General features: G+C 66.0%; 57 protein-coding genes. 23 read left to right on the top strand and 34 right to left on the bottom strand.

All coding sequences use genetic code 11. The annotated features are described in order from the left end of the window. The first annotated feature begins 74 nt into the window (after positions 1-74). From L978_RS04395 to L978_RS04380, 4 genes are all read left to right on the top strand, one after another. Positions 75-767, top strand: a complete 693-nt coding sequence (locus tag L978_RS04395; protein ID WP_047520673.1) for a hypothetical protein — start codon at positions 75-77, stop codon at positions 765-767. Continuing rightward, positions 764-991 (top strand): hypothetical protein, encoded by a 228-nt coding sequence (locus tag L978_RS04390; RefSeq protein ID WP_047520671.1) that lies wholly within the window; start codon positions 764-766, stop codon positions 989-991. Before L978_RS04395 ends, L978_RS04390 begins: the two co-directional genes overlap by 4 nt. Before the next feature lie 126 nt (positions 992-1,117). Continuing rightward, positions 1,118-1,522, top strand: a complete 405-nt coding sequence (locus L978_RS04385) for a hypothetical protein (protein WP_156118223.1) — start codon at positions 1,118-1,120, stop codon at positions 1,520-1,522. Positions 1,523-1,605: 83 nt separating this feature from the next. Continuing rightward, the gene (locus L978_RS04380; RefSeq protein WP_231554968.1) at positions 1,606-2,190 is read left to right on the top strand and encodes an N-6 DNA methylase; all 585 of its coding nucleotides are present in this window, start codon (positions 1,606-1,608) and stop codon (positions 2,188-2,190) included. Positions 2,191-2,231: 41 nt separating this feature from the next. On the opposite strand, the gene L978_RS04375 is transcribed toward L978_RS04380, so the two are convergent. Both L978_RS04375 and L978_RS04370 read right to left on the bottom strand, forming a co-directional pair. Then, positions 2,232-2,582, bottom strand: a complete 351-nt coding sequence (locus L978_RS04375; RefSeq protein WP_156118222.1) for a hypothetical protein — start codon at positions 2,580-2,582, stop codon at positions 2,232-2,234. Next, positions 2,579-3,130, bottom strand: a complete 552-nt coding sequence (locus L978_RS04370; RefSeq protein ID WP_047520666.1) for a hypothetical protein — start codon at positions 3,128-3,130, stop codon at positions 2,579-2,581. Before L978_RS04370 ends, L978_RS04375 begins: the two co-directional genes overlap by 4 nt. Before the next feature lie 217 nt (positions 3,131-3,347). Here L978_RS04370 and dprA point away from each other — a divergent pair, with 217 nt between their 5' ends. Next, complete coding sequence (gene dprA, locus L978_RS04365; RefSeq protein WP_052193322.1) at positions 3,348-4,265, top strand: DNA-processing protein DprA; 918 nt, start codon at positions 3,348-3,350, stop codon at positions 4,263-4,265. Between the two features lie 181 nt (positions 4,266-4,446). Beyond that, positions 4,447-5,124 carry a DUF4145 domain-containing protein gene (locus L978_RS18245; RefSeq protein WP_052193321.1) on the top strand — a complete coding sequence of 226 codons (678 nt, stop codon included), beginning with the start codon at positions 4,447-4,449 and terminating at the stop codon, positions 5,122-5,124. 43 nt (positions 5,125-5,167) lie between these two features. Here the strand turns inward: L978_RS18245 and L978_RS04355 are convergent, their stop codons facing one another. Beyond that, the gene (locus L978_RS04355) at positions 5,168-5,884 is read right to left on the bottom strand and encodes a hypothetical protein (protein WP_156118221.1); all 717 of its coding nucleotides are present in this window, start codon (positions 5,882-5,884) and stop codon (positions 5,168-5,170) included. Between the two features lie 127 nt (positions 5,885-6,011). On the opposite strand from L978_RS04355, the gene L978_RS18240 reads away from it, so the two are divergent. After that, a complete protein-coding gene (locus L978_RS18240; protein ID WP_052193320.1) occupies positions 6,012-6,545 on the top strand; it encodes a hypothetical protein in 534 nt (177 codons plus the stop codon). 73 nt (positions 6,546-6,618) lie between these two features. Here the strand turns inward: L978_RS18240 and L978_RS04345 are convergent, their stop codons facing one another. Together L978_RS04345 and L978_RS04340 are read right to left on the bottom strand one after the other, a co-directional pair. Further along, positions 6,619-7,146 carry a hypothetical protein gene (locus tag L978_RS04345; RefSeq protein WP_052193319.1) on the bottom strand — a complete coding sequence of 176 codons (528 nt, stop codon included), beginning with the start codon at positions 7,144-7,146 and terminating at the stop codon, positions 6,619-6,621. Next, positions 7,143-8,939 (bottom strand): hypothetical protein, encoded by a 1,797-nt coding sequence (locus L978_RS04340; RefSeq protein ID WP_047520662.1) that lies wholly within the window; start codon positions 8,937-8,939, stop codon positions 7,143-7,145. Before L978_RS04340 ends, L978_RS04345 begins: the two co-directional genes overlap by 4 nt. Before the next feature lie 161 nt (positions 8,940-9,100). Here L978_RS04340 and L978_RS04335 point away from each other — a divergent pair, with 161 nt between their 5' ends. From L978_RS04335 to L978_RS04320, 4 genes are all read left to right on the top strand, one after another. Beyond that, entirely contained in the window at positions 9,101-9,613 is a 513-nt protein-coding gene (locus tag L978_RS04335) for a hypothetical protein (RefSeq protein ID WP_047520660.1), read from the top strand. A gap of 63 nt (positions 9,614-9,676) precedes the next feature. After that, positions 9,677-10,150 carry a hypothetical protein gene (locus L978_RS04330; RefSeq protein WP_047520658.1) on the top strand — a complete coding sequence of 158 codons (474 nt, stop codon included), beginning with the start codon at positions 9,677-9,679 and terminating at the stop codon, positions 10,148-10,150. After that, the gene (locus tag L978_RS04325; protein WP_047520656.1) at positions 10,147-10,488 is read left to right on the top strand and encodes a hypothetical protein; all 342 of its coding nucleotides are present in this window, start codon (positions 10,147-10,149) and stop codon (positions 10,486-10,488) included. The genes L978_RS04330 and L978_RS04325 overlap by 4 nt, the downstream gene beginning before the upstream one ends. A gap of 379 nt (positions 10,489-10,867) precedes the next feature. Continuing rightward, a complete protein-coding gene (locus L978_RS04320; protein WP_047520654.1) occupies positions 10,868-11,311 on the top strand; it encodes a hypothetical protein in 444 nt (147 codons plus the stop codon). Between the two features lie 105 nt (positions 11,312-11,416). Here the strand turns inward: L978_RS04320 and L978_RS04315 are convergent, their stop codons facing one another. After that, entirely contained in the window at positions 11,417-11,740 is a 324-nt protein-coding gene (locus L978_RS04315; RefSeq protein WP_047520685.1) for a histone-like nucleoid-structuring protein Lsr2, read from the bottom strand. Positions 11,741-11,862: 122 nt separating this feature from the next. Then, on the bottom strand, positions 11,863-12,348 hold the full coding sequence (locus tag L978_RS04310) for a hypothetical protein (RefSeq protein WP_047520652.1): 486 nt from the start codon (positions 12,346-12,348) through the stop codon (positions 11,863-11,865). A gap of 117 nt (positions 12,349-12,465) precedes the next feature. Between L978_RS04310 and L978_RS04305 the strand changes: the two genes are divergently transcribed. The 4 genes from L978_RS04305 to L978_RS04290 all read left to right on the top strand — a co-directional run bounded on the left by L978_RS04305 (position 12,466) and on the right by L978_RS04290 (position 15,642). Continuing rightward, entirely contained in the window at positions 12,466-12,693 is a 228-nt protein-coding gene (locus tag L978_RS04305; RefSeq protein ID WP_047520650.1) for a hypothetical protein, read from the top strand. 100 nt (positions 12,694-12,793) lie between these two features. Then, complete coding sequence (locus L978_RS04300; protein ID WP_047520648.1) at positions 12,794-14,422, top strand: hypothetical protein; 1,629 nt, start codon at positions 12,794-12,796, stop codon at positions 14,420-14,422. Next, the gene (locus tag L978_RS04295; protein ID WP_047520646.1) at positions 14,422-15,252 is read left to right on the top strand and encodes a hypothetical protein; all 831 of its coding nucleotides are present in this window, start codon (positions 14,422-14,424) and stop codon (positions 15,250-15,252) included. Before L978_RS04300 ends, L978_RS04295 begins: the two co-directional genes overlap by 1 nt. 27 nt (positions 15,253-15,279) lie before the next feature. Beyond that, positions 15,280-15,642 (top strand): hypothetical protein, encoded by a 363-nt coding sequence (locus L978_RS04290; protein WP_047520644.1) that lies wholly within the window; start codon positions 15,280-15,282, stop codon positions 15,640-15,642. Between the two features lie 35 nt (positions 15,643-15,677). On the opposite strand, the gene L978_RS04285 is transcribed toward L978_RS04290, so the two are convergent. The 14 genes from L978_RS04285 to L978_RS04215 form a co-directional block, all read right to left on the bottom strand. Further along, positions 15,678-16,514: a hypothetical protein gene (locus L978_RS04285; RefSeq protein ID WP_047520642.1), complete on the bottom strand. Its 837-nt coding sequence runs from the start codon at positions 16,512-16,514 to the stop codon at positions 15,678-15,680. A gap of 280 nt (positions 16,515-16,794) precedes the next feature. After that, on the bottom strand, positions 16,795-18,693 hold the full coding sequence (locus L978_RS18235; RefSeq protein ID WP_052193318.1) for a DNA cytosine methyltransferase: 1,899 nt from the start codon (positions 18,691-18,693) through the stop codon (positions 16,795-16,797). Next, positions 18,693-19,118, bottom strand: a complete 426-nt coding sequence (locus L978_RS04270; RefSeq protein WP_047520638.1) for a hypothetical protein — start codon at positions 19,116-19,118, stop codon at positions 18,693-18,695. Before L978_RS04270 ends, L978_RS18235 begins: the two co-directional genes overlap by 1 nt. Positions 19,119-19,183: 65 nt before the next feature. After that, complete coding sequence (locus tag L978_RS04265) at positions 19,184-19,792, bottom strand: hypothetical protein (RefSeq protein WP_047520636.1); 609 nt, start codon at positions 19,790-19,792, stop codon at positions 19,184-19,186. Then, positions 19,789-20,217, bottom strand: coding sequence for a hypothetical protein (locus L978_RS18680; RefSeq protein WP_156118220.1), 429 nt, complete (start codon positions 20,215-20,217; stop codon positions 19,789-19,791). Before L978_RS18680 ends, L978_RS04265 begins: the two co-directional genes overlap by 4 nt. Before the next feature lies 1 nt (position 20,218). Continuing rightward, positions 20,219-20,563, bottom strand: coding sequence for a hypothetical protein (locus L978_RS04255; protein ID WP_047520632.1), 345 nt, complete (start codon positions 20,561-20,563; stop codon positions 20,219-20,221). Between the two features lie 34 nt (positions 20,564-20,597). Next, positions 20,598-21,140: a hypothetical protein gene (locus tag L978_RS04250; protein ID WP_047520630.1), complete on the bottom strand. Its 543-nt coding sequence runs from the start codon at positions 21,138-21,140 to the stop codon at positions 20,598-20,600. A 23-nt stretch (positions 21,141-21,163) separates the two neighbouring features. Beyond that, entirely contained in the window at positions 21,164-21,910 is a 747-nt protein-coding gene (locus tag L978_RS04245; RefSeq protein WP_047520682.1) for an HNH endonuclease family protein, read from the bottom strand. Further along, a complete protein-coding gene (locus L978_RS04240) occupies positions 21,900-22,187 on the bottom strand; it encodes a hypothetical protein (RefSeq protein WP_047520628.1) in 288 nt (95 codons plus the stop codon). Before L978_RS04240 ends, L978_RS04245 begins: the two co-directional genes overlap by 11 nt. Continuing rightward, positions 22,187-22,501, bottom strand: a complete 315-nt coding sequence (locus tag L978_RS04235; RefSeq protein WP_047520626.1) for a hypothetical protein — start codon at positions 22,499-22,501, stop codon at positions 22,187-22,189. Before L978_RS04235 ends, L978_RS04240 begins: the two co-directional genes overlap by 1 nt. Next, on the bottom strand, positions 22,501-22,725 hold the full coding sequence (locus tag L978_RS04230) for a hypothetical protein (protein ID WP_047520624.1): 225 nt from the start codon (positions 22,723-22,725) through the stop codon (positions 22,501-22,503). The genes L978_RS04235 and L978_RS04230 overlap by 1 nt, the downstream gene beginning before the upstream one ends. Next, positions 22,722-23,603 carry a hypothetical protein gene (locus tag L978_RS04225; protein ID WP_047520622.1) on the bottom strand — a complete coding sequence of 294 codons (882 nt, stop codon included), beginning with the start codon at positions 23,601-23,603 and terminating at the stop codon, positions 22,722-22,724. The genes L978_RS04230 and L978_RS04225 overlap by 4 nt, the downstream gene beginning before the upstream one ends. A 205-nt stretch (positions 23,604-23,808) precedes the next feature. Beyond that, positions 23,809-25,038, bottom strand: a complete 1,230-nt coding sequence (locus L978_RS04220) for a hypothetical protein (protein ID WP_047520621.1) — start codon at positions 25,036-25,038, stop codon at positions 23,809-23,811. A gap of 59 nt (positions 25,039-25,097) precedes the next feature. Beyond that, the gene (locus L978_RS04215; RefSeq protein ID WP_047520619.1) at positions 25,098-27,617 is read right to left on the bottom strand and encodes a hypothetical protein; all 2,520 of its coding nucleotides are present in this window, start codon (positions 27,615-27,617) and stop codon (positions 25,098-25,100) included. Positions 27,618-27,907: 290 nt separating this feature from the next. On the opposite strand from L978_RS04215, the gene L978_RS04210 reads away from it, so the two are divergent. Continuing rightward, positions 27,908-28,225 (top strand): hypothetical protein, encoded by a 318-nt coding sequence (locus L978_RS04210; protein ID WP_047520617.1) that lies wholly within the window; start codon positions 27,908-27,910, stop codon positions 28,223-28,225. A 178-nt stretch (positions 28,226-28,403) separates the two neighbouring features. Here L978_RS04210 and L978_RS18230 read toward each other — a convergent pair whose 3' ends face one another. The 12 genes from L978_RS18230 to L978_RS04150 form a co-directional block, all read right to left on the bottom strand. After that, entirely contained in the window at positions 28,404-28,976 is a 573-nt protein-coding gene (locus tag L978_RS18230; RefSeq protein WP_052193316.1) for a prepilin peptidase, read from the bottom strand. Between the two features lies 1 nt (position 28,977). Beyond that, positions 28,978-31,893: a LysM peptidoglycan-binding domain-containing protein gene (locus L978_RS04200; RefSeq protein ID WP_047520615.1), complete on the bottom strand. Its 2,916-nt coding sequence runs from the start codon at positions 31,891-31,893 to the stop codon at positions 28,978-28,980. A gap of 19 nt (positions 31,894-31,912) precedes the next feature. Beyond that, entirely contained in the window at positions 31,913-32,437 is a 525-nt protein-coding gene (locus L978_RS04195; RefSeq protein WP_047520614.1) for a hypothetical protein, read from the bottom strand. A gap of 485 nt (positions 32,438-32,922) precedes the next feature. After that, entirely contained in the window at positions 32,923-33,564 is a 642-nt protein-coding gene (locus L978_RS18225) for a hypothetical protein (protein ID WP_052193315.1), read from the bottom strand. Positions 33,565-33,569: 5 nt separating this feature from the next. Next, a complete protein-coding gene (locus tag L978_RS04185; RefSeq protein ID WP_052193314.1) occupies positions 33,570-33,947 on the bottom strand; it encodes a pilus assembly protein TadG-related protein in 378 nt (125 codons plus the stop codon). Positions 33,948-33,950: 3 nt separating this feature from the next. Further along, positions 33,951-34,397 (bottom strand): hypothetical protein, encoded by a 447-nt coding sequence (locus L978_RS04180; protein ID WP_047520675.1) that lies wholly within the window; start codon positions 34,395-34,397, stop codon positions 33,951-33,953. Beyond that, positions 34,394-34,822: a hypothetical protein gene (locus L978_RS04175; protein ID WP_105527949.1), complete on the bottom strand. Its 429-nt coding sequence runs from the start codon at positions 34,820-34,822 to the stop codon at positions 34,394-34,396. The genes L978_RS04180 and L978_RS04175 overlap by 4 nt, the downstream gene beginning before the upstream one ends. Before the next feature lie 144 nt (positions 34,823-34,966). Continuing rightward, on the bottom strand, positions 34,967-35,854 hold the full coding sequence (locus L978_RS04170) for a hypothetical protein (protein WP_047520610.1): 888 nt from the start codon (positions 35,852-35,854) through the stop codon (positions 34,967-34,969). Continuing rightward, positions 35,851-36,714, bottom strand: coding sequence for a type II secretion system F family protein (locus tag L978_RS04165; protein WP_047520608.1), 864 nt, complete (start codon positions 36,712-36,714; stop codon positions 35,851-35,853). Before L978_RS04165 ends, L978_RS04170 begins: the two co-directional genes overlap by 4 nt. After that, positions 36,711-38,297 carry an ATPase, T2SS/T4P/T4SS family gene (locus tag L978_RS04160; RefSeq protein ID WP_047520606.1) on the bottom strand — a complete coding sequence of 529 codons (1,587 nt, stop codon included), beginning with the start codon at positions 38,295-38,297 and terminating at the stop codon, positions 36,711-36,713. Before L978_RS04160 ends, L978_RS04165 begins: the two co-directional genes overlap by 4 nt. Beyond that, the gene (locus L978_RS04155) at positions 38,297-39,130 is read right to left on the bottom strand and encodes a hypothetical protein (protein ID WP_047520604.1); all 834 of its coding nucleotides are present in this window, start codon (positions 39,128-39,130) and stop codon (positions 38,297-38,299) included. Before L978_RS04155 ends, L978_RS04160 begins: the two co-directional genes overlap by 1 nt. Continuing rightward, positions 39,130-39,825: an SAF domain-containing protein gene (locus L978_RS04150; RefSeq protein WP_047520602.1), complete on the bottom strand. Its 696-nt coding sequence runs from the start codon at positions 39,823-39,825 to the stop codon at positions 39,130-39,132. Before L978_RS04150 ends, L978_RS04155 begins: the two co-directional genes overlap by 1 nt. A gap of 259 nt (positions 39,826-40,084) precedes the next feature. On the opposite strand from L978_RS04150, the gene L978_RS04145 reads away from it, so the two are divergent. Next, positions 40,085-40,402, top strand: a complete 318-nt coding sequence (locus L978_RS04145) for a winged helix-turn-helix domain-containing protein (RefSeq protein WP_047520600.1) — start codon at positions 40,085-40,087, stop codon at positions 40,400-40,402. A gap of 7 nt (positions 40,403-40,409) precedes the next feature. On the opposite strand, the gene L978_RS04140 is transcribed toward L978_RS04145, so the two are convergent. Next, entirely contained in the window at positions 40,410-41,180 is a 771-nt protein-coding gene (locus tag L978_RS04140; RefSeq protein ID WP_047520599.1) for a hypothetical protein, read from the bottom strand. A gap of 262 nt (positions 41,181-41,442) precedes the next feature. On the opposite strand from L978_RS04140, the gene L978_RS04135 reads away from it, so the two are divergent. The 6 genes from L978_RS04135 to L978_RS04110 all read left to right on the top strand — a co-directional run. After that, on the top strand, positions 41,443-41,712 hold the full coding sequence (locus tag L978_RS04135) for a hypothetical protein (RefSeq protein WP_047520597.1): 270 nt from the start codon (positions 41,443-41,445) through the stop codon (positions 41,710-41,712). Further along, positions 41,709-42,713, top strand: a complete 1,005-nt coding sequence (locus tag L978_RS04130; RefSeq protein ID WP_047520595.1) for a conjugal transfer protein — start codon at positions 41,709-41,711, stop codon at positions 42,711-42,713. Before L978_RS04135 ends, L978_RS04130 begins: the two co-directional genes overlap by 4 nt. Continuing rightward, on the top strand, positions 42,710-43,003 hold the full coding sequence (locus L978_RS04125) for a hypothetical protein (protein ID WP_047520593.1): 294 nt from the start codon (positions 42,710-42,712) through the stop codon (positions 43,001-43,003). Before L978_RS04130 ends, L978_RS04125 begins: the two co-directional genes overlap by 4 nt. A 9-nt stretch (positions 43,004-43,012) precedes the next feature. Further along, complete coding sequence (locus L978_RS18220; protein WP_156118218.1) at positions 43,013-43,606, top strand: hypothetical protein; 594 nt, start codon at positions 43,013-43,015, stop codon at positions 43,604-43,606. A gap of 1 nt (position 43,607) precedes the next feature. Further along, complete coding sequence (locus tag L978_RS19110; RefSeq protein ID WP_047520589.1) at positions 43,608-46,169, top strand: ATP-binding protein; 2,562 nt, start codon at positions 43,608-43,610, stop codon at positions 46,167-46,169. Further along, positions 46,166-47,723 (top strand): hypothetical protein (locus L978_RS04110; protein WP_047520587.1); only part of this gene is annotated, 1,558 nt, incomplete at its 3' end. The genes L978_RS19110 and L978_RS04110, both read left to right, overlap by 4 nt.

Genomic DNA, 47,723 nt, shown 5'->3' with positions numbered 1-47,723 from the left:
CACCCCCACCAATGTCCCACCCCCCACCTAGTTTGTAAACGTCAGGTTCACACAACACACACAGGAGGTTCAGGATGGCTATCAACACGGAACAGCTTCGCGAGGCAGTGGCCCACTCTCGCCCGTTCATGAGCGCACTCGCGCACGGAGAATCGATCGCTGTGCTCGGCACGGTGCGCCCCGATGCGCATGGCCCCCTCGCTGAGGCGGTGCGGGCGGCGCAGCGCGACTACACGGAGCAGTACCTCACCGGTGGCAGCCGCAAGCGCTACCGCCGTCAGGTCGCCTACTACGTGACCACCGCGGACGGGTACGTGCTCGGATACACCGCCGCAGACGGAACGGCGGTGACGTGCCTGGAGGCGACCGCCTCGGTGCCGGTGCTCACCGCGGTGCACGAGGGGCTCGCGGACGCCAAGGCGCGAGGGATCTATCACGAGGCCCGCGAGTTCGGCATGCACCCTCGCGGGTACGTCGACGGCGAAGGGGTGATGTTCACGCTGTGGGAGCGTGACCCCTCCACGCCGGTCCAGGATGCCACCGTTACGCGCCAGATCGCTGGGGGCGCCCTGGAGGCCCGCAGGGAGGCATACGAGGCGATGCGTGCCGCAGATCGGCTGGGGCAACACGTCCCAACCTCCGAGCGCAATCACGCATGGGTGACCCGCGAACCCGTAGGGACCGAACCGCCCGCGACGTGGGGCGAACACCAGCGGCGCGAGGCGGCAGCGCTGTCCGCTGCACGCGAGGCGGAGGCGGCAGCATGAGCACCCTCACTCCGGAGCAGATCGCAGACCAGGCGGTCCTCAGCATCCTCGGCCCGACCGCCGACGCGGATCTGTACGCGATGGCGGTGAGCGACGTGAACGGCGGGGTGCCGACCTCTGACGACCTGCTCAACGCCGCCGCCTGGTATCGCGACCTCGACGGGCGAGGCGTCCACAAGCTGATGGCTGCTGCCGTCGCTATCGACCGGGCACAGCGAGCCTGACTCGGGGGCCGCCGATTCCAATGTCGGTGGCCCCTCATAGTCTGTAAATGTCAGGTTCACAACAACGGATTGAAAGGACACGCCATGGGTGCAGATATGTTGGTGGCAATCGCGAAGGAAGCCCGGATGAGCGCGGCTGCGAAGGCCTGGTGCGACTCCCTCGAGCTGGCCCCGGAGGTACTCGTGAAGATCGAGCAGCATGTGCTGCTTGGCAGGGTGGAGCGGCTGGAGATCTCCGAGACCGATCTTGGAAACCTGGAGCATCTGCTTGAGGAGGACGACGACGGGGAGGAAGCCGCGCTGCGGAATCTCCTCGAGCTCGCCGTGGTGACACTCGCTGCGGGTCGGAGGGACGTGACGACCCTCTTCCTCCACAACACCTGGTGGGCGGTCAGCGGTGGCATGTCGTGGGGAGACACCCCGACAGATGCCTACGACTTGCTCACCGCCGTCGACGCGATGGGCGTCACGGATCGGGCAATGTCGGTGCGCGAGGTGAAGGCGGCGTACGCCGCGATGGTGAGCGCCTGATGTCGTCGAAAGAGATCGTGAAGCTACTGCGCGCGAACACGGGCGAGCGAGATCTCCACACCGTCTTCGGCGACTTCTGTTCGATGAGCGCAACTGCCCTGCGCAACCGCTTCGACCCCAACGGCCACGAAGAGCGGGAGGAGCAGTACGAGCGGACACGCGAGCGGTACTCGGAGGCCCAGTGGACGCGGTTCGCCGAGGCGCTGGGCGCCGTGACGATCGAGCTGGTCACCGAGCCGCGCGACGTGCTCGGCGAGGTCTACATGCAGCTGGAGATCGCAAGCCGCGACCAGGGACAGTTCTTCACCCCGTACAGCGTCTGTCAGCTGATGGCCGCCCTGCAGGTACCGGACGCCGCCGAGCAGCTGCAGACGCGCCCTTTCCTGACCGTGTACGAGCCCGCCTGCGGCGCGGGTGCCATGGTGATCGCCGTCGCCCAGGAACTCACCTCCCAAGGCGTCGACTGCTCCACACAGCTGCACGTCACAGCCGACGACCTCAGTACCACCGCCGTGGCTATGTCCTACATCCAGCTCTCGTTGCTGCAGATCCCGGCCATCGTGAACCACCGGAACTCTCTGACGCTGGAGCATTTCGACGCCTGGCCGACTGCGGCGCACGCTCTCGGAGGATGGGACCGGAAGCTCTCAATGCCCCTAGCCGGCTGATGCATAGCGAGGGGTTCCCGTCGTATGTGACGGGAACCCCTCTAGGCGGCTACGAACAGGAGACGGCCCTCATTGAGCAGATCGAAGATGACCGAGACCAGAGGCGGAACACCGAGCACACCAACCGTTGCGAAGACCATGAGAACGCTCGCGGAGTACTTCTCTGAGGTGCTGCGCGGCATGGAGTACCAGCCCAAAATCGCGACGAGATAGACGGTCTGAACCACGATGCCGACGAGGTCTGAGCCCGATTGCACCCAGCCTCTTTCCGCCCACTGAACGACGGCAAGAACCGCCGTCGCTGCAGCCATGACATAGATCGCCACCATCAACCACCGAGTTGCACGGCTGGGCTTTGCCTCTCGCTCTGAGTGCACGGCTTCGATGCTCACCGCGTCGACCGATCAGTCTCGGTACCCCGGCGCACTTCCACGGCTGGCAGCTTCGCCGCGTCGGCTTCGTGGAGCCGCTTAGCGCGACGCGCCTCCGCGACGCGTTCGTCGTCGGCGGCCACCGCGAGCTGCATTTCGGTGAACTTGTTGACGAGCTGGATTCGCTTCTCCAGATCCTCGGGCGGGAGCAGCTTCGGCCCATGGGTGGCGAGGAGATAGAACGCCCCTGCCGAGACGCCGCCGACGACCAGGGCCAGCATCACGCCTCCCGGGTAGCACAGCACACCGACACACCAGCCGACGAGCACAGTCAGCAGTAGACGGACGAGAACGAAACTGCGTGCGTCATGCCTCCGCATCGGCCAGGGAAGCCCCGCGACGGCGTAGGGAAGCATGTGCTCCGTGTCGAAGAACTGCGCTTCGACACGACCGATCTGGTGATCGATGAGGTAGTACAGCTCCTCGTGCTCAACAGCCTTGGCGCGCTTCGACTGATGAAAGTTCTCGTATCGCTCGATGCGTCTCGTCAGGGTCAGTTCATCGGCCACAGCGGCCTCCTCTCGGCTCGGATGGCCCGGTGTGGACCCCCTCACCTACAAGGGGTGGGCAGAAGGGCCCGAGGTCGACAAATTGCACGCCACGGCAGACCGGAGAGGGGCGCGATTCACCGGCGGGCGGACGGGTGCGCTGAGCGGCGATCCGAATGTCGGTGGCCCCTCGTAGGTTGTAAATGTCAGGTTCACAACTAAGAAGTAAGGATCTCCGATGAACACGAGCACACTCCCCCAGACAGACGTCCTCCACGCCCGCGCGGCCATCAGCACGATCATCGAACCGGGCGACACCGTCGCGGGAACACTGATCGACGCCCTCGGCCCGGTTGCCGCATACGACGCGATCACCGGCAACGGCCTCCGCGCCGCCCTCCAGGACGCCGGAGTCGACGAGCGCACCGCCACCGCCTCCGCCGCCCAGTGGGCACCCCGCATCAGCTCGTCAACGATCGCCGAGAACCTCGCCTCCCTCGAGCGAGCGGGCGCGACCCTGATCGATCCCGACACGATCCCCGCACTGGCCGACCTCGGCACCCAGCGCCCCGTCGCCCTGTACGTCCGTGGCGACGCCTCCCTCCTCACCAACCCGCGGCCGATCGCCGTCGTCGGGGCCAGGGCCAGCACGGCGTATGGAGAATCCATTACGAGCGAGATCGTCTCTGACCTGGCCGCACACCAGGTCACGATCCTCAGCGGCGCGGCCTACGGGATCGACGGAGCCGCACACCGCGCCGCGCTCGCCGCGGGGATCCCCACCATCGCCGCGATGGCGGGCGGGGTCGCACGCCTCTACCCGGCCGGACACTCGGCGCTGATCACCCGGATAGCCGAACACGGCGCCGTAATCTCCGAAGTCCCCATGGATGCCGCGCCGACGCGCTGGCGGTTCCAAGCTCGGGGAAGGATCCTCGCGGCTCTCGCGCGGGTGACCGTTGTGACGGAAGCAGGGTTCCGGTCGGGATCCATCAGCACGGCGGCCCAAGCCGTGGCTCTGGGACGCCCCCTGGGCTCGGCACCTGGTCCGCTGAGCTCGACGACGTCAAGTGGGTGCCACCGGCTGATCCGCGAGTTCGACGCCACTCTGATCACCAGCGCGCAGGATGTGATCGAGCTACTCGAAACGGCGTGAGACAAGGGGGCCAGGGGGACTCCCTGGCCCCCTTGTGAGAGGAGGGCAGCTATCGCTGCTCTACTCTCAGATCGTGTCGAACCGTCTCTTGAAGCTCGCCGGTTGGGTTCTCCACGCGAGCTGGCCTCCCATCCCCTGCCCCGACTGCGGGGAGGGAATCATCAGGCCAGCCGGCGATCTCATGAAGCTCCACGACCCCGCGTCAGAACAACTACTCGCGCACATCACCGCGGGCATGGCTGGCACGGGCGAACTCACCGGCACCTGCTCAGGAACATTCCGGTGTAGCGACCCCGAGTGCGGGCGCGCCGTCCTCATCAGCGGCGACTGGTCATACGACGTCGACGTCGACACCCTCACCAATGGAACGCGATGGACGGACTTCATCCGTGTCCGATACGTTTCCCCGGCCCTGCCGATCTTCACCCCACCCGCGAAGACCCCCGAGAAGGTCACTGCCGCGATCCACGCCGCGTCCGAGCTGCTCTGGATCAACCCCAACGCCGCAGCCAACCAGCTCCGCCAGGCCATCGAAGAACTCCTCACCAGCAAGCGCGTAAGGCGCACAGAGATCACCAGGAAGAAGAAACGGCGTCGACTGAGCGCCCACGATCGCATCGAGCTCTACCGCGCAGCGGATCCCGCAAACGCGGACATCGCCGACACCCTCGAAGCCGTCAAGTGGATAGGCAACAGCGGATCCCACGAAGCCACCCTCACCATCGCCGAGGTACTCGAAGGTGCCGAGCTTCTCGAGCACGCCCTCAAAGAGCTATACGACCCCACAGGGAGCCTGCGGCGAGCGCGCATCAAGCAGATCAACAAGGGCAAGGGCATCCCCCGCACCAAGCAAAAGTGATCCAAGCCCCTGCGCTCGCCGCAGATGGTGGACCGAGTGGAATCTACCTGCTCTCACCCCATTCGAGGGTGTCCGGTTGCTCCTCGTTCTGGGCAGATTCTCGCAGCTCGAGGAACGTGCGCTTGGAGGGATGATCGGGGTGTGAGGTGAAGTAGGTCGCCAGTTCTTCCCACTGAGATCCGATGGGCCACACCTCAAGGTATTCAGCCCACGTTTCGGCGATCTTGACCCACGCGGTTGCGGCGGTGGCTCTGGCTTCGTCCAACTTGAGGAGTGCCTGTCCTGTGGGGAGGCCGGGGAACAGCCCGCGAGCACCAGCATCCTCGGAACGCCAGAGGCGATATGTGCCGGCATGCACCGCGTTGAGGAACTGCAGGATGGTGTGCGCGGCAGTGAGGGATGGTCCGTAGGCGTCAGCCTGGTCGAACCGCCAGGGGCCCCAGTACGTCGTGGACTGGATGACGGCGAGTTTGCCGGAGCTGATCGCTTTCCGCTGCAGCTGGATCCGCCACCCTTTCCGGAGAATCGCTTCGAGTGAGCAGCGGATCGTGGGGGTGACCATGAACCAGCCGCCGGCGTCGACCTTGAGGTCAGCGAGATCCGCGCGCTCGTCCTCGTCCTCAATCTCTTCGCAGTCAGCAGCGCTCACCTCGGGGTCCACCATGATGGTCCAGACATCGTAGATATCCCGGAACGCCTTCTGGATGTGTAACCCGTTCAGATACCGCTCGTCTTCACACGGGTAGTACTCGTAGGACATCGTCGGAGCCATCACACGCCTCTCTTCGGGGTGAGCGTATCGCGACCGCCTCCGCGTGAACGGTGAGACAGGCGGTAGGTCAGAAGGTGGCCCCCACGCTGTCGGCGCTGGATTGTAGGGTGCGTGGATGGTCGATCTGCGCCCGCTCATTCGCAAGCACCACGCGGAGATCCGCGCGTTTCGTCGATACCTCTTCACCGACGCGGCCGACTCCACAACCACGATCGCTGCCGAGGACGGACTCGCGATGATCCTCTCCGGGGAGAGCCAGACGCTGCAGCGGTTCGGGCCAGTGAAGTCCTTGACCGATCGGCACGCGCAGTTCACGATCGTTGCCGACGTCGTCGAGCAGGCCGTGATGCTCGAGGACGACCAGCTCAGCGGTTCTCTGCTGACCTTCTCCGTGGCCTCGCATCATCGCCAGCTGCGCTCCCGGCTCACCGTCAACCTCGAGGAAGCCGTCGCCTGGATCCGCGCGATCCTCGGACCCGACTGGAGCGAGCACGTCTACGCCGGCGGCGCCCTCTCGACAACCGGATCAGGCCGAGGACCGCAGCGACTCACCACCCAATTCTTCTACCTGTTCATCACCCCAGCAGGAGTGCCCCACAACCCACCGGCCACGTTCCGCCTCGCGACGACACCCGTTCGCGACTACTGACCGACAACGCGCTCGCCGCAGAGTCGATGGGTCCGGCGGCATGTCCTCCGTTTGGGGGACAGCGAGGCTGTGACTAGAGATCTGACTTGCGGGGGCGAGCCATCTTGAGTCCCCGCGGCCATCCGGTCTCTCCGGTGCGGCGAAGGCCGGGAAGATCGTCCTCATACTGCTCGGCCATCTTCTCGTTGACCGCGACCGCTCGCAGCTCGGCGTCCGCGGCGTCGAGCAGGACGACCAGGTGTGGTGCCAGGTCTCGGCGTAGCGCTCGCCCACTTTTGGTCCCCGGTCGCGCTGTGCTGTGATCGGCGACATGCCAGACCGTGCGCCCGGCGGTGACGGCGATCGCCGCGTTGCGATCCGCGCTCATGTAGTACCTGGTTTTCGGTCGCGCTCCGATGAGGAGCGGCATCGTGATCAGGAGGAGTGGGAAGAAGATGATCGATCCGACGAGTAGGCCACCGCTCAGGATGCGATCGCCTGCCGGGGCGGTGTTCTTGGCGGCCCCATGTCGATAGCCGCGGACGGTCCATACGGATGTGCGTAGCCCGTCGCGGATCGGGCGGGCGTCGAGGTATCCGGGGACGCGGGGCGGGCGGCTCATTCTGCTTCGAACATTCCGGGTTTGAAGAGTTGGCCTCGGCTGATCCGCAACTGACGATCCTGGTCTGCGCCGACGACGATTCCTCGGATGCGATCGGTGCCTGCGGGGGTCATCGGGGTGCCGTTGGCCCATTCGAGGAATGCGGTGATGGCTGCGGAGAGGTTCGACGGTCCGTGCCCCCAGTAGCCGTGTGTGAATCCGCCGGGGTGCGCTGTGCCGAAGGGCATCAGGTGCAGCTTGCCGTTGATGCTGAGCATGATGGGGCCGTCTTGCGTGTCGGACTCGACGATCAGCTCGTCGAACTCTTTCAGGTGGTCCAGGGGGCGGTCTGTCAGAGGTGCGACCGGCACGGCGATTGTGACCCGCGTGAAGCGCCGTTCCTGATAGCCGCGGAGATGCTGAGTAAGCACGTAGTTGCCGTCGCTGTCGATGAGGGTCAGTGGCTTCTGGTCGTGCTGCTCCGAGGAGGAGTGTTCATGTTCCTTCGACTCGAGGAGCCTGGCGTCGGGTGAGCGGTGGTGCGGGGCTAGTTCCAGAGCATCCAGATACTCGTTCCAGGAGGTCGCCCAGTCCCCGCGTTCGAAGGTGCGGAGCTCGTAGAACACGGGGCGGATCACGCTGTCGCCGTACGATTCCGTGATGAGTTCGTCGTTGAATCGGTGAATCATCACGTCCAAGGCACGTTCCAGCGCATGGGCGAGGGCGGGCGTTGGTATCTCGCCGTACGGGCCGTAGACGGCATAGTGCAAGCGGCCGAGCACGTCGGCAGCTTCTTGGCGGTCGGCGCGGGGCGCGGTCGCCTCGTCGAGGAGTGCCGGCGTGATCTCTGCACGAAGTTGGTCGAACGCTGGGTGCTGTGTGGTGGCGATCGCGGCGACATGATCTGCCGCGGTGTTTGGGAGGTAGGCGTGATAGTCCGCGCCGGATGCGTCCCAACTGATGATCTTGTTGAGGCGAGTGGTCGCCAGTTTGAGAGCGGCCGTTGTCGTCACATAGCCGCTGCCTGTGTACGTGTCGGAGCGGGATGCCAGGTGGGCAAGGAGCGATGCGGCGGTGGCCCGGTTGTAGTTGTCATCGACGTCGACGACAACGGTGGAGTGCGTGCGTCCCGCTCGGTGCCAGGAGTCGACCGCCTCAACCGTGGGGACATCGAGCACGGGGACGGGGGCGCCGAGCTTGGCGTGCAGCGTCGACCAGGGAATGGGTTCCTGCTGACCGTCTTCCTCCTGGCCTTCTCGAGCGGAGGTCGGGTACCAGGCTGACGGGTCGCGGTGGATCGGCTCAGTGATCACGACTACTTCACTCGCCTGGAGATCCTCGAGTCGCACCCAGGCGACGCTGTACTCGTCGACGCCCAGAACCCGTGCCGCCTCGTGGATGAAGGGCAGCAGATCCGTACCGAAGGAGCTGAACGATGAGACGCGGTCGCCGATGCTGTTCAGGTACGGCCCATCCCGCTCGATCGTGCTGCGCAGCTGGGTGATGAGTCCGACGAGACCGGAGTCGACCTGGAGCAGCTGCACGAAGGCCCGCTGCCCGCGGTCCTCGATCACTGCGTCGTTGACTCGGGCGAACGGTGTCGCCTGCGTCGAGTAACCGTAGATGCTGCGGGAGGTCTGTCGTCCCTGTCGACGGGCTGCGACTTCCTCGACGTAGGTCCCGGGCCATCCACGCTCGGTGCCGTCCTCATCCTCGATCGGGGCGATGAGTGCGCCGCTGGTTGCCATCTGGGAGACACGCGCCGGCGTCAGGTCTAGGCGCTTCGCCACCTTCTTGCGTGAGAACAGTCCCATGGTGTCAACCTCTCGTGTGGAGCCTGGTGTCTACTGCTGCCAGCCAGGCTAACGATTTCGTAAGCCTGAGTCAATCAAGAACGAAAGTAGGGTCTTGCGTTCCCAGTCAGCTCCGATCTATTCTGTAAATGTCAGGTTCACAACAAAGATCGGATGTCGTCATGACTACCACCCCGCAGGCCGACCAGCTCATCGCCACCCGCGTCCACAAGGGAGCGAACCCCACCGAATCCGCCCAGTTCCTCAACGAACTCGCCACCACCCACACCGGCGACAACCTCGCCAGCGCGCTGGAGTACCAGGGCTTCGCCAGCGCCGAGAGCGCAGAGCGCGCCGCGCACGCCCTGGAGATCGAGCGCATCGACAACCACGTCACCGCGGTCGCCGCCCTCCTCCCCTTCCCCGTCGAGGTGGAGGCCGAGATGGGCGGACTCTTCACCCTCCAGATCCTCCTGGGCACCCGCACCCCCGACACCGCCCCCGACCGGGCAGGCATCAACCCCCACGTGCTGCGCGCCACCTGGTGGATCGAGACCGCCGACGGCGAGATCTCCGAAGACTCCGGCATCCCCGCCACCGCCGACCCCGCCCTCATCGCCTACTGGCTCACCCAGCGCGCGAACGCCCTCGGCTGCCCCGCCGCCGCCCACTCCCCCGAACCCCTCTCCGCGTAAGCAACCCGGGGGCCTGGCGGATCCCCCCAGGCCCCCGGGCACCAACCAGTGAAAGGACCAGCCATGACCATCAGCTCATCCCGCGTGGTCTACATCGGCCGACGACTCCTCACCGGACAGAAGATCGCCTACTGGTACCGCGAGCTCGACGACAGCAACACCCTCGGAGCCGCCAAGGGCGCATTCCAGCCCTACCAAGCCGGCGTCCCCATCGGCGCCATCCTCGAAATCCGCCAGCCCGGCGACGACCCCACCAAGATCCTCATGAACGGCCCCAACGCACCCCGCGTCGTCGACTCATGGCCCCACCCCGCAGACATCGAAACCTGGCGACTCGACGACCTCGCCGACGCACAAGCCGCCTACGCCGCCCAACGCGCCCACAACGCGCTGCGAGACATCCCCGATACCTTCGAACAGGCCCTCGACACTCTCGCCACCCACTTCGCCCGCTTCACCGCCCCCCAGAGGGCAGCCATGCTCCCCTTCGTCCAAGCCCGCATCCTCAGCCACCCCACACGAGAAGAACCAGCGTGACCCCACCCCCCGCCGACCCCCGCATCGCCGACCTCCTCGAAGCGCTCGCCGCCACCATCCCCGGCAACACGACCACCTGGACAAGCCGCGGAATCGAAGTGACCGTCTACGGCCAACGCCGCTACGAACTCCACACCCCCACCCCCTGGGCCGTCATCACCATCGCAGGACGAATCCGCCCCATCCACACCTGGCAACAACTCCTCGACCACATCGACGCGCTCGCCGCAGGTAGTGGTGGAGTGTCGGGAGCTGCTGAGATCATCTCCGGGGAAGACGCCACCGAGCATCCGAGCCAGACCCAAAGGAGCCTTCATGACTCACGACAAGCCGATTGACCGAGCGGCTGCCTCTGGCATCACGCGGCCAAACATCGGAAAGGTCTGGCGCAGATCCGCGTGCACCGAAGAGTGCCGCAACGTTCAGTCAGAGCACCCCGGGACCGATCGGGTCGGTGACATCAGGCGCTGTGAGCACGGCAGGATCTACCGGTGTTCTCGGGTCTGGCGCATGAATTCGCTCGGCGCGGCATACCCCGCGTTTGACCATGCAGAATGGGCGAGGATCTATCCGCTGCTACGTCCATTCCTGTACCGGCGAGCGATACGGGCCTTGTCCGAGCCGCCTATTCCTGGCATCTGATGATCGCCAGCGTCTGACGGCGACACCCTCGCCCCCTGCCCCCCGTACGATCACAGCTGACGAGAGGAACAACCGATGGCAAACGCCGGCATCTCCCAGAACATCTTCATAGTCGCGGTGCTCGTGTCGGCGATTCCGGCGTTCATCGCGATCCTGGCCGGGTGGATGCGCTCGCCCTCCACCGCAGTGCAGCGCCGGGGCTCTGTCGCGATCCTCATCAGCATCATCGCCCTGGGGGTCACCTTCGTGCTCTCAGCGGTCGGACGAGCCATCGAGGGCAGCTACCTGCTGGCCGGAGCCTTCACCCTCGGAGCCATCCTGATGGTCCTGGCTGGGCTGGTCTCCCGCACGAGTCTGCAGATCGTGAACCATCGCGTCGCTACCGGCGAGACCCTTGAACTTACGCCCGAACAACGCCGCCGGTCCAAGTTGCTCCTGCGGGCTATGACGGCGCTCGTTGTCGTCATTCTGGCCCTCATCATCGCGAACATCGTCGTCGGCATTCTGAGCGTCGTCTAACGCTCACCCCTCGCCCCGGCGATCCTGGCCGGCGGCACGGAATCACCCCTGAGCGGCCACCTGGGCCGTTCTGGAGGCCTAACAGCCGCTCGGGGCGGGGGCTTGCTATCGCGTTGCGTACGCTCTCTCGACCTCGAGGGGAATCCGACCACGATCGGACACCGTGTGTCCGTTCGCCCTCGCCCACACTCGGATCGCATCCACGTCTCTGCGTGCGCCTCTTCGAGGAGCAGCGGCCGAGCCGCCCTGCTTCCGCGCTGCGTCTATGAACGGAGCGACCGCATCTCTCAGCTGCTGAGCATGCTCCGCGCTGAGGTCGATCTCGTACGACTTTCCGTCGAGACCAAACCGAATGCTCTCGCCCTCGCCATCGCCGAGTTCGGTCCCATCCAGGTCGTCGACGAGCTGGTGAATAATCCTTCGAGCCATCTGCACACCATATCGACGCGTCCGACCAATATGTCGACTCCGCGCCAATGCGACCACCCCTTATAGGTGTGAGAGCAACTCCGCAGAAAAGCAGCCACCCTCATGCCGCGAATGTCAATCGGTCAGCGGCGAGCGCGCGCTTCGTCGACGGCGTCATTGGCGTCCGAGGTGTCGATTCTGAGCAGTTCGGAGATCATCGTGAGCTCGGTGCCTTTCCAGCGATTGCGGCCGCGCATGCGGTTGCCGAAGGTGACGCTGTTCAGTCCGAGCTTCTCCGTGAGCGCTCGTTGCGTGTCGATCTCGGGCTTGCCGTCGCCGGCCAGGATGCTCGAGCGGAGGCGCTCGGCGAACGTGCCGGCTCCAGCGTCGTCGACGAGGGTGCGCGGGCGGCGGCCGCGAGCCGAGGGGGCGCGATTCGATCTCGCCTTCATGTACTCGAGGATGGCGGTCTCCGAGTAGAGCGGCGAGTTCTTGACGTAGCCGACGGGTGCGGGGAAGGCGTCGTCGGTGGAGCGGAGCTTGTAGACGTAGCTGATGCCGACGTCCATGAGCTCAGCGATCTGCGCACTGGTGAGTGCGGTGTCGTCGTGGGGCTTGCCGGCGCTCATCGGTCTCCTCGCGGGTTGGTCTTTACGAATATAACTAGGCGGGGTGACGAGAGGGGCGAGTTCCGACACGCCGGGCGACTACACGCGGTAGGAACTCAGTTCCGTAACCTCGTTCCCATGGCTGCCAAGAATCCCGATGAGATCCGTGAGGAACTGCGTCATATCGCCGAGGAGTTTGCGCGCATCGAGAAGCTGCGCGAGCACCGCGACCAGGTGATCGCACAAGCGCGTGAGGCCAACCTCACCCAGCGCGAAGTGGCGCTGCTGCTGCAGATGACCGAGCGCGGTGTGTCGAAAGCTCTGACCAGCTACCGGCTGCGCACGGCCACGGCGATTGCTTCGTAGCTCGGCGTCGGATGATCCCCTCTTCCGCGAAAAGTGCTTGCATTTTTCATGCAATCTTCCCTAATATAACTTCTGTGACGAACTGGAAGGAGACCACGGCATGATCGACATGAACATCGACTACCGACCGAAGCCGTGGACCCCCAAGGCCATCCCGACGATCTGGGTCGACCAGACGTCGGGGCAGGGCGTCACCCAGGACGGCACGCCCGTCAAGCCGGTCATCGGCGATCGCCGCAAGAGCCCGAACCTCACGGATCTCCTGGACACCGCCGCCGGATACGGTGCGAACCGCATCATGCTCACGGGCAAGCGCCCGGAGCCGGCCCCGGGGATCCGGCACTGGCTGTACGTGCAGACGCCGCGGTGGAAGCCCGGCTCGCATTGGATCAACAACGGCCCACCCACCGGCCGGTTCGAGCATGAAACGACCGGCTTCAAAATCGAGGTTCGCACCGCTGAGGAGTGGTTCGGAGACAGCTCTCTGACGCCCTCGCAGGCGCGTCAGGCGTGGGACGCCACGGCGGCGATTCTGCGAGCTGCAGACGAGCGCGCACGGCTGTTCAACAGCCCTGCGGCCACAGGGGCGAACCTGTGGGCGCTCTCGCTCCCCCGCAACATCAACCCGGTGCCCGTGGATCCCGATATCGCAGACGAGATCCACGCGACCAGCGGACAGCACCACTACGACCACCTGGTTGCCGGAGCGGACTTCTCCGACTACGAGGACTGCGTCCCGCTGATCGATCCCTCCCAGACCAAGAAGATCACCGAGTTCACCTACGTTGACGGCCGCTTCATGTACGCCGGCGTCGGCCGCGAGCTCGGGATCGGCCCCGCCAGTCGTCTGAACCGTGCAGCGGCGTACGAGCTGCTCGAGCAGGATCCCTACGCGCGGGCTCGCTTCCATGTGCGCTTCACGGTCCCCCAGGACTGGAACCATGTCGGGCTGCTCGGGGTGAAGCACCAGGATCTCGACAAGGGCTGGGTGTACCCCAACCGCCCCGGTGCGACTGCAGACACATGGGCTGACGGGTCAGAGATCCACGTCGCTCTTTCCCAGGGCTGGCAGATCGTCCCCCACGAGGCTGTTCTCTTCACGAAAGCACGCCCCCTGGACACCTTCACGGAGCGGATGACGCGTGCCCGCGAGCGGGTGCAGCAGCACCCGGATCTGCACCCGGCGCTGCGCAAGGCGATCATGTCGGCGCTGCGCGCCATCGTGCTCCACTCGATCGGCGCGTTCGCCTCCGGTGGCCGCGACGAAACACGCGTCGCCACGAGCGCTTTCGATGTGCCGGCGGAGTACCAGCGCGGCATGGTCCGCCAGGGGAAGCTGTTCGTCTACCGCGTGCCCAGCTCCCGCAACTCGCGCACCGAGAGCTTCTACCACCCGGAGCTTGCAGCTCAGGTCTGGGGGCGCGCTCGCGCTCGCGTCCTCTACGGCCCCAGCGCGCTCGGCAATGGCACCTCTGGCGCCCTCAACGTTGATCCGTCGACGCTGATCGGGATCCAGGGTGACGCGTTGTTCACGACGACGCTGCCGACCTGGTCGCTGCCGGTAGAGAACGGTGGCGGCGACGACGGGAAGACGGGGCGTCTGCGCCTGCAGGGCTACCTCAACGGCTCGTACACGACCCCGGAGACGCGACGGCAGCGTGCAGCTCTGCAGAGCCGCGCAGAGCGCGCTGGCACCGCCGCGGCGATCACCCCTGAGGGGGTGGCGTGATGGCCGATCAGCAGAACGCCCAGGATCTCGTCCGCTTCCTCCGCGGCCGCGGCGTGACGACGTCGGAGATCGCGGCCGAGCTTCACCGGTCCCCGCGTATGGTGCGGAAGATCCTCAACGGTGAGACGAGCGGTGCGCTGTATCGCGACACCCTCGAGGAGCTCGCATCGACAGGACGTGTGACGAAGGTGCCGCCGCGTCGCCGCCTCAAGGACGGATCTCTGATGCCGGTGCGCACCAAGGCCGGCGCCGAGTCGAAGACGGTGATTCCCGAGGATCCGGGCGGCCGCTACACCGAGGATCGTCAGGGTGGCCGCATGCAGATCTCGACGACGTACATGGCCGAGGGTGGGCGTCAGATCGACGCGAAGATCCCGAAGGGCCGAACGGCGAAGGGACGCGCTCAGGCAAACGTCGACCTGGTGCAGATGATCCGCAACGCTGCGAAGGGCCAGGCGAAGGACAAGCAGAAGCAGATCACCGCTCGTGTGACGTTCGCGAACGGCCGCCAGATGGAGGTCAACACCTACAACGCCTCCACGATGCTCAAGCGCGTCAACGAGGCCGGAGGCGACACCCTCGGCTGGCTGGCCCGGGAGTCCGAGCTGCGCTACGTCAACCTCGATGTGTCGGAGGTTCCGATCACCGGCGTCACGCTGAACGTCACCCAGATGCCCAAGACCGAGGCGTACGACCGCAACCAGTCCCGTGGCCGCTCTCGCCTGCCCCGCACGCTCACCCCCGCCGAGCGCAAGCTCAAGGCGGAGCGCGAAGCAGCTGCCGCGAAACGCGCCACCCGGCGCCGCGGTGGCCGAGGAACGAACTCATGACGACGACCGTGAAAGGAGGGCAGGCACATGGCGACTAAGAACAGCGGGGCCGCGAAGGACTCCAAGTCAGAACGGCCGACGACCCTCAAGCGCGCGCCCCGACCCGCCGCCGACCAGGACGTCGACCCCGTCGACACCCCTGCGACGTCTGCGGCCCCCGCTCCCGCCCCCGCGGAGCCGACCACTCCCCGCACTGGGAAGAAGCGCGGCCCGTACAACGTGCAGCGGGTCAACAAGGTGCCCGCGTCCTACCGGCTTCCTCCGGATGTCATCGAGCTGATCGATACGGCGCGCAACGAAGCTGCGGAGCGTGGCGACCGGCTGACCAAGGATGAGGCGATCACTATGGCGGTGCGATCGTTCTGGGGGAAGCGGCGCCAGCGTCGGTAACGGGTCGAAGGCGTGGGGGCGTGGTCGAGCAACGGCTACGCCCCCTTCTTTTTGGGTCGACGCAGGCGCGGGTTGAAGGCGAGTGCGCTGTTCTCAACTCGAAGGTGCGCTCTGCCTGAGGTGTCTGAGACGACGTACTTGCCGAACGCGATCACGTGTCGGCCTGTGAGGTTCGTCGAGTCGTCGATTCCGAGGCGGTACATGTTCGTCTTGTCAACGAGGATGGCGACGTCATCTGCGGCGCGACGGAGCTTGAGGAGGAGACTCCCGTAGCCGGTGGTGCGCACCTCTTTCACCTGCCCCCAGAGGATGATCGATCGATCTTTGTAAGTGGTTTCGTCGGCGTCGGCAGCTTCCACGATGAGGTCGGCGGCGGCCTGGGGTGCGATGGTGCCGATGACGATCTCCAGGTTCGCGGGGATCTTCTTGGCGAGGATGTTCATCAGGAGCGTGGAGAACAAGCGGTCATCAGCGGTGTCCTCGAATCCGCGTGAGGCGTCAGCACGGCGGCGACGGGTCTTGTTCCCGGGCTTCTTGTCGTCGGGGCGATGCCGTCCGTCAGGGCCTTGGGACGCACCGTCATCGGGGAGGCGCATCTTCCACCGCACTGGCCTGAGCCCCTGGTCGACCTGGTGGCCGGCGTCGCCGGGTTGATCATCGCTATGGCCCGATGCGCTGTCGCAGCCTGGCTCGTGATGGGCGGCGAAGTGGGCGGACATCACCTTGCTGTGGAGCGCCTTGATCTGGACCTTCGCACCGCATTCGTCACCGGCAGGCAGCTCCCCCGGGCACCACAGAGGAGGTGGCGAAGCTTCATCACGGATCATCTCGATGGTGAACAGATCGCCTGCGTCGTCCCGTGCGACATCCATCGCGGACCCCCTCCGTTGTTGCGACCATGATCCCTGACGGCGCAGACACGCATGCCCGGGCTCGCCGATCAGGCCGCGACGGCGGAGCTCTACCGGCTGGTGGGTACGTGCTCTGGGCAGTAGTCGGCTACCCCGATAGGTGAGGCCTGCGAGATCCACCCGGCCAGGGAAGCGTCTTCTCGGGCGGCCTCCATCGTGGAACGGGTGGTCACGAGCTTCGTGGGGCAGAGCTCGCCGCCTGGGCGGCGGTCGCACGTGAGCGCGACGACCCGGTATCCGGTCACGCGGCGAGCTCCAGCCATTCGTATCCGGCATCCGCGATGGTGAGGTCGCCGAGGGCGATGCGGCACATGTAGCCGAGGTAGCAGGCGACGTTCGCTGCGACCGCGTTGCCGGCGTGCAAGGTGTTGACGGAGCCGTTGCCCTTGAAGACGTAGTTGCGGGGGAAGCGCTGCGCGTTGGCGTGCTCGCGCCACTGCAGCATCCGGAAGCGGTAGTCGTTGACGTCGACGGCGTCGATCTGTTCCATGGTCGCTTCGATGCGCGGGCGCTTGGTCGGGGTGACGAGAGAGACGTTCGCCTTCGATACGACCGTGGGTGCCGGCTCGGTGAGCGGCTTGTTCATGTGCCCGATGGCCTTGTAGTCCAGGCCCCCGTGGTGCTTGGAGAGGAACGCTCCCTCGAGGGAGGCGATCCCGTGGTGGTTGCCACCCGCGGTCATCGTCGGCGCCGGTGCCGCGTCGGCCGCGTAGGGGTGGGAGTTGTTGCGGAGGGTGATGCCGATCGGTGGGGTGACGAGGTTGTGGTGACCGCCACCAGCGGTGATCGTGCCGAGGGGCATCAGGTTCGGGTCGCTGTTGCGGTGCTCGGAGCCCTTCACGGCACCGTACTGGTGCGAAATGAACGTGCCGGGGGTGACGAGGCCGTGGATGCCGCGATCGCTCGCTGTGCGGGTCGGCATGGGAGCGTCGATACCGGTCACCCGGGAAGCATCCGGGCCGTTGTAGTCGCGGCGCTGCACCATGTACGGCGTGACGATCGCTTCACCGAGTTTCGTCGATCGGGGCATCGGCGCAGCTGCGGGGTCGAAGGTGCGGCCGTCGTCGCCGCCGTGGTTCACCGTGGTGACGTACGGATGCACGATCGCATCGCCAGGCCCGGAGGTGCGCGACATCAGAGGATCGCTCGCCGGCCAGACGCGGTGGTAGCCGTTCGGGTCGCCATGGCGCTTGTGCGTCGGCTTCGCTGAGTCCCATGTGTGGCCCTGGTGGCTGACGATCTCAGGCTCGCCGTTGAACATCAGGGCGCCGACGCGGATCCGGCGCATGGTCGCCGCCGCGAGCGGGCGGGTGCGGTCGCCGATGCGGGTGCCCAGGTCGGTGAGGTCGAGGGCGTCGAGGGCGGGCAGCACGTACGGCTCGACGGTGGGGTGGCCGGGGATCGGGCAGGCGTAGACGTACTGGGCGCGATACTTGCCGATCGTTCGGCCTGGCTTCTTCCAGGACTGCACCAGGCGCACATCCGCTGCGCAGTCCGAGCAGTACCCGTAAGGGCGGGGCGATATGTCGGGGAACGGGATCCCAGTCAGGTAGAACACGAAGTAGATGCGATCGCGCCATTGCGGCGCCGGTGCGTTCTTCTCCGACCAGATGTGCGCAGCCGACACAGACAGGATCTGGTGCTCGTAGCCGAGGGATGCGAACCCAGCGAGCCAGACCTCGAACATCTCCCACTGGGCGACCTCGACGACGTTCTCGACGATCACGATCGGGTAGCGCTTTGCTTCCGCCATACCGAGCACGGTCATCATCGTGGCGCGCGACCGCTCCCCTGCAGCATCCGGCACGTACTCGTCGAAGAGATCGAGCATCTCGCGGTAGCTGTGCTTCTTCCGGCCTCCAGCAGGCGAGTGCCACTTGCACTCCGGCGAGGCCTGGTAGATGTGTGCGCGCGGCCGACGTCGCGGATCCTGCACGAGCAAGTCGGTGAGGAGGTGATCGGTACCGGCGTGGTTCGCGGAGTGCGTCTCGATGGCCTTCTCGTCGTGGTTCGCCGCCTGGACGACCGTGATGCCGGCTTCGACGAGGCCCTGGGACTCGCCGCCGGCACCGCAGTAGTCGACGACTGCGGTGATCTCGGAGGCGTCGGCGAGGCGCCCCATCATCGGTATGGCGAGCATCAGGCCTTCGCTCCCTCGGAGCTGAGGACGCCGCGGGCGGTCGCTCGAACGTTTCGCTCGATGGTCTGCACGTCCACGACGCGTCTCATCGACAACTCGTATTTGCCGGACTCCAGTGCTGCGAGGATCCCCTCAGGCCCGGCGCCCCCATCCCGGTTGCTGAGATCCCATCCACCGCCGAGCGTGTTGAGGGACGAGCGAACGAGGCCCGGACCTGCGCCGTTGCGCTGCCCATTCATGTGGCCGGTCACGGTGTACTCGAGCGTGCCCTTGGGTTCGAATGGCGCTTGGCGGACGGCCACGATGTGCTCGGGGTTCCGATCGATGACCGTCCACCACGCCCGAGGGCGAGAGTCGGGGGTGAATCGGATCCGATCGCCGATCGCGACGTCCGTGATATCGACTGTCTCGGTGTTGATGCTCATTGTTCGTACTCCTGCTCTTCCGACTTCCGGCTACTGTTCTGGGGCGTTCTCGCGAGCACGCGGTGTTACGTATCGGTCTGACTTGCCAGGGCCGTATTGGCCATTGCGACCTCAGTTCTCTGCACTGCCCGGGCAACGGAGATCGTGGCGGCGAGAGTCAGCGGGAGGGGATCACGTCGACGGGGCTTGGCGACGGCGCGGAGGCTCCGGCCATGCGGGATGAGGAGCCCCCACCCATCGGGGAGGTCGTCGCGCACGATGGATCGATCGCTGACCACCAGCCAGAAGTAGTGGCAGTGCTGCACCCAGGCCTCTGCCTTGGCAGGGTCGGCGAGTTCGCTCAGCCAGTCCGAGCGCGACACCTTGACCTCGAAACCATGGATCGAGTAACGCTCGAGCCAGTTCCGACGCCCGCGTTCCGTCTCGGTGAGCTCGGCGTGGGGGCAGCCCCATGTGTCGAGTACCAGCGCGTCGGCGATCCGGGCCGAGCTATGGGAGCCGCCCGGGCTTGTCGCGACTTTCTCGGCGATCACGAATTGCCGGCCGGTGTATGGACCGTTCATGTATGTCCTGCCGTAGCGCACGCGGAGACGGTCCAGCATCGTGCGCTCGGTCTCCTTCGGCCTGGTCGGTGCCGGCGGCGCTTCGAGGCCAGCGAGCGCGAGCGTGCTCATCGGTTCTGTTCCTGAGCGGCGAGGTACTCCGGCTGCAGGGCTTCTTCGCCCGCTGCGCTGGCTTCGAATGCGGGGAGGACATCTTGTTCAAATCGCGCGCAGACGTCTTCCCACTCGCCCTTGCGGAAAGCGATGAATGTACCTACGGCGTTGTTTGCGCGTTCGATCGCGATGCTGTCAGGACGGGGAGCGTCCATATCGGCACGGATCCAGAGTCTGCACGGGAGATTCCCTTTCTCTGCTGCTGAGCGAAAGTTCGACCAGGTGAAGACGAAAGCCGATTGCAGGCGTCCATCTGCGTGATCGCGGAGGAAGTAGAAGCCCCCGCGGCGGAGTTCTTCCGCTGGAAACGGCTCCCGAAACCCGTGTGCGAAGAAGAGCCGTCGAATCATGCGGGCGGTCGGGTGATAGGAGTTGGCAACCACGTCATCGGTTTCTGGCTTGCGCCGGAGTCAGGGTCGGCGTTGATCGCTGGCCGGTTTCAAGAACGAATGCTTCGGCGTCGACGTCGGGGGTGATCTGGTTGGGGCTGGTCCGATAGATGCGCTTCACGACGACGCTGATTCGGTCGTGGCGGTGAACGGTGAGCTGAGCGAGCTCTGCGAGGTTGCCGTCGGCGTGGACGTTGACGCCGGGCTCTTCCGGCGTCTCGATGTGGAACGATACGTGGGAGATGCGTTCGGGCAGCGACCTGGTGAGAACCGGGGCGGTGCTGACAACACCGGTGACGGTGAGGTCAGTGGCGGTAGAAGTGTGTTCCATCGTGGACATCGGACTGCTCCTTTCGGGTGCCTCGATCGGTTGGTCAAGGCCAGATGAACTCGGCGGGCGTCGGCAGCGGCACGTCGGGGTATCGGTTTTCGTACTGGGAGTCCTCGAGCATGCTCGTGTAGTCGTTCGCGAACTGATCGGGGTCTGCCACACCGGCGCTGACCGCGTGAGCATGGGCGTCTTCCCATGCGTCGCGCGGCTCACGCGTGGTGTGGGCCGCTTCTTGCTGTGTGCACGTCGGGCAGTAGTCCTCGTGGCTGAACGGTGGGCGGGTCCAGCCGAGGGCGCCGAGCATGACTCGGAACTGCTCCAGGCCCTCGTCGCCAGAGCTCTCGAACTCCGCGAAGGCACGAACGAGCTGGCCGCAGCCATCGCACTTGAGCGCCCAGGCGTCGATCGGCGTGAATCCGGTATCGGGGATCGTGAACATCTCAGGCCCGGCCGCGGTGTGACAGCTGTGGCTGCACGGTTTTCCGAACAGGTCCGATGCGGGGCAGTCGACGCACGCCGCAGCCGAGCACGCCGGCGAGATCTCTGCGGCCGAGAGCGTCTCGGTGCGAACGTCGTCGGTGGTCATGATCGTCTCCGAATCTCTAGCGGTCAGGCGCTGCAGCTGGTGAGGGTGGACCGCAGCGCTGCAGCATCAACGGCGGCGATGGTGAGGTCGTAGGCGTAGAGAACCATCACGTACCGCGCCGAGAACTCGCATGCGGCAGTCGCGCTGGTTGGCATCCATCTGCTCGGCGTGAACTCGCCCTTCTGCTGATTCGCGGTCGTGATCTGCAGGTTCAGAGGATCGTTCGCGAACTGCTCTCGCTTCTCGGGCGTCCACCCCTCAGCACCAGAGATCCAGCCCACGTAAAGAGAGACCACGTGGTCGGCTTGCGCTGGCTGGTAGCCCTGGCTGACGCGGACAAACTGGACGGTCTCCTCGGTGTACCGGTCGTAGAGCACGCCGCTCAATACGACGCAGTCGTGGGTGCCTGGCTTGAACGTGATGTCGGTGAGATCTCGCGCAAGGATGTCGTTGCGGGTGTCGCAGCCGTTGCGATCCACGTCCGCCCATCGCTGCCCGAAGTAGTCGCGCACGTACTTCTTCGTTGAGAACGGTTCAGCGATCGTCAGCTGCTCCAGCTGTGCGAGAGCGTCGCCCGTGTCCGTTCTGATCGGCGCTGCGGGCGCGGGCGATTCCGGGGCAACCGCTCCAGGTGCTTCGGAAGTAGCCGCGGGGACCAGCACCTGTCGCTCCACCACGGTGGCGTCCTGGGCCAGGTTCGCGAATGCGACGATCGCGACGGCGACCAGTCCAGCCGCAGCAGTGATCGCCGAGCCCGTCCTACGCCTCATCAGCGGCACCCCGCTCCGCAGCATCGAACCGGAGAGCCGCAGTAGCGACCTGCACACGTCCCGCGTCGAGGAGATCGAACGCCGCAGGGTCGGGATCAGCCTCCTTCACCACGGTGGCCATCACCCGCAGCTCATCAGCGAGAACGAACAGCGCCGAGCTCGCCCGAGTGTCGTCGAGCTGTGCGGCACGCGCCGCCTGGCGATCAGCGTTGGAAGCGAGGTCAATCAGAGTTTCATACACGAACGTCAGCGAGCTTTCTACGGCGATGGAAGTCATCACAGCCCCAAGGGGAGGCTGCGGTCGGATTCGTCACGCAGAAGGCGCTGGAAGGCCTCCTGCATGCGATCGGTCAACGGGGCGCCGTCCTCGCGGACTGCGGTGATCTGGAACTGCAAAGCACTCCACCCGACCGTGATCACGGTGCCGCAAGTGGCAGACAATCGCCGCGCCAGGTCTCCGTACTGATCGGCCGACGACGGATCGATCTCGATGGTCGGTGCATCATTCAGCCGGTCAGCGATGATCTGCTTGACCAAAGCCCCCTTGCCCGAGCCGACCAACCCGAGCGGCATCACATTGTTCTTGACCATCAGCTTCTCCTCTTCGCCTGCCGCAGCATGGCGCGGGTGATTGGCACCTCAGGGCCCTGCTCACGCAGCAGGTAGTAGTGCGCGTACGCACGGTGGGCGAGGAAGCACGTCAGCACCTCGCGATCGCGATAGTTCGGGCATCCCCCACGGCTCTTGCAGCCGTCGACGAATCCCGCCGGCGTGCCGTGCGCGGCCGCCTCGAGCACATCCAACGTCTTGCTCACGCCGCAGCCTCCTTCGGCTGACGCAAGCGCTGCACCGTACGACTGCAGCGGTGAACTCGCTCCGCGAGCTCCTCAGCCGACATACCCAGCTCGGTGCCCTTCTCGATCACAACCTGCCGCTCAGCCTCAGACAGGGGCACACGGTGGCCGCGCAGCGCGAGCTCAACGGCAACCTCGTCGATCAGATCCGGATCCGCCTCAACGGCGTCAGGCGCCTCATCCGCGTCGATGTCATCCCACGCCATCGGCGGCGCCCACCCCATCTGCCGCGCTCGCCGGATGGTGCGGTCGCGGACGGCGCATTCGGCGAGGGTGGTTGCGGGCGGTTCGGCGTTCCAGATCTCCTCGTAGAGCGCAGAGAGTGTCTGATGGACCCAGGCCCGTACCCGCTCGACCTTGTAGATGTTCTCGCGTCGCCTATCCGACCACTCCAGCCGGCGGGCGATCTCCTCGAAGCTCCACCCCCGTGCTGCGAGAGCGCGGATGCGGCGCTGGACGCCGCGGGCGGTGACGAAGAGGTGGCCGGGGACGAAGTCGAGATCGGCGTCGACGGCGAGGATCTTGTTTGCCGTGGCCGGGTAGATCTTGTGAGTGGGAGACGCGGATTCGATGTCGAAGAGGGTCTCGGTGGTGACGCGGGCCATCGCAGCGATCGTCGCGCGAGGGATGCCAGCGACCAGCAGGTCGATGATGTGCTCCTGCACGGGGCGGACGGGCACCTTGCTGGAGGTGGGAAGACCCTGCTCCAGGAGGGCTTGGCGTGCGCGGCCGCGCTCTGTGTTTGCCTCGCAGCACGGGACGCAGGAGCACTTGTGGGCGCGATAGCACGTGGGGGTCTCGCCGTGCTTGTGGTCATCGGGGCAGATCTCGTTTCGCATCTCGCATCGTCCTTCCCTGCAATCTTCCCTAATATAACTAAGTTATATTCCCGAATGTAACTTCTGGGCGAAGGTTTCGCAACTCCCCCTCACTTACAAGGGGTGGGTGAACGGCGGGAAAGTCGACAAATTGGTGGTCGAGACGCGGAAGAGCCCCGCCGACTCCGGAGAATCGGCGGGGCTCTTCTGCACCTGGAAGGGCGGCTTACCAGTACGAGCAGGTCCAGGTGGCACCCCACCCGTAGCCGGCGATCTCGTAGGTGCTGTACGTGTCGAGGTTGGTGCCGGGGATGTTCAGCGTGGATCCGTAGGTCACCTTCGATCCGGAGCCGGAGCAGGTGCTGCCGGTGACGTTCACCTTGAGGGGCTGCCAGTTCGACCCGGGGCCTGTGCCTCCTCCCGGATTGGTGCCTCCTCCCGGATTGGTGCCCCCGCCGGGGTTCGTGCCTCCTCCGGGGCTCTTCCCGCCGCCGGGGTTCCAGTTGCCGTTGTTGCGCGAGCCGGTGTTGTTGCTGCGCGTCCCGTTCTGCTGTTGTTCTGCTGCCTGGCGGGCGGCCTCGGCCGCCTCCTGGTCCAGGACAGCCTGGTGGGCGGCTCCGGCGGCGTTGACGGCCGTGATGTAGGCCTGGACCAGGGCGGCGCGTTCCTCGAGCGGCAGCTCGGCGACACCATCGGCGGTGAGGGCGGCCGCGGCCGCGGCGACGGCTGCAGTCTCGGCGGGGGCCTTCTCCCAGACGAGGGTGGCGCCCTTCTCAGCTGCGGAGGTGAGTGCGGTGGTGGTGCTCTCTGCGGCTGCAGCCGCAGCGGTCTCGATGTTCTCCTCGAGGGTGGTGACGAACCGCGTGTAGGACTCGATCGACTTCTGATCGGACTGGAGCTCCGCGGTCTGAGCCTGCAGCTGCGCCGTGTCGCTGGCGGGCTTGAGCCCCTTCACGGGGAGGTCAGCATCGGGGACGATCGCCTTGAAGGTGTAGGGCTGCTCTTCGAGGATCACACCGGCGTCGTCGACGGAGAGCTGGGCGGCGTCGACGAGATCTCCGGCCATGGCGAGAAGGTCGGCTCGGGTGGCGGGATCAGCGACGGTGCTGTCCGTGAGGGTGTTCGCGATCGCGAGCAGCTGCGGGTACTCCGAGGCCGCGGCATCCTGCGCGGCGTGAAGCTGCTCGATGGCTTTGTCCTGCGCCTTGTAGGCGTCGGCGCGGGCCGCGACGGTGGTGTTGAATTCGTCGACGGCTTGGGAGTGCTGGACTGTCTGAACGATCAGGTAGGTGCCGACGGATGCCACGGCAATCACGAGGATTGCGAGCGCGATCCAATTGGCGTAGCGCGGGGGCCGCGGCTGTGCGGCGTCGGCAGGCGTTTCCGGGGCTGTGGGCTGCTCGGTCGTGGGGTCGTCGGGGTTCTCGACGAGGGGACCGGCGGGGGTGTTCTCCATGTTGTCTCCAGGTTATGGGGGTGGTCCGGGCCTGGAGAACCCAGACCACCCCCGGCTTGTTACTCGGCCGCGGTCTCGGTGACGGCGGCGGTGGCACGACGACGGATCAGCCGCGTGAGGGTGAGTGCGAGGCCTCCGAGGAGGAGGCCGCCGGCACCGGCGAGGAGCGGCATGTTCAGGCCGTCACCGCCGGTCTGGGCGAGGTTCGGTGCTGCAGGGGTGGTGAGGGTCTCGGACGGCTCTCCGCACTCGCCGGTGCTGAGCTGGCCGCCGTCTTCGGTGTTCGTGGTCTCGACGAACGTCGTGGTCATGCCGACCGGCTTCTGGGCGGGGGTGAACTTGCCGCTGTCGACCTTCTGCGGGTCACTCTTGTAGAGGCCCGCAGCGAGGGCGACGGGCTGGGACGTCCAGACGAGCGTCTTCTCGGTGCAGATGAGCTCGCTGCCGGTGGGCACCTGGTAGGCGCGGAAGGTGACAGTGGCACCCTCGGGGACGGAGCCCATCACTTCGGCGGTGTCCCACAGCTGGTCGCCGCGCTTAGAGGTGCCGGCGCCGGAGTCGCTGAATGCCTGCGTCTTGACGTCGACGACGTGCGTGGTCTCGGTCGGCTCGCCGCACTCGCCGCGGTCGACGATCTCCTGGTTGCCGTTCTCGTCGGGGACGGTTGCCAGCTGCTCGACCCACAGCTCGGTGCCGTACTGGTCAGCCGGGAACTCGGGCGACTTGTACTCGCCTGCCGTGGTGATGTGAATCGGCTCGTCGAGGTTGTCCGCGACCAGATTGCTGTTGCCGGATCCGGCGCGGGCAGCGGTGGGCTCGACTGCCGGGTTCTCGCAGACCCAGGTAAGGTCTCCGGGCTCGGTGCCTTCGGGGGCGTCCGGTACCCACTTGCCGGTTTCGTCCTGCTTGGTGGGGATGACGTACTTCTCGAACGTGAGCTCGAGGCCCTCGTTGGGGAGCACGCCGGTGACGATCGCGGTGTCGTAGCTGGTGCTGCCCTTCTTCGTGCCGACCTGCGCCTTGGTGGTGACGTCGACGCCGAACGTGGTCTCCTCGTAGAGGCCGAACAGGTCGGTCCAGAGGTAGCCCTCGGGGAACAGCGGGGTGCGCGTGCCCTGGGCGGAGGCGTCGAACTCCCACACGTAGACGACGGGGCTGCCGTCGGCGGGCATGACGGCGTCGCCGAAGGTCGCGGTGCGCTTTGCGCCCGGGCCTTCGGTGCCGGTGGAGACGGTGGTCTCGGCGATGAGCTCGGCGTCGGCCGGGAGCTCGTCGGTGGGCTTCTCAGGTGCCTTGGCGACCTTGTAGGCCTTCACAGTCCAGTCGGTGGGCGCATACTCGCCCTTGGAGTTGCGGAACCACTCGTTGATGCGGCCGTTCTCATCGGCGGCGATCTGGAAGGTCGCGGTGTCAGAGAGGGCGTCGCCGGGCTTGGCGAACCGGGGAGCGAGCGAGGTCGCTTGCGGCTGGAAGTCCGGGGCGCGCAGCAGCGGGTCTTCACCGTTGGCTGTCCAGGATGCGGAGCGGCCGGGGCCTGCGGTCTTCTGCTTGTCGCCGGTGTTCCAGACGTGGAGGCTGCCGCCCCATCCGGAGTTGATGGATGCGCTGCCGCTGATCTTCCAGTCGGAGCCGTCGTCGGGTGCGACGCCGCGCACCTTGTAGGCGGTGCCGACCTTCGCGCCAGCGAGGGAGGGGGTGCCGGTGGCTTCGAAGATGCCGTTGGTGAGGGTGATGGTGACGGCGGCGCCGGCGGGTGCACCGGCCGAGGAGACGGTGACGGTGCCGTTGTAGTTGTTCACCGGGTCGACGTCGAAGTCGACGCTGCCGGCGCCGAGGATCGGGCCTGCGGTGGTGCCGGCGGTTGCGTCCAGGATGGCCTGTGCACGATCAGCGATCGCGCGGGCTTCTGCGCTGCCGACCTGGCTGTAGAGCACCCAGTTCACGTAGCCGGGGAGGGTGTGCGCTCCGGTGTAGCTGTGGGAGGCGTACATGGCGTCCGCGTAGGCGACGGCCTTCACAGCGAAGGAAACGGCGCTGGCTTCCCGGTTGTCCCAGGTCTGCCCAAACTCGGACACGATCCGGCCGATGCGGGCCTGGTCGTTGGCGGTGAGGGTGCGGTTGCCGATCGGGGTCCGAACGACCACGCCGTCCTGCCAGCCGCCGTCCGTGCTGGTGCCGGAGGGGTTCGGGGTGCCGGGCTCGATGCAATAGACGATCGAGCCGTCGGGGGCGAGGAAGCCGCCCTGCCAGCCCACGCGGTCGTCCCAGGTGCCGTATCCGGGGCCCTGGGCGGCGAAGAACAGCGAGATCCCGCCCAGGGCCTTGGCCACGGCTTCGGGTGCCGCGGTCGGGGGCGTGGCGGAGTCGGGGGTCTCCGTCACGGGTGCCACGCCAGAATCGGGAGCTGGCGTGGACGTCTCAGGGGTGCCGGCGTCCGACTGCGGGGGCGCTTCGGTGGTGGCGTTCGCAGCCGCGGGGAGGACGGCAGCGCCGAGGGTGAGAGCTGCGACGGTTGCGATGCACGCCACCGCTCGGCCGAGGCCGAACGCGGATCCAGGACGTGATTCGTGGTTGTTCAAGGGTTTCTCCTTCTGCACTCGACTGGGGGTCGTGTGCGGCGTGGGTGCAACTCGGCTCGCCTGGTTGATGCACCAGGGGCAATAGATCTCAAACCGAGTCACACGCGTACTAGGTACTTTAGGGACGAGGTTTAACGAGTTCTATTACGCGAGCTCCTCCAACTTTCCGGAAGATCAGTCAGAAGCCCGGTCAAGCAGCTTGGTACTTTATATACCGAGTCACTGACGAGGAGGCCGCTGTGGGCGAGGAAACCGACGCGAAAGCATGGGGCGAACGGCACAATGGAGGGATGCCCAAGCTCAAGCCCGCTGCACCGGAGATGCCGCAGGGTGCTGAGCGCGCACATCGGGCGATAGCCACCACGACGCGCATCGAAGCGATCAAGTACCTTCTCGGTGCACCCGACTCGGCGATGGCGGCGATCGTTGCCGGTACCGGTCTGACTCGTGAGTCCGTCCGCTCCGCGATCGACGAGCTCGAACGCCTCGAGTACCTGCACGCGTCGGACGCCCCTGGAGAGAGACGTGGTCGGATCGTCACCTACCGTGTTGATCGCACTCGTCTCGCACAGGATCTCGGCGCGCTCAACGCGTACCTTCTTGGCTGATAGCCCCAGATCGAATTGCATTCCGTCCCCCAAAGACAGCGGGGGAACATCCCCCTCTACCTACAAGGGGTGGGAAGAACGACGCGAAGTGGACAAACTGGTCCGAACTTCGCTCTGGCCCGTCGACGGGCGCCCAGAAAAGTCAACCCGCGAAAAAGCAGGGGGACGAGCGTGGGTATCAGCCGAAGAGGGCCAACCCGAGGGCCATGATGATGAGCGCCGCGGCCGCGATCGCAGGCCCCTGCGGAATGCGCGCTACCGGCTCTCGACTGATCGCCTTCGCCACGAGCATGTGGATGCTCCCGAAGACGATCGCCACCGGGATCAGGTAGATCGCGAGCAACCCGACGTACAAGCCGACGAAGAGCGCCAGGGCGCCGGCGAACTTCGCATCACCGAACCCGCACCATCCGGCAGCTGCCATCAGCACGTACACGACGAACACCACGGCCGCAGCGGCCAGCAGTGGCCCCACCGCCTCCACACCGACGTAGAGGCTGCTCCCGGCCACCTGGACCGCCCCAGCGGCTCCCAGCGGCCCGGTGAGCGCGTTGGGCAGCTGCCGCGTACGAGCGTCGACCACAGCGCCGTACACGGCTGCAGCGGCCACGGGGAGCGGCAGCACCCACAAATATCCCTGCCACCCAACCAGCTGCGGCCCAGCGAGGACGAGCACGGCGCTCGCGGCCGCCGCGAGGGCGGCGTTGAGGGCCGTGCTCGTCGTGCGGGCGGCGCGCGCTGTGGTGGTCATGTCAGCTGAGGCCGGGCATCTGGGCGTGGGCGTCGTCGATGAGCCGCTGTGTGGCCTCGTCGAGTTCGACGTCTTCACCAACGCGGTCGATCATCTCGTCGACGACGCGGTTGAACGCGTCGACGTCGCCGGCCTTCATGGCGGCTTCGATCTCCAGCCGCCAGCCTGCCTCGTTCAGCGGATCGGTGGCCTGGGCGATGCGAGCAGCGAATCGTGCCTGCGTGTGGTCTCCGACCTGCAGTGCGCGGTGCGCGAGCTCGTCAGCGGCGTCCATGATCGCAGCGAGCATGGTTTCTTCGATCGGTCCTCGCCAGCCCCACCAGCCGCGGCGGCGGGAGGTGCCTGCGAAGGGCTCGCCGCGGACGAGCTTGATCGCCTGGACCAGGTTCTCGTTGCTCGTGGTCTTGAGGTCGGGTCCGATGAGGTCGCAGAAGTCGTGCCAGTCGGTGCGGATCATCGGGTGGGCAGTGAAGCCGGCGTTGCTGCGGCCCTCGGGGAGCAGCGGGTATCCGTCCGGGTCGTGGCCGAGGGCCTGACGGATCTGCTTGGCGAGCTGGCGGGCGTTGTTGTTCTTCGGGTCGAGCTTGTCGGGCCAGAGGTTCTTCTGCACCAGCGCGCCCGGGGCGCCACCGTTCTGCAGCAGAAGGAAGGCGAGGAACTCGACTCCTCGGCCTGGCATGGCGTCGGCGTCAGCGATGTTGAGCGCGTCGACGGGACCGAGAAGCCGAATGTACGGCGCCGGCCAGTCAGGAACGTTCATCGAAGCCGAAGCAGCCTCTTCGAGGGGCTGCGCCTCCTCGGGCGTCTCGTGCTGTGCGGTCGCCTGCTCCGCCGCGTCCTCGGTGGACACGACGGTCGGGATCTCGTCGGCCCCATCGGCGTCGGCGAGATCCGCCGCGACAGGTTCGGGCGCGGCCGGGGCCGGGTGTTCTTCCTCGAGGACGGCCGGGTGAGACGCCAGGGTGGTCGTGGCGAACAGAGACTGGACCAGCTCGAGTTCTTCACCAGCGAGAACCTGCGGGCGGAAGGGAAGCGGTGGCATCGCGCCGCCGCTGCGGTATTCGGCCTGGTCGCGTGAGGTGACCTCGACCGTTGCTCCCGCGACCAGAGCATCCCCGTTCGAGATGGTCGCGATACCCAGTCGCGGCATCCGTGCGACCAGCTCCGCGAGCTCGTCCCGCAGATGCCCCTCAGGGGTCTTCGCGAGGATGACGATGTGGGGCGCCCAGGATTCCATCTCCGTGGCCTGGGTGCGCGCCTCCAGCACTCCCCCGACCCCATAGGAGTCCAGGGCGGAGCGGCGATCCTCAAGGTCTGCTCGCAGGTTTCGGACGAGCGCGGGCACATCCTCGACCTGGTGGATCCGGATCCTGTCGAGATCACGGGCGAAGCTGTCCTCCATGCCGACCAGGGTGACGTGGATCTGTTCGGACCAGGGATTCGTCGCGAACTCGCAAGCGAGAGCGTTGAGCACTCCTCGTGCCGTCTCCTGGTCACCAACGACGTTCAGGGATCCGATCTGCTCGAGGTCGAGCAGAAGGAATCCGCCGTTGACGTCCGTCCCGATGGTCGCCAGAGCGGGGTACGGAGACACCGTGGGGCGCTCCGGGGCTGTCGCCATGCCGGGGCGCACGACCCATGCCATCCCATCATCGGACTGAGATTCGAAAGGCGCCGGCAGCTGCGCGGGAGCGGCCAGGTACAGGGCCACTTCGTCGTTGGCGACGCGGACAGCGAGCAGCTCGGGCAGCTGCTCACCGTTGTCCTCGGCCCACGCCTGCAGCGTGCGGAGCGCGTTGTCGACGTCTTCGACGGCGATGGGGTTCTCCACGACGTTCATCTCGAGTTCGAGATCTGCGGCGGCGGGCTCGGGAAGCGCGATGCGCTCGCCCACTGCGCGGCGACGGCGCTGGCGGAGTCGGCGGGTTCCGAGTGCGACGAGAAGGCCCGTGGCCAGAAGTCCCGCGATACCGCCCACTGTCATCAGCGGAATGGACGCATCGATCTCCGTGGAGGCCTCAGCGTCGGGGGCGACCTCGACTGCAGGGCGGTCGACGCTCTGCCCAAGCTCTCGCGTTTCGACGGTGCCGGCACCGCCGCCCCCTGCGCCTCCCGCACCGCCGCCGGCGTCGACGTCGTCGACAACAGGGGCCTGGTCGACAGAGTCGGCAGACTCGTCGGGTGAGGGGGTGGGAGCGGGTGCAACAGGGGCCTCAACGGCCGGTGCCGTCGAGTAGACGCCGGGGATGGTCATCTTCCATCCGGGGAGAATCAGATCCGGGTCAGTCAACGACGAGCCGTCCGCTTGAGGCGCAAGGTTCGCGTTGAAGATCTCCACGAATCGATCGCCCTGGCCGTAGTACGTCTCAGCGAGATCCCAAAGGGTGTCGCCCTCGACCACGTCGTGGACGACAACCTGCTGCACCGGTGCCTCAGCTGGCGCAGTCATCGTCTGACCGATGTGGGAAGCCACGGTCACGCCCAGCTGGTTGGCGTCCATCGAGACTGCGCTCGAGGACGCTGCCGGAGCATCCGACGTGCTGGCCTGCGCAGGAGCTGCAGCCATCACCGTCGAACCCGCGAACATGAGACCGACGGCAGCGATCATCGTCGCGGCCAGCTTCTGCTGGCCTCTGAACGCTGCCGTCTTCTTGCGGGTCGGGCGGCCACTGATCGCGGCGCCGAGCTCCACGAAGAACGGACCAGCGAACGCCGCCCAGACCACCCAGCACAGCAGCGGGAGGATCTTGGTGAAGAGGATGACGTTGCCGTAGTCGGGCCTCATCGAGATGATCGCGTTGATCTGCTCAGCTGTCGGGAACGGGTTCCCTGCGAGCATGACCAAAGCGACGGGGATCCCGATGAGGATGCCGCCCATGACGACCAAGGCGCCGAGTCCTGCGAAGAGCTTCTTCATCGTCAAAACCTTTCCGGAGTTACCCGGTGAATGTATCGCCGTCCTGCGACACGTTCACCGACTGCAGCTCGCCCACGCGCACTGTCGTCGACGCCGTTGTGGTCGGCATCGCGATGTTCCCGGACTGCCCACCACCGGTCCAGGCTACGGACCAGTTTGTCGTGGCGGAGAGCGTGAACGTACCCGACCCGGAGGTCTTCTGATACCGGAATCCACAGGTCGGCGAGTCCACCGCAGCCTGGTTGGCCATCGCTGCGGCGTTGAACGGCGTACCCGCTCCACAACCGATCACCTGACCGTCGCCAGAGCTCCACCCGAGCGACTGCACGCTCGCAGTGCCCGTGACAGTCACACCGCCGTACGTGGCGGTACGAGTGACCGGACCCCACGTGCTCTCTGTCGGCTGGTCGACCCACAACCAGACCGGGATGCCGACCCAGGTGCGGCGGTAGGGCGCCGTCCCTGCAGGGTCATCGCTGTGAACCTTCAACTCGGGAGCCATCCCGATGTCGATGGGCTTGAGCACGAACGTGCGCGCCAGCATCCCAGCGGCCTGCGCCGGCGTGTACCGATTCACGCCGGGCGGGGGCGTCTCACGCCACACACTGGTGCCGTAGCAAAGCCGCCCACCGCAGTCCGGCGGATCGATCGTGAGGCAGGAGTACCACGCGCCCACACTGGCGTCTCGCCCCGGAGGAGCGGGCCGCTGCGGGTCGTCGAGCGTCCAGTAGCACTGCAGGTCATTCGCCCACCAGCCACCATTCGACGAGCAGGGAACCTCCCGAGGCTCACCGTCCTTCGGCGTGTACGTGCATGTCGTCGGCCCCGGCGTAAAGTCCGCCGGGCCAGTTCCAGGGGTTCCCCCTCCAGGGTTCCCCGGAACCTCCACCTCAACATCACACACAACCTGGCCCTGCGAGTTGGTGTGGCAGTTGTTCGCCGCTGCAGCGGGAACCGAGAACGAAACGGAAACCGCGATCACAGCGGCGAAGCTCACCAGTACTGCTGCGCTACGGCGCAGCCATGTCTTCAACACAGCGGAGCCCCTTCCATCCCCGTCATCTCAGTCGAGTTCGAGACGAACCATCCCTGGTACTCAGGGCTGTAGAGCAGCTCAACCTGGTAAGGAAAGCTGCCCTTCGGAATATCCGTGTTCTCGACACCATCCACCAGGAAGGTTGTGCCGGTGTTGTCGCTGCAACCGAAGAGGTTCACCGCTCCCAGCGGGTCGACCTCTCCATTGCTCTGGTTAGTGAGCGGGGCAACGTACGACAGCGCCTGGTTGGGCTGCCACGTCGAAGGCTCCCCCTCAACGGAGGTCTTCTTCTCGACCTTGTTGTTGTAGGTGTCCTGCATGATCGTCGCCATGCGGGTTCCTGGCCACACGAAGTTCTCGAGGTAGTCCGGACCCAGCTCCGGGTCAGCCATGAAGTCGAACTGAGCCTGTTGGAAGGCCACGTATGCGGTGTTCGCTGCCGCGACGGCCTCAGACTCGTCCTTCGGCGCGGCGACAGGAGCCTGCGTCGGAGCTCCAGTCGGCTCAGGCGTGGGCGTTGCGCTCGCCGTGGGCTTCTTGGTCGGCGTCGGCTCTGCGGTGGGCGTGCATGCCGTGAGCATCATCGCGGTGACGGCGAGGACTCCGGCAATGGCGGTTGCTGTGCGGCGATTCATGATTCTCAGTTTCCGATCAGTCGGGCGGAGCCGGTTGCTTCAACGGGGATGGGTGGAAGCCCGTAGCTTCCGAGGATACGAGGCGTGTACGCCATCTCGACGGTGACCGTGACGGTATCCCCCGCCACGACGACCCTGCCGCCGACGTCCGCAGCGGCGAGGTAGTTCTGTGCTGCTGTCGCTGCCATCTGGGAGGAGAGATCGAATGCGTCGCCGTTGACGCTGCTGCCGGTGGCGGCGTTGGTGCCCGCTCGGGCGGCCGATTGGGCAATGGTCATGGCCTGCTGGAGCGTCTGGACTTGGCCCCCGCCGTCGACGACGAGGCCAGTGCAGAGCCCGAGAAGAATCAGGAGGCCTACGGCATACATGGGTAGGAATTTCATGGCTCACCTCTCCCTGTAGGGATCGACGGGACTGAATGCGGTCTTGGTGACGGTGAAGGTCGTCTGGATCCCGTTCCACCCGGGGAAGACGAGCTCACTCGCGGTGATCGTGCACACGACGGTCGCGGAGACCGTCCCGGCCTCGCCCAGCCCCGTGGTGAGGCCGTTGCCGGAGATGGTTACGTTCAGGCTGGCGCAGTTGACGTTGTCGCGGAGTGCGAGTTGGGCGGCGGAGATGGCGTGAGGAACCGCGTCTCCAGCGCGTGAGAGCGAGGCGTCGCGCGCGGCGGCGTATGCAGCTGCTTGGACGGTGTTGTCAGCCATGGTGAAGCGACCGAAGAGGGCGATGATGCCGATGCAGCCGATGGCGATGAGGGTGAGGAGCGTGTAGCCCGGGAGGTCTTCGGCGCCACCGTCTTCGTTGCGGATGATCCTGCGGATGAATTTCATGGTGCCGGCACCCACCTCTCCACGGGTCCGGTGAGCGTGTAGCTCACCTGGGGTAGCACGCCCTCGAGGCCGGGCAGGATGACAGCGATGGTCCCGGTGACGGTGATGCTCACCTGGTCGGGGGTGCGGTTCACTGTCACGGTGGGGTTGGTTACGGCGCCATCGAGACGTTCGAGGAACTGCATCGCGGATGCCTTGCCGGCCTCCGCGGTCGACTCGTACGAGCGCGCAACGGTGTACCCGGCTTGCGCGGCTCCCTGGCTGACGGTGTAGCCGTTGAACCAGAACGCGACCTGGAACCCGGTGAACAGCATGAAGAGGACGCCGAGGTACATGAGCACGGTTCCGGCCCATCCCTCGTCACCTCGCAGCCGTGAACGCACGCGTTCAAGGCCACGCTGCCACCGGGCTCCCATGGTCTTCATCAGGGAAGGATGCTCTGGACGTACGGGATCAGCCAGGCGTTGATGGCCGCGCCGAGAGCGATCGCAGCTGCGACTCCGACGACGATCCAGACGGCCCATGCGGGGATGTCATTCATGGTGTTTCCTTTCAGTTAAACGGACGGATCAGAGATTGAAGAGAGCGAACGCCGAGGGCAGCGTCGCAAGCAAGACGATGGGGAACAGCGTGAGAAACACTGGAACGGTGGCGGCCCGTGTGACCTTCTCCGCTGCTTTCGTGTCCGCGGCCGAGACATCCGTCCGCAGCTTGTTGGCGGACGCGATGAGCTGGTCCCGGAGCGATACTCGGGCTTCGGATAGGCGCATCGTGCGGCCGAGCTCCACCAGTGACGGGATCTCCAGCTGCGTACCCAACCGTTCGATCGCATCCCACTTCGATGTGCGGGTCAGGTCAGCCGCGGCGTACTCCCGACGGATGCGACGGAACACCCAGGTATCGGAGAGCGACGCGGCACTGGAGAGCGCGGAGTCCGCTGTGGTGTTACCCAGGAGCGCGACCGCCACCATCTGCAGGTAGACGCCGACGAACCGTGTGAACTCGCGGCGCGCTGCCGTCGCGCGTGCAGCGATCTGCGAGTCCACCGAGATCCACATCACGAAGGCGAGGACGGGGCTGAGAATCAGCGGGACGAGGGACGGTTGCCCGGTGATCAGCCCCAACAGCGCCGAGAGGATCGCGGGGATCGCGAAACCGAAGAGTGCGCCCTGGAGCTTTCGTGCATAGAACCGCGAGACGGGGATATCGAGGAGATCAAGATCCCGCAGAGGCGGCCCGATGAACTTCACGTTGGGGAGATGCTGCGCGAGCCAGCTACCTGCCCTGTCCCAGGAGGACAGGGGTGCTGCCGTGACAGGAACGGTGATCGCCGCTTCTCCGAGACGGTTGAGCGCATCGCCCGCACGAACAGACCGGGGCGCGTAGACCAGGACCAGGCCTGCGAGCACTCCCCCGACGAGCAGGCCCGGGAGGACGGCGTTGAGCGTCAGGTTCATGCTTCCGCTCCTTCTCGTGGTGCGAGGATGCGGGGTTCCTCGACGTGGCGATTCATGGCCTTGGCCCAAGCGAGCAATCCAATGAAGATCGCGACGACGACGCCCAGCACGATCGTGCCGATGGGTGTCCGGTAGAACGAGAGCATGTCGGTGCCCGAGGCGAGGACGAGCAGCACAAGCACGATGGCAACGATGCCCGTCATGATTTTCAGCGTGTCACGGGGCTTTTCGCGCTCCACCTCGGTGTCGATTCTGTTCTTGGCTGTGACGCTGAGACTGTCGGCGATGCCATTGAGTGCCGTGGAGAGACCACCGGCATTGAACTCCGCAGCCTGAATCAGGGAGAGCACGACCTCGTCGGCGTATGAGTTGCCGAGTTCGTCTCCGAAGGCGTACAGAGCGTCCGTGGTCGACCAGGTGGTGCTCATCCGCGCGTAGAGACGATCGACGGGCTTCTGCAGCACCTCCGGCACGCTCCCACGAGTGATGCCGATGACCTCTTTCAGGGTGAAGACGCCGGTGTCGGAAGTCCCGGCCAGCGAACGTGCCCACATCTCCAACCCGGTGAGGAGCTCACGCTCCTTCGTCGAAGGCTTACCGAGGAGGGCAGGGAGACCGACGACAGCGATCGGGATGATGAGCACCATGGCGGGGAAGCTGGTCACGAAAGCGACGACGAGGCCGATAACCAGGCCGATCACGAATCGGCGCTTTGTGGAGGCGTCGATTCGTTGCCACCGTCGTGTCAGAGCGCCACGGTTCGGACGTACTGTCTTCTCCGGACCGGGCCGGAAGTACATGATCAGCATCAGAATTCCGAGGGCGACTCCGCCACCGGCGACCCCAGCGAGGAGACTCATGAGTTCGCCCAGTGATCGGTGTAGTCGTAACCCACACGCCGGAGACGCGCGTCGAGCTGCTCGCTGGGTTTCTCAGGCTGTGTGTACCTGCGAAGGTCAGGGTCGAAGTAGAACAGACGGGCTGCCATCGGCTCGTGCCGGTCATTGCCGCGCACCTCGGTGATCTCAGTCACGATGCGATCTCGCGTCCCATCTGCCTTCTCGACGAAGTCGATGTAGATGATGAGGTGGATCGATCGCATGATCTGACGAAGAGGCACGGTGTCGTCGGAGAGCCCGAGCTGACTCATCAGGACATCGGCGAAGCGATGGATCGCGTCATCGGCACTCACCGCGTGAATGGTCGACATGGACCCCTTACCGGCCTTCATCGCCTTCATCGCCACGGTGGCTTCATCGTTGAGGATCTCGGCGAACACGATGCGTTCAGACTTCGCTCGAAGGGCCATGTCGAGGCATTCCTGCAGGCTGGTCCCCGCCTCGCTGTCAGCGCCGGCGGACTGCGGAGGAACGTACTGCAGATCCTGGGTCTGCCAGTGCCGGTGCGGCAGCTTGTTGAGGTAGAGCTCACGCTCGGTCTCGATGGTGCTGATCTTCTCGTGAGGAGGGATGTTCGCCAGCATCGCTCGGACGAAGGTGGTCTTGCCCGCTCCGGGGAATCCGGCAACGAGGACGCAAAGGTTCGCGTTTGACGCGGCGGTGAGGAATTCGGCCATCTCGAGGTTGATCGTGCCGCGCTTGACCATATCCGCCAGCTCGACGTCGACGAGGCCGTGCTTACGGACTGTCATGTTGGTGACCGATGTGATTCCGCGGCCCGTCGCTGAGACACGCCCACCACCGATGTCGAGGCTGAGCTTCCCGCCGGGGCGAGCGAAACTGCGGCCGCGGTATGACGCGATGTCAGCGATGAGCTGCTGCAGCTCATCGTCGTTCGTCGCGATCGGGGGGCGGCGTTCGCAGAGGCCGTTGGTCTTCCAGACCACGACGTTGTCGTGTCCCACGATGGAGATGTCTTCGACGTCGGGCTCACGAAGATACTGCTGCAGACGCCCGTACCGGTGCGCCTGGTCGAAGATCGCCTGCGCGTAGTGCGCCTTCTCCAGGGGAGACCACTCGAAGTCGGTCCCCCTCTGCTGAGCGATGCTGACAACGTGCCGTTCGATCACCCGATCGATCTCTTCCATCGTTCGCTCTTCGGCGTCCGTCTCCGGATCTGCCGATGCGTCGACGACGTCGAAGTCCGCTCGGGTTCGTTCCTGCGACTCGGTGTCCACCTCGAGCTGCTTAGTGAGCATCTGAACGATGTCCCAGTCGACGTTGAGGTAGCCAGCCGGGGTGATGCGGTCTGGACGCCGGCGACGGTTCCTGAGCGATTCCGTCGGATCGGCGACCACGGGGGCAGCCGCAGGGGACTCGTTCTCCCCGACGAGATGCAGGGAGGGCTGTCCGGTGGCGGCACTGAACAGGTGGCTGTTTCCGCGGACGCGGTCATTCGCCGCGGGCGGGGCGGCAGCCGCAGCACCGAGCATGTCGTCGAAGAACGGCTGCGTCGTGATCTGGACGTCGGGGATATCGGGCATCAGCTGACGTTCCTGTTCTCGGTCGGTTCGATCATCACGCTTAGGTCTTGTGCCGCCCTGCGCACGGCACCGCGGTAGCGGTTCCGGGTGGGCTTGTTGTCGGGTCGGCCGTGCGAGAAGACGGCGGCGCCTTCGGGGTCATGCGGGAGCGTCGCGACCACCGGAAGGATGTGGTCTGTGAATGCGCTGGCGGGCAGTTCTGTCGCAACAGGAGCGGTCAGCAGCGACCAGTACCGCTCCCCCGACATCGATCGCACTCGCTGAGAGAGATCCGGCAGCGCGAGACGGCGGTATGCACGGTTGAGGTCGATCGACGAGGCGGACGCGCAGATCAGCACCTTGTCTGCGGCGTCGAGAAGCGGGAGGCGAGGATCGTCGATCTGGAGGCGCCCGAGATCGAGGATGACATCGATCCCCCCCTCGCCCAGCGCGGCGAAGAGGCGCGGCAGTTTCGTCCACAGGCTGCGGACGCCGTCCACGACTCCGAGGTTGACGAAGCCGGGCACGACCCACATCTGATGCTGCGCCGGGATCGATGGGATCGGCATCGACGGAATCGGGGGGAGGGAGTGCACTGCGATCGCGAGGGCAAGCTCCGGGTTGAGGATGTCCTCGGGCTCGAGCACCTCGCGCGTGAGAGCGTAGGCGAGCTTCTCGATGCCGCCTTCTGAGGTGCGCAGGTTGGCACGGAAGAACCCGGCCATCATCGTTGAGGCTGCGCTGGTGTCCGCCTCGATAAGCACGACGGGTCGACGCCAGTGCACTGCCAGCGCGGCGGCGGCGGTGGTGACGCCTGGCGAGCCCGCGAGACTGGCAAGAGCGATGACGGCCATCACTTACCTCCAGGGACCAGGTAGATGGCGAGGGTCGCTGCAGCTGCCTGAGCGGTCACGGTCGGGGCTACCTGGGCGGGGACATAGACGTCCACGATGACGTCGTTGGTGTTCGGAACCACGGTCACCTGAGAGATAGTCGCCGCGATGGCCTTGTCCTGAGCAACTTCGATCGGGCCGATAGAACCCTGTGCAGGGACCGGGACGAGGAACACCTCGTCCCCCGCGACGAGCTGCTGGGATGGGAGGCGACCGGGCTGCAGCACCATTCCGACCAACGCCTTGCCGTCAGGGACGGCCAGTGCGCTTGTCGTGGAGTCCTTCGTGACCAGTCCGCCGGCAGGAATGTCGACCGAGGCGATGGTCCCGAGAAGTTCGTCGACCTGGGAGACGGGAACAGCGGCAGTGGTCTGCCCCGCGGCGATCGAGAGAGTGGTGAGGTCGCTCTGTTCGATGACAGAGCCTCGCTTGATGTCCCCGGACGCGACGAACACCTGTGTGGCGTTGCTGGCGTTCGTGTAGATCACCACGCTGACGATCACGCTGAGGATCAGAAGGGCCGCGGCCGCGAACCCCCAGATCGGAGGGCGCCGCGTACGAACGGGAGCAACGCCAGCTTCATCCTTCTTGGGCTTGCTCTTCGATCCGCGCGCAGCTTTCGCGGTGTCAGGGACTTGCGCTTCCGTGATCGTCACGTGTCTTCCTTCCGTGGGCCTCTACCTACAAGGGGTGGGTTCCGACGGGAGAAGTCGACAACTTCAACCTGGCTGTGGAGCCACCCCCCGGTGGTTGTCTCAAGAATACAGGCTTTCGGACTTTTCGAAAGCCTAATGGTGAATAAGTCACCTTCCTGATGCCGTAATCAGGGTAACCGCCCCTAGTGACAGAGACGTCCGTGGCCGCAGATCTTGACGTGTTTGCCGCGGGTCGTTACGTGGATGTCACAATTGGGGCATGTCTGAGAGGAACGGGTTGGCGATCGCTGACGTTCAGCGCGCACTTGGCCTGTCCTCTGTACGGGTGGGGATCATCCGCGCAGCCGCGCGCGGTCCGGTCACTGCACAGGATCTGATGACCGAGCTCAAGGTCAGTCGGGCCACGTTGGCCCCGCACACCGAAGCACTCATCGCTGCCGGGATCCTCGTACAACAGAAAGACCCCACCCGGGCCGGAGCCCGAGCGGGGTTCAACCGCCTGGTCTGGAGTGTGAATCCCTCAGTTCTCGCGGATCACCTGACGGTGTTGTCGCAGTCGTTCTCTGACGGCGAGTAGAGGCCCCTCAGAACTGCTCGCGTGCAGCTGCACTGAGGCGTGCGCGGATCCGGTCGACGCGCTTGCGGAGGCATGCGCGGGTGAGGCCGAGCGAGTCAGCGATCTCCGCTGCGGTCTCGTCTCCGAGAGCGGAACGGGAGAGCAGGGCCACTTCGTCGCGCTGCAGAACACCGGTGTCGATCGCCCAGGTGAAGAGCTGAGCGAGCTGGACCTCGACCGGCGCCTTGGGATGCTGCCACTCGCCGGCTTCTTCCTCGAGCACGGCGTCGGAGACCGGGGCGGTGCAGTCGTGGATCAGCTTCTCGTTCTGGGTCTTCTCCGGAGCGAGGATGCTGAGCATGCCCATGGTCAGGTTGGCGTGGATGCGGCGACGCAGGTGGAGCTTGAAGCTGCGGATCGATTCCCATGCGGCGCCGATGGCGTAGCCGACACGATCGGCGCGGTCGAAGTCACCGAGTCGCGTGACGCGGTGCGCCATGCGCTGCGCGGCGGGGATGAGGAGCTGGACGAGAACACGTTCGGCCTGACGATCTCCACCCCGCGCGAGGGTGATGAGCTCGTAGAGAGTGGCGTCCTCCTGGACTGCTGCCTTCTCTCGCTCATCTGAGGAGACCCGCCTGTTGGAAGCGAGCCGGTGCAGCTGGCGGATCTCGTCGAGGAGGTCACCGCATCCGCGGATGCCGAGAGTGCCGAAGAGGTACTCGCGAGGGGCCTGCGTGTGCTCCCAGTCGTGGTTGAGACGGGTCATGAGCGAGGCGGTGTGAACGGCGGAGGACATCGAAACTCCCAAGGGGTGCGTGAAGCTGATCGGCTCCGACGTTCCTCAGTGCGTGTGTATCCCCGCGTGTATCCGCCGCCTTGGCGAGAGTGATTCGGGCGCGGTCTGGAGTGCGTGCTCCCGCGAAATCACGCGGTTTCTGGCGTGTATCCGGTTCGAGTTGAAAAAGATCGATCGAGTTTGTCGACTTCGCCCTTTATTGCCCACCCCTTATAGGTGAGCGGGTCCACGCCGGGATCCAGGACAGGGGAGAAGCGACGAAATGGGAACACAGAGCGACCGCCACGAAGACGGGCTAGGGCCGGAGCTCCTCGCGCAGCTGCGTGACGGAGCCGAAGTGCTTGGGGTCTTCGACGAGGGCCAGGACATCGCCCTCGATCTCCACGAGCGACTGTTCGACCCGTCGACGAAACAACGCACCCTCGAGTTCCTGCAGTCGCCGCAGTACGAGCAGGCCGTCAACACGTACCAGCGGCTGACGACTGGACCCGTCGACCTCCAGAACCCCCACACCTCGGACGGTGCAGCATGAACCTCTTCGCGAAGAAGCCCTCCGCCGCGGCCGACGCCCCACCCGTTGACGACGGGACAGTGGAGTCCGCCGGCTTCACAAACGGCCCGCTCCTCGGTCGGCGAGCCACCGGCGTGGTCGTCATCATCGCAATCCTCTGCGGGCCTGTCGCTCTCGGCATGTTGATTGCGCGCAGCCAGAGCTCCGCTCCTGTCGCGGCTGCAGCCGAATCGAACGAGCTCACCCCGCTGCAGCAGGCCACCGGGTCGTTCGCCATCGGGTTCGTGGGGAGCTGGCTGTCCGCGACCAAGACGGACAGCACCGCGCTGGAGACCTACGTCACCACCGCTCCCCCAGGACTCGGCGACATCCCCTTCGAGTACCGCAACCTCGCCGTCGTGGAGACCACCCCCACGGACGACGCCACCACCGTGACCGTCATGGTGGGCGGCGACGTCATGGAACAGGCCGGCGAGGAAGAGCCGGCATGGGTTCGCCGCTACTACGAGGTTGTCGTCGACACCGCATCCGGCCGTCTCACCGCCGTCGGCTACCCAGCGCCCGTCGTCGGCCCCCAGGCAACCGCGGGAGCGACCGGGCTCGGTCAGAACACGCAGCTCGCGTCCGACTCCCCCGCCGTCGAGACGATCCAGCTCATGCTGGCCGCATACCTCATCGGCCAAGGCAGCACGAGCTCCTACCTCACCCCGGGGGTCTCCATCCCCGCAATCACCCCGGCACCGTTCGCGCTTCTGAACTCCGTGTCGTTCTTCGCCGAGGAACAGCCTTCCGCGACTCCTGCCGACGGAGACACGACGCTCGTGCAGGCTCTCGTGACTCTCCAGACCGCCGAAGGCCGCACGGTCACCGCGATGTATTTCGTCGACCTGACCGCCCGTGCTGGCCGATGGGAAGTCACCAGCCTCAGCACCTCACAGTCCTCTTCGACCGCCCGGGTCGATGAGTCCCCCGCACCCACCCCGTCATCGACCGATGACACCACCGAAGGAGAAGACCAGTGAACACCCTCATCCAGCCACTCGCTGCCGGTTTCAACCACGTCAGCACGCAGCTGATCGTCCACGCCGACGGCATCATCACGACCGCCAACGGATTCAACAACGAGCTGTACGCCCTCGTCGTCAACGGAGGCCTTACGGTCATCGTCGTCCTGTTCCTGGTGGCCGCATTCAAGAAGGGATTCAGCCTCGGAGCAGTCCTCGGCGGCCTGTTCGTCGCCGCCCTGGCGTACTTCGCGCTGAACGGCGGCCTCCAGCTCGTCGGCAACCTATTCCGCGGCGAATTCTCCTAGGCCCAGCCCATGAGTACTCCCGATGTCGAGCGGCCTCGCGTAAGCCGCTTCTACACGAGCGTCCGCCGCATCCCCATCATGATCGGGAAGGCGGGTAACACCCGTCTTCCCGGCGGGCCCTATTCGGTCACGCAGTTCATCGCTGGTGGTGTCGTGCTCGTCATCGGGTGGAACACGATGAGCATCTGGGGGCCGCTGTTCGGGACGTTCCCCCTCGTCCGGATCGTCGCGCTGCTGGGCATGGCCGTCACCGCCCTGTGGTTGGCGGGTCAGCTTCCCTCGACGCGACGGAAGATTCATCACCTCGCCGCCGACACGGTGGGGGCGATCGCGAACCCCTCCGCCGGCACGCTGAACGGTCAGCCGATGAAGCTGCGGCCACCCCATCGCCTCACCGGGACCGTACTGATCGCGGGCGCCCCCGCCGTCGACGAGGCCCCCGTCCCTACCGCGGTCCCGGCGCCGGTTCCGGAACCCGTCGTGCAGACGGTCGCGGTGGATGAACTTCCCCTCACCCCCGTTGCCGCAACCACCGCAGCTCCGATCCGATTCGCGTCGGGGCTTGACCGTCTGCTCGAGCAGGCACGCACCAAGGAGATCTGACATGCGCATCCCTGACACCGCGATGATGGGCCACCTCAAGTGGACGCGCACGGGCACCGTGTGGGCCACCTGGCGACTCGACGGCCTCCCCAAGGGGTTGGGCGGCAGCGAGCTCAACGACATCCGCCGCAAGATCCACCGCGCGTTGGCGCAGGGCCTGATCGGCGAGTACATGCTGATGGGCTTCGGCGGCATCATCTCCCCGGAGGAGATCGCCAACAAGATGCTCGCCGGCGTCGACGTCAGCGAGAACCCCGTGTGGGCTGAGGAAGTACTCCTCAGCATGGATGAGTTCGACATGCGCCCCAACGGGCGCCGCGAGTACTGGATCTCCGTGCCGCTGCGGGTCCGGAGCATCAAGGACAAGGCCCGGATGGTCTACGGCTGGATGGAGCATTCCGTCCGAGAGACCGTGGCGCTTCCGCTGCGCGCCCCCTCAACCGAGGAGATCGCCTCGGCGATGCGAGCAGCTGCTCGCATCGAGGAAGCTATCCCCGGCTCGTTCGTCCCTCGGCGTGCGACCCCAGCCGAACAGATCTGGATCGGTACCCACGCGATGACCCGCGGGCTGTACGAGAGCCCGGCGCCGGCACCTCGCTCGGACGACCTTCCCCGTGGCGCCACCAAGGTGCTGATCGATGAGCACCTGCAGCATGCCACCACGCCGAAGTCCTACCCGCTGCCCCACCTCGACGAGGGCGGCCAGACCGACGCCAAGGGCAAGCTCACCAAGGTCAACCCGCTCGCCAACCGCTTCCTCAAGGTCACCGACACCCGCACGGGTGACGCCAGCTACCAGGTCTTGATGGCGCTGGCCGGAAGCCCGCGGGGCGGATGGGATGAAGATCTCGACTGGGTCGGCGCACTCGACGAGCTCGGCGTCAACGCCGACTGGGTCTTCCGGGTGCAGAGCCTGCGAGCCCGGGACGCGAAGCGCCGCAACGCCCGCGCAGAGATCAACCTCACCGACCAGATGGATCAGCAGGAAGGCACCGCAGCGATCACCGGCTCCGGCGGTGATCTCGACATCACCGCCCGCGACCTCAGCGAGTGGCACCAGGCGCTTGGAGCCTCCGATCGCGAGGTCGAGATCCAGGCGACCTTCATCGTCGCCGTCGCCGGCGCCACGGCCGACGAGGCCACCGAGCGTGCCCAGTTCACCAAGAAGTTCTTCTCCGACAACCTCGAGTTCCAGTTCGACATCCCCATCGGCGGCCAGGAGAAGCTCTGGTGGGCGATGTGGCCCGGACACCCGTCAGAGCGCATCGTGAAGGAGTTCGCAGAGCTGACGACAGGCACCCAGTTCGCGTCCCTCGCGCCGCTGACGTCCACGGATCTCGGCGACGGATCCGGACTGCTCTTCGCCGACAACCTGACAACGGGAGTCCCGCTCCCCTGCCTTCTGGATCTCTGGGGCCAGATCACCGGTGACGTCTCCGGTTCCATCGGCATCGCCGGTGAGCCCGGTGGCGGCAAGTCCGTCGCGATGAAAATCATCCTCGGCGCGGTGCACGATCGCGGTGGACGGTTCATCGTCATCGACCGCACCGACGCCAAGGAGTACGGGACCTTCGCCGAGTCGATCGACCCGTCCCAGGCGACCATCGTTGACCTCGTCGACCCGAAGTGGTCCCTCGACCCGCTGCGCATCTTCGGTGCCAAGGCAGGCGCCAGCCAGATGCTCACGCTCTGCTCGGCCCTGCTCGGGGTGAAGGCCCGCTCCGCAGCTGGTGTGATGCTCGCCGACGTCCTCAACGAACGCAAGGCAGAGAACGCAGGGCTCACCAACGCCCACGCACTCCTCGCCCGCCTCACCGAACTCGGCCAGAAAGACGAGACAGCTCGCGAGCTCGCCGGCCTCATGAACCTGTATGCCGACACCGAGTACGGCGCCGTCCTCTTCGACAACGATCTCCCTCCACTGAACCTCGCCAGCCGCGGAATCGTCTTCCTCACCCACGGCGTCGCTCTCCCCACCAAGGAGGAGATCGACAACGCAGCGATGTTCGACCAGCTGGGTCTGGACAAGCTGTTCGGACACGCGATGTACGCGCTGCTGACCCGCATCGCTCGGGAGATCTGCTTCCGCGACCCCAACGAACTCGCAGTGTTCGCCGCTGACGAGCTCGCCCACGTCACGGCCAGCCCCCAGGGGCTCGCAGAGATCAACCGGTTCCTCCGCGACGGCCGCAAGCACGGCGCCCCGGTCCTCGTGGCGTCGCAGGATGCCCGCGACTTCGGCGACGAGGTCACGCGCTCACTCATCAAGAACCGCATCCTGACCCGGCAGACCGACCCGCTGGCGGCGGAGTCGAACCTGGAGTGGTTCCAGAAGGGGTTCAGCAAGATCCCGGCGAACGTGCAGACCGTCACCGAGGGCCTCTCCCCGCTCGGTGCCGACAACAAGGTGCCGGTCGAGCGCCGCGGTGAAGCTCTCTTCCGCGACGCACGCGGCCGCATGGGGAAGATCCGCACCCGCGTTTCCCGACGCCCAGACCGCGCCGCAGCCACGCTCTCCACCCCGAAGACCGTCAAGCCCTCCGCAGAGCAGGTGACCTCATGACCGCAATCGCACCCATCGCTCGCACCGCTGAGGGGGCACGCCGCCGCATCCGCCGTGTGCGGAAGTGGATCCGCCGCCACCCGCTGCGCACTGTAGCGATCCTCGTCGGCATCTGGACTCTCACCTCGATCCTCGGCGGCAACGTGATCCTCGCGTATGCGGCCGACGGCGACGCCGGCGCGACCCTGCCGTTCCTCGCACCGATCGATGCGAAAGACAGCGCGGGGATCTCGCTCTCCCAGTACGTGTCGCTGCCGATGGATCGTGGCGGAGTCTTCGACCCGATCAAGGCATTCCTGGCACAGACCGTCGACGCGATCTGGGTCGCGAACCTCACCGGCCTCAGCTGGGGCCTGTGGTTCATGCAGTTCATCGTCACCCTCGAATGGATCGACTGGATCGCCCCGCCGATCGAAGCGATCTTCCAGATGCTCTCCGGCCTGCTCGCGCAGATCGGATGGATCCCCGTCGGCCTCGCCCTCGCCGCGATCATCGGCTTCGTCGCCATCATGCGCGGCCGCGTCGCAGCCGGGATGACGGACATGGCCATCTCTGTCGCCGCGAGCGTCCTCGCCGTCACCCTCCTCGCAAACCCGATCGGCCTGATCACCGGTCCCGACGGCGGCCTGCGCACCGCACAGGCATGGGGCGGATCCATCGCCGCATCGATCTCCAGCGGCGACGCATCCTTCCTCGACAAAATGCCCTCCCCCGACACCGCACGCGAGGTCGTCTCCGAAGCACTCATCGGTCAGGTCATGGACGCCTGGGTGCGCTACCCGGCCCAGGAGATCGTGTTCGGCCAGTTGCTCGAAGGCTCCTGCGCCACCGCGTTCAACGACGCGATGATCGCCTCGAAGCCGTTCGAAGACGGCGCCGCCGTCCGCGACGCAATCCGTCCCTGCGCCCCCGAGGCCGCGGAGTACGCATCCAACACCAACATCGGGTTCGTCATCACCGCCGGCATCGCTGCAGGAGGATCCAGCGCACTGAACTTCCTGTCTATCGTCCTCGGCCTGGTGCTGGTCATCGCCTCCGGCTACACGCTGTGGAGCGCCGGCAAGTGGCTGTTCTCCACCTACGCCGCAATCGCCCCCGGATTCGCCCGCCGCGCATGGTGGAGCTCAGCCCTGGGGATCCTCGCAGGCCTGTTCGGCATCGGCGCCAGCATCGTCCTGGTCTCCGGCTTCCTGTCCATCGCCACCAGCACGATGATGGCGCTCGCAGAATCCACACCGCTGTCGACGCTCGCGCAGATGATCGTCATCAACACGATCGTGTTCGTGATGGCGATCGCGCTCATCTGGAATTTCTTCAAGGCCAAGAAGGCTGGAGAGAAGCTCTCCGAACGGCTCGCTCGTCTCGGGCTCGGCAAGTCCGCCGACCGCGCCCACCCCATCCGGGAGCGGGCGCAGCGCATGGCCGAGAACTACGTCTCCAACCGCCTCTCCTGGAACGCCCACCAGAAGGCCTCCACCGCCGCGGCCGCAGCCGCTGCCGGCGCAGCTGCAGCGGCGGGCGGATCCCCGTCGACCGCCGCGAACGCGGCCGCCG

Origin of the sequence: Microbacterium sp. ZOR0019 (assembly GCF_000800925.1) — a bacterium.
In the GTDB taxonomy this organism is placed as follows: Bacteria; Actinomycetota; Actinomycetes; order Actinomycetales; family Microbacteriaceae; genus Microbacterium; species Microbacterium aurugineum.
The sequence above is the reverse complement of the archived record's forward strand: the minus strand, read 5'-3'. Positions and strand labels throughout refer to the sequence as shown.

Bases quoted from the DNA above. Each gene is read 5' to 3' on its own strand.
- L978_RS04240 (WP_047520628.1), bottom strand. From the start codon at position 22,187: ATGACTTCCATCGCCGTAGAAAGCTCGCTGACGTTCGTGTATGAAACT.
- L978_RS18245 (WP_052193321.1), top strand. From the start codon at position 4,447: ATGAAGCTCCACGACCCCGCGTCAGAACAACTACTCGCGCACATCACC.
- L978_RS04135 (WP_047520597.1), top strand. From the start codon at position 41,443: ATGGGAACACAGAGCGACCGCCACGAAGACGGGCTAGGGCCGGAGCTC.
- L978_RS04220 (WP_047520621.1), bottom strand. From the start codon at position 25,038: ATGGAGAACACCCCCGCCGGTCCCCTCGTCGAGAACCCCGACGACCCC.
- L978_RS04315 (WP_047520685.1), bottom strand. From the start codon at position 11,740: ATGGCTCGAAGGATTATTCACCAGCTCGTCGACGACCTGGATGGGACC.
- L978_RS04185 (WP_052193314.1), bottom strand. From the start codon at position 33,947: ATGAAATTCCTACCCATGTATGCCGTAGGCCTCCTGATTCTTCTCGGG.
- L978_RS04310 (WP_047520652.1), bottom strand. From the start codon at position 12,348: ATGAGCGCCGGCAAGCCCCACGACGACACCGCACTCACCAGTGCGCAG.
- L978_RS04345 (WP_052193319.1), bottom strand. From the start codon at position 7,146: ATGAGCCGCCCGCCCCGCGTCCCCGGATACCTCGACGCCCGCCCGATC.
- L978_RS04140 (WP_047520599.1), bottom strand. From the start codon at position 41,180: ATGTCCTCCGCCGTTCACACCGCCTCGCTCATGACCCGTCTCAACCAC.
- L978_RS04320 (WP_047520654.1), top strand. From the start codon at position 10,868: ATGGCAAACGCCGGCATCTCCCAGAACATCTTCATAGTCGCGGTGCTC.
- L978_RS04295 (WP_047520646.1), top strand. From the start codon at position 14,422: ATGGCCGATCAGCAGAACGCCCAGGATCTCGTCCGCTTCCTCCGCGGC.
- L978_RS04270 (WP_047520638.1), bottom strand. From the start codon at position 19,118: ATGAGCATCAACACCGAGACAGTCGATATCACGGACGTCGCGATCGGC.
- L978_RS04385 (WP_156118223.1), top strand. From the start codon at position 1,118: ATGAGCGCGGCTGCGAAGGCCTGGTGCGACTCCCTCGAGCTGGCCCCG.
- L978_RS04245 (WP_047520682.1), bottom strand. From the start codon at position 21,910: ATGAGGCGTAGGACGGGCTCGGCGATCACTGCTGCGGCTGGACTGGTC.
- L978_RS18220 (WP_156118218.1), top strand. From the start codon at position 43,013: ATGAGTACTCCCGATGTCGAGCGGCCTCGCGTAAGCCGCTTCTACACG.
- L978_RS04200 (WP_047520615.1), bottom strand. From the start codon at position 31,893: ATGAAGAAGCTCTTCGCAGGACTCGGCGCCTTGGTCGTCATGGGCGGC.
- L978_RS04305 (WP_047520650.1), top strand. From the start codon at position 12,466: ATGGCTGCCAAGAATCCCGATGAGATCCGTGAGGAACTGCGTCATATC.
- L978_RS04330 (WP_047520658.1), top strand. From the start codon at position 9,677: ATGACCATCAGCTCATCCCGCGTGGTCTACATCGGCCGACGACTCCTC.
- L978_RS04210 (WP_047520617.1), top strand. From the start codon at position 27,908: ATGCCCAAGCTCAAGCCCGCTGCACCGGAGATGCCGCAGGGTGCTGAG.
- L978_RS04130 (WP_047520595.1), top strand. From the start codon at position 41,709: ATGAACCTCTTCGCGAAGAAGCCCTCCGCCGCGGCCGACGCCCCACCC.
- L978_RS04160 (WP_047520606.1), bottom strand. From the start codon at position 38,297: ATGCCCGATATCCCCGACGTCCAGATCACGACGCAGCCGTTCTTCGAC.
- L978_RS04390 (WP_047520671.1), top strand. From the start codon at position 764: ATGAGCACCCTCACTCCGGAGCAGATCGCAGACCAGGCGGTCCTCAGC.
- L978_RS18225 (WP_052193315.1), bottom strand. From the start codon at position 33,564: ATGAATCGCCGCACAGCAACCGCCATTGCCGGAGTCCTCGCCGTCACC.
- L978_RS04340 (WP_047520662.1), bottom strand. From the start codon at position 8,939: ATGGGACTGTTCTCACGCAAGAAGGTGGCGAAGCGCCTAGACCTGACG.
- L978_RS18235 (WP_052193318.1), bottom strand. From the start codon at position 18,693: ATGCTCGCCATACCGATGATGGGGCGCCTCGCCGACGCCTCCGAGATC.
- L978_RS04170 (WP_047520610.1), bottom strand. From the start codon at position 35,854: ATGAACCTGACGCTCAACGCCGTCCTCCCGGGCCTGCTCGTCGGGGGA.
- L978_RS04395 (WP_047520673.1), top strand. From the start codon at position 75: ATGGCTATCAACACGGAACAGCTTCGCGAGGCAGTGGCCCACTCTCGC.
- L978_RS04250 (WP_047520630.1), bottom strand. From the start codon at position 21,140: ATGACCACCGACGACGTTCGCACCGAGACGCTCTCGGCCGCAGAGATC.
- L978_RS04145 (WP_047520600.1), top strand. From the start codon at position 40,085: ATGTCTGAGAGGAACGGGTTGGCGATCGCTGACGTTCAGCGCGCACTT.
- L978_RS19110 (WP_047520589.1), top strand. From the start codon at position 43,608: ATGCGCATCCCTGACACCGCGATGATGGGCCACCTCAAGTGGACGCGC.
- dprA (WP_052193322.1), top strand. From the start codon at position 3,348: ATGAACACGAGCACACTCCCCCAGACAGACGTCCTCCACGCCCGCGCG.
- L978_RS04285 (WP_047520642.1), bottom strand. From the start codon at position 16,514: ATGGATGTCGCACGGGACGACGCAGGCGATCTGTTCACCATCGAGATG.
- L978_RS04225 (WP_047520622.1), bottom strand. From the start codon at position 23,603: ATGCGAAACGAGATCTGCCCCGATGACCACAAGCACGGCGAGACCCCC.
- L978_RS04165 (WP_047520608.1), bottom strand. From the start codon at position 36,714: ATGAGTCTCCTCGCTGGGGTCGCCGGTGGCGGAGTCGCCCTCGGAATT.
- L978_RS18240 (WP_052193320.1), top strand. From the start codon at position 6,012: ATGGTCGATCTGCGCCCGCTCATTCGCAAGCACCACGCGGAGATCCGC.
- L978_RS04300 (WP_047520648.1), top strand. From the start codon at position 12,794: ATGATCGACATGAACATCGACTACCGACCGAAGCCGTGGACCCCCAAG.
- L978_RS04355 (WP_156118221.1), bottom strand. From the start codon at position 5,884: ATGTCCTACGAGTACTACCCGTGTGAAGACGAGCGGTATCTGAACGGG.
- L978_RS04175 (WP_105527949.1), bottom strand. From the start codon at position 34,822: ATGAAGACCATGGGAGCCCGGTGGCAGCGTGGCCTTGAACGCGTGCGT.
- L978_RS04265 (WP_047520636.1), bottom strand. From the start codon at position 19,792: ATGAGCACGCTCGCGCTCGCTGGCCTCGAAGCGCCGCCGGCACCGACC.
- L978_RS04195 (WP_047520614.1), bottom strand. From the start codon at position 32,437: ATGCTGGCGCGCACGTTCGTGCTCAAGCCCATCGACATCGGGATGGCT.
- L978_RS04255 (WP_047520632.1), bottom strand. From the start codon at position 20,563: ATGTCCACGATGGAACACACTTCTACCGCCACTGACCTCACCGTCACC.
- L978_RS04155 (WP_047520604.1), bottom strand. From the start codon at position 39,130: ATGGCCGTCATCGCTCTTGCCAGTCTCGCGGGCTCGCCAGGCGTCACC.
- L978_RS04335 (WP_047520660.1), top strand. From the start codon at position 9,101: ATGACTACCACCCCGCAGGCCGACCAGCTCATCGCCACCCGCGTCCAC.
- L978_RS18230 (WP_052193316.1), bottom strand. From the start codon at position 28,976: ATGACCACCACAGCGCGCGCCGCCCGCACGACGAGCACGGCCCTCAAC.
- L978_RS04235 (WP_047520626.1), bottom strand. From the start codon at position 22,501: ATGGTCAAGAACAATGTGATGCCGCTCGGGTTGGTCGGCTCGGGCAAG.
- L978_RS04290 (WP_047520644.1), top strand. From the start codon at position 15,280: ATGGCGACTAAGAACAGCGGGGCCGCGAAGGACTCCAAGTCAGAACGG.
- L978_RS04180 (WP_047520675.1), bottom strand. From the start codon at position 34,397: ATGAAATTCATCCGCAGGATCATCCGCAACGAAGACGGTGGCGCCGAA.
- L978_RS04380 (WP_231554968.1), top strand. From the start codon at position 1,606: ATGAGCGCAACTGCCCTGCGCAACCGCTTCGACCCCAACGGCCACGAA.